The organism is Aeromicrobium sp., assembly GCF_047606445.1.
Taxonomy (GTDB): domain Bacteria; phylum Actinomycetota; class Actinomycetes; order Propionibacteriales; family Nocardioidaceae; genus Aeromicrobium.
The window spans coordinates 57108-114778 of the sequence record NZ_JASGEK010000062.1 but is presented as its reverse complement, the minus strand read 5'-3'; the positions used below and the strand labels follow the sequence as shown (position 1 = coordinate 114778).

Below are 57671 nucleotides of genomic sequence, written 5' to 3'. Positions count from 1 at the left end.
GCTGCGGGCCGCGACCGACGTCGAGGTGCGCTCGATCGACGACTTCACCGCCGCGCAGGTGGTCGCGGCCAACCAGGGCGTCGACATCCTCGGCTCCCTGTTGCTGTTGTTCGCGGTGATCGCGGCCTTCGTCTCGGTGCTCGTCATCGGCAACACCTTCACGATCCTGTTCGCCCAACGGTCCCGCGACCTCGCGCTGCTGCGCTGCGTCGGCGCGACCCGCCGTCAGGTGCTGCGGGCGGTCCGCCGGGAGTCGTCAGCGCTGGCCGTCGTCGCCTCGCTGATCGGCGTGCTCGGCGGTATGGCCGCCGGCTACGGCCTGGTGGCGCTGATCGGCGCGTTCAGCGGCGCGAACGAGCACGCGACGGTGGAGTGGTCGCCGATCTGGCTGATCGTCGCTTTCCTCGGCGGCGTCACAACCACGCTGGTGGCGGCCTGGTGGCCGACCCGCCAGGTGACCCGTCTGACCCCGCTCGACGCCCTGCGTCCGGCGGTCGATCCCGGTGTCGGCAGGACGGCCGGACGGGTGCGACTCGCTCTCGGCGGACTGCTGGTCGCGCTGTCGGCGGCCAGCTTCGCGGTGGCGGTGACCGCCTCGGAGATGAGCGCGCTGCTCGCGGGCGGCGTGCTGTCCTTCCTCGGCGTGCTGGCGCTCGGCCCGATCCTCGTGCCCGCGTTACTGCGCGGGGCCGGACGGACGCTGGCCTTCACCGGCCCGTCGGCGCGGATCGCGGCGACGAACGCGGTCCGCAACCCCCGGCGCAGCGCCACCACCGCGTCCTCGCTGCTGGTCGGCGTGACCCTCGCGGTGACGGTGTTGACCGGGATGGCGAGCGGCCGTCAGGCGATCAACGGCGAGATGGACCTGCAGCATCCGGTCGACGTCGCCCTGACCGGCGCGATCCCGGACGACCTGGCCGCCGCGGTCGCCGACACCGACGGCGTCGCCGAGGTGGCGTCGGTCCCCGGCGTCCGTGTCGAGATCGCCGGACTGGGCGAGGTCGCGGTGCTGGCGCCGGACGTCCTCGCGACCGCCGACCCCGGCGAGCTGCTGATCCCCGCGCCGCTGGCCTACTCGTCCGACGAGGAGGCGCCCGACGAGGTGACCCTGACGTCCGGCGGCCGGTCGGCGACCCTGCGCGTGGAGGTCGTGGTGAGCGAGTGGGGCGACGCGGCGGTGGTCGCGCCGTCGACGCTCGCCCAGCTCGCCGACGCGCCCACGACGCAGGCGCTCTGGGTGAGCGCGACCGACGACGCCGACGGCGAACAGCTCGACACCGACCTCGGCGCCCTCGCTCGGACCCACGACCTCGACGTCGAGAACGGGCTCGCGAGCCGCGCCTGGGTCGACCTGCAGCTCGACATCGTCGTCTGGACGGTGCTGGGACTGCTCGGCGTCGGCGTGGCCATCGCGCTCGTCGGCATCGCCAACACGGTCGGCCTGTCAGTGCTGGAACGCGCCCGCGAGCACGCCCTCCTGCGGGCGCTGGGCCTGACCCGCCGCCAACTGCGCCGTGTGCTCGCGATGGAGGGCCTGCTGCTGGCGTTGGTGGCCACGCTGCTCGGGGTCGCGCTCGGCGTGCTCTACGGCTGGCTCGGCACGGTCGCGATCATCCGCGAGGTCGTGCCGACCGCGCCGGTATCGATCCCCTGGGCGTCGCTCGCCGCTGTGATCGCCGCGGCGGTGGTCGCCGGTCTGCTCGCCTGCGTCCTGCCCGCCCGCCGCGCCGCGCGGATCGCCCCGGCGGAGGGGCTCACCCTCGACTAGCGGGTCAGCTCTCCCACCAGCTCGGCGACGGGGACGTCGCGGCGCTCGCCGGTGGCGCGGTCCTTCACCTCGACCACGCCGTCGGCGTAGCCGCGTCCGACGACGACGATGGTGGGCATGCCGAGCAGCTCGGCGTCCTTGAACTTGACGCCGGGCGAGACCTTCGGGCGGTCGTCGAACAGGACCTCCAGACCGGCGGCCTCCAGGTCGGCGACGACCTGCTCGGCCCCGGCGGCCAACTCCTCGCCCTTGCCGGCGAGCACCACATGGACGTCGTAGGGGGCGAGCTCGGCGGGCCAGACGAGGCCGTACTCGTCGTGCGTGCTCTCCACGACGGCCGCGACGGCGCGCGAGACGCCGACGCCGTAGGAGCCCATCGTGACGGTGGCGAGCTTGCCGTCCTCGCCCTGCACCTTGAGGCCCAACGCCTCGGCGTACTTGCGGCCGAGCTGGAAGATGTGGCCCATCTCCATGCCGCGCGCCAACTCCAGCGGGCCGGAGCCGTCGGGGGCGGGATCGCCGGGCAGCACCTCGGCCGCCTCGATCACACCGTCCGCGGTGAAGTCACGGCCCATGACGAGATCGACCACATGGCGGCCGGGCTCGTTCGCGCCGGTCACCCACGCGGTGCCCTCGACGACGCGCGGGTCGACGAGATAGCGGATGCCGGTCGTGCCCTCGGCGCCCAGCGCGCCGGGGCCGATGTAGCCCTTGACCAGGCCCGGATGCTTCTTGAAGGCGGCCTCGTCGAAGGCCTCGACCTCAGCGGGCGACACCTGCGTCTCCAGGCGCTTCGGGTCGACCTCCCGGTCGCCGGGCACGCCGACGGCCAGCGGCTCGGCGGAGCCGTCGGGGTGGCGCAGCATGACCAGCACGTTCTTGAGCGTGTCGGCGGCCGTCCAGAGGCGGTCCTCGCGCGGGTGGTGCTCGTTGAGGTGGTCGACCAGCGTCTCGATGGTGGGCGTGCCGGGGGTGTCGAGCACCCGCGCCTCGGGCAGTCCCTCGGTCGGCCGCGCCTCGGGCACGACGGTCGTGACGGCCTCGACGTTCGCCGCGTAGCCGCCGGGCGAACGGACGATGGTGTCCTCGCCGATCGGCGTGATCGCCATGAACTCCTCGCTGGCCGAGCCGCCCATCGCGCCGGAGTCGGCCTTCACGACGACATAGTCGAAGCCGAGCCGGTCGAAGAGCCGCACATAGGCCTCGCGGTGCGCCTGATAGGCCGCGGCGAGGTCGTCGTCGGTCAGGCCGAAGGAGTAGGAGTCCTTCATGACGAACTCACGGCCGCGCAGCAGTCCCGCGCGGGGGCGCGCCTCGTCGCGGTACTTCGTCTGGATCTGGAAGAGCGTGACCGGGAGGTCCTTGTGCGAGGAGAACAGATCCTTGACGAGGAGCGTGAACATCTCCTCGTGCGTCGGTCCGAGCAGCATGTCGACGCCGCGCCGGTCCTGCAGGCGGAACAGGTTGGGCCCGTACTCCTCCCACCGGTTCGTCGCCTCGTAGGGCTCCTTGGGCAGCAGCGCCGGGAAGCGGACCTCCTGCGCGCCGATCCTGCCCATCTCCTCGCGGACGATGTCCTCGACCTTGCCCAGCACCTTCAGTCCGAGCGGCAGCCAGGTGTAGACGCCCGGCGCGGCGCGACGGATATAGCCGGCGCGCACCAGGAGTTGGTGGCTGGCGACCTCGGCGTCGGCGGGGGCCTCCCGCAGTGTGCGGACGAAGAGCTGGGTCATACGCATGGGCCGACCCTATCGAGGGGGCCTCAGGCGTCGGAGCGCGCCGCCTTGCGGGCTATCTTGACGAGCGGCAGTTGCAGCGGAAGCCGGCCGATGACCCCGGCCTTGTACCAGGCGGGCGACTTCTCGCTGCGGACCACGTCGACGGCCATCTGGATGTTCGCCGGGAACACCGCGACCAGCAGCGCCTCGGCGATCCGGCCGCCCCAGCGACGGGTCTTCGGGCGGGTCAGCATGAGCGCGGAGCCGAGTTCGACGACGCCCGAGGCGTAGACGAGCTCCTTCTTGCACGGCAGCGGCTTCGGCACGATCTTGGCGTAGGGCTCCGGGGCGACGAAGTGCAGCACTCCCGCCCCGCCGAGGATGACGGCCAACAGCTTCACATCGCGGTCCATGACGCGACTCTAGCGGCAATGCCGTCATTTTGGGCGTTGGTGGGGATCGACACGATGCGGTCCAGACGAAGAATGATGGATTGCGGTCGCCCTGGTGACCGCAATCCATCATTCCTCCGCAGAGAAATGAGCATCCCGTGAGCCGTGTCAGGAAAGCCCTCGTCGTCGTGGGCACCGCCGTGAGTACAACGGCATCACCGTCGAGCATCTCCTCGACATGAGCTCGGGCATCGACGTCTCGGAGAACTACCACGTCTACTGGCCCTTCGCCGGCACGGCGCGGCTGTTCATCAGCGAGGACCTGCCCGGGTACCTCGCCGACCATCGCGAGGTCGCCTTCACCCCAGGCAGCGAGGGCGAGTACCGCAGCGTCGACACGCAGATGCTGTCGCATGATCCTCACCGAGATCCACGACCAGCCGCTCGCCGAGATCGTCTCGGAGAACCTGTGGACGCCGATGGGCGCCGACGACGACTTCACCGCGCTCGGCGTCTACGGCCAGTACATCTTCATCGACCCCGACGCCCGCACGGTGATCGTCAAGTTGAGCGGCCACGGCACCGAGCAGGACGAGATCGACACGGTCGAGTCGCTGCGCGTCATCGCCGAGCAGATGGCGGCCTCGGCCTCCTGAGCGACGTCCCGGGGTGGGGGTCGGAGCCGACGCCTACCCTGGGGGCGTGCAGATCCAGAAGCCGAGCCTCCTGCCCGCCGACGAGGACGCCGTCGTCCGTCTCGACGATGTACGGGCGCTGCGGCAGGACTTCATGCGATTCATGTTGCCGCACCGTTTCGCGATGGAGGAGGTCGTCACCAAGCTGACGATCCTGCGCGACGAGTTCGCGCTCATGCACGACAGCAACCCCATCGAGAACATCACCTCGCGGCTCAAGTCGGCCGACAGCCTCGCCGAGAAGATGCAGCGCAAGGGCACTCAGCCGACGTTCGCGTCGATCCGCGAGACCATCACCGACATCGCCGGCGTGCGCGTCACCTGCAGTTTCGTCTCCGACGTGTACCGGGTCTTCGACCTGCTCACCTCGCAGAGCGATATCACGGTCGTCGAGGTCCGCGACTACATCGCCTCGCCCAAAACGCACGGCTATCGCAGCCTGCACGCGCTCATCTCGGTGCCGGTCCACTTGAGCGAGGGGCCGCTGCCAGTGGCCGTCGAGGTGCAGTTGCGCACCATCGCGATGGACTTCTGGGCCAGCCTCGAGCACAAGATCCACTACAAGTACCGGGGCGCGGTCCCCTCCGACCTCGCCGAGCGGCTGCGCGAGGCCGCCGACGCCGCCCACGCGCTCGACACCCGCATGGAGTCGTTGCACGAGGAGGTCAAGTCGCTCGGGGTCGACGGGGTGGCGACGCTGCCCGAGGAGATCCGGCAGAGCCTGAGCGCCGACGAGGTGGAGCCCTCCGACGCCCTCATCGCCCAGCTCAAGCGTCTGGCCGACGAGTCGGGACTGGTCTGACCACCACCGGCTCGTGCCGCACGGGGAAGTTCACCGACGCGGCGATGAAGCAGTTCTCGCTCGCCTCGGCGTGGATCGCGGTGGCGAGTTCGATCTGGGCGGGGTCGGTGATGGTGACGCGGGGACGCAGCGTGACCGAGGTGAAGCGTCCGCCCTGGCCGCTCTGCTCCATGACGCCGGCCGCGTCGTCGGCGTAGTCGACCACGACGATCCCGTGGTTCACCGCCGAGTGCAGGTAGGACAGCAGGTGGCACTGGCTGAGCGCGGCGAGCAGCAACTCCTCGGGATTCCACCGGTCGGGGCTGCCCCGGAAGGGCCGGTCGGCCGATCCCGCGAATCGGGTTTGCCGGCGGCGGTGACCAGCACGTCGCGCCCGTAGTCGCGGTAGCCGCTCGTGCCGCTGCCCCGGTTGCCGAGCCAGGCGGTGCTGACGGCGTAGTGGTGGTCGGTGCTCATGCCAGCACGTCCGAGAGCCGGTAACCGACGACTTCCTCGAGTTGCCCGTAGGTGCAGGACTCCGGCTCCCGGTCGATCCGCCAGCGTTTGAACTGGGCGGTGTGCCGGAAGCGGGCGTCCTCGCCGAGGCCCTCCATGTGCTCGTAGCCGACCTCGGCGACGCGGGTGGGCGCGATGGGCGTGAAGGAGAGGTCTTTGCCGGACGACCAGCGGTTCTGCCCCATCGCGAGGTCGCGCCACGGATGGTCGGCGAGGTCGACGGCCTCGGCGGACAGCTCCGCAACCAGTTCGGCACGCCGCGCGGCGGTGAAGGACGCGCACACGCCGACGTGATGGAGGCTGCCGTCGGAGGCGTGTAGTCCGAGCAGCATCGAGCCGAGCAGCGGCGCCTCGGGCGTGGAGTTCTTGTGGAGGCGGTATCCGGCGACCACGACGTCGGCGGTGCGCTTGTGTTTGACCTTGAGCATGGTGCGGCCGCCCGGCGTGTAGGCCGAGTCGAGCGGTTTGGCGATGACGCCGTCGAGTCCGGCGCCCTCGAACTGGGTGAACCACTCGGCGGCGACGTCGGCGTCGGTGGTGACGCGGGTGAGGTGGATCGGCGGTGCGACGGTCGACAGCAGCCGTTCCAGGCGTTCGCGTCGTTCTCGCAGGGGTGTGTCGAGCAGCGACTCACCGTCGGCGGCGAGCAGGTCGAAGCCGACGAGTTTGGCCGGTGTCGTCACCGCGAGTTCGTCGATCCGGGATTGGGCCGGATGCACCCGCGCGCTGAGCAGGTCGAACTCCAACCGGTCCCCCGCGACGACGATCAGTTCCCCGTCCAGCACGCACGGCGGCAGCTGCTCGCGTACGGCCACGACCATCTCGGGGAAGTACCGCGTCAACGGCTTGCCCGACCGGCTGATGAGCTCCACGTCCGTCCCGTCGAAGAAGACGAGACACCGGAACCCGTCCCACTTGGGCTCGTACAGGTACCCGCCCTCGACCGCGTCGGCCTTCGGCACCCGCGCGGCGGATTTGGCGAGCATGGGCGCGAGCGGCGGTGTGATCGGGAGGTCCACGATGTCAGCCTATGCGCCTGGCGACGGGCTGAACAGCGACTGCTTGTCACCGCTCCCGCCCGGACGTACAGTGGCCGTACAGGAGGGATCATGGCTGACACCATCGCGCGACGCCGCAACCGACGCATGGAGCTACGCACCACCGACGAGGAACGCGAGCTCATCGACCGTGCCGTCGCCGCGTCCGGTACCGATCTGACGGACTTCGTCGTCACCCACGTCTCGGACGCCGCTCGTCGTGTGCTGGCCGACCGGCACGTGTTCGAGCTCGACGATGACGCCCTGGCCGCGTGGGAGGAACTCAACGATCGGCCCGCGCGTGAATTGCCCGGTGTCGCGGCGTTGTTCCGCCGCCCTTCCCCTTTCAGCGAATGAGTTATCGGACGCCTGCCCCGTTGACGTCAACGCATGTCGTCGACAGGTTCGAGTGCGGCTCTGGCGAACAGACCCAATGGCTGCGACGCTTCGCCCGCCAGTCGGCGTCGATGGGGACGACCAAGACGTTCGTCGTCACCGAACACGATTCCGATCACGTGGTGGCCTACTACGCCTGGTGCATGGCTCGTCTCGCCGCCGCCGACGCGCCCCACCGGATGCGCCAGGGAGCCGGACGCTACCCGCAACCCGTCGCGTTACTCGCCCGGCTCGGCGTCGACCTCCGTCATGAAGGCCACGGACTGGGAGCGGGTCTGCTGACAGACGTCATCGCCCGCGTCGCAGGGCTCTCCGACGAGATCGGTTGCCGCGGGCTCCTCGTCCACGCCGAATCCGCGACGGCCCGCGACTTCTACCTCCACCTCGTCCCAGAGTTCGAGCAGAGCCCGACCGACGACCTGCACCTCGTCCTCCTCCTCAAAGACATCCGGAAGACGCTCACCAGTCGAACACGCTGAACAGGTCGGCGACCAGCTCGCGGAGGTCGCGGCCGGACAGTTTGACCAGGAGCCACCCGGCCAAGAACCACACGGCGCACACGGCGGGGATCGACCAGGAGAAGTCCTCCCCCAGCACGGTCAGCACCACGCCGACCAACACCGTGCCGACCACCGCCACCAGTCCGAGGACGAACAGCAGCGCGCCGACGAACGCCACGACGTTCAGCACGGCGCGCCCGATCCAACGCAGGAAGCCCATCACGACAGTCAGTCCTCCAGGAAGTTCATGAACGACCGCCACAGGCCGTAGCCGGAGATGTTCGCGACGATCCACCCGGCGACCATGAACACGATGGCGACCGGCGGCATCCACCACCAGTAGTCCCCCAGCTCACCGCGCGACAGAAGCATGGCGAACGTGCCGACGGCTGCGAGCGCCACAAACGTCCCGATGAAGAAGAGGAGGGCGCCGATGAATGACAGGAAGGAGCGCGCGCCCCGTTCGATTCGTCCCATGAGGTCACCCTAAGACCGTCAGGTGGGACGCGCAGTCGTACGGCGCGTTCAGAAGAAGTGGAGGAACGAGTCGAAGGCCCGCTTCAATCCATGCCCGGAGAGGTTCGCGATCACCCATCCGGCGACCATGAAACCGACCGCCGCGATGGGCAGCCACACCCAGAACTCGTGCAGCTCGTCCCGCAGCGCGTACCCGACGAACGAGCCGACCGCGGCCAGCGCGAGACACGTCCCGACGAAAAATACGAACGCCCCGAAGAACGCCACCAGCGAGCGCACGCCCCGTTCGATCCGTCCCATGCGTCCACTCTAGAGTCGCCCGGCAGAGACCGCCAATCACCGGAACCGCCCGTCGTGTCCTCAGATTCGAGGACACGACAACCGGCGCTCTAGGCACTAGGCTCACGGGCAGTGTTCGGCCGGTGATCGGAGCGCCCTGTGTTCGATGTGTTCATCAGTTATTCGCGGCGTGACGACGCCGACGGGTGGGTGTCGGGGTTGCGGGACGCGATCATCGCGGATTTCCAGCGGTTCGGCCGGTCGCCGAGGATTTTCTTCGACCGTGAGGACATCCGGGACATGGACGACTGGCGGCAGCGGATCCTGGTGGGGTTGCGGGAGTCGCGGGTGCTGCTGGTGTGCCTGTCCCCCAGTTATCTGGCGAGCCCGTACTGCCGTTGGGAGTGGACCGAGTACCTACGCAGACAGGCCCGCCAGACGGGCGGGGACTCCATCGCGGGCGTCTACTGCGTGGAGTTGGGCGACCCGGACGCCGCCGACGTGGCGCAGTGGAAGGCGGAGGTCGAGTCGGTCCAGTTGACCGATGTGCGGCCTTGGTTCCCCCATGGGCGACGGGCGTTGGCCGAGCAGGTGGTGCGTGAGCAGGTCGCGACGTTGGGCGAACGGTTGTGGCAGCGTCTGGAGCACGCCCGGCTGTCCAGTGACGCGCCGGGGAATCTGACCCGGTTCGACCCGTATTTCGTGGGTCGTGAGGCCGAGCTGCAGGCGCTGCGGGACAGTCTGACGGCGTCGCGGGTGGGGACGGTGACGGTGGTGTCGGGCTTCGGCGGCATGGGCAAGACCGAGTTGGCCACGACCTACGCGCACGCCTACCGCCACGCCTATCCGGGCGGGACGTGGCAGGTCGGCTGCGAGAACGCGACGAGTCTGACCTCGGTGGTGGCGTCGTTGACGCAGGTCCTCGGGTTGGAGCCGCCTGACGGCACCCCCGACGACGTCCGCGCACACCTGGTGATGGACAGGCTGAAGGAACTCGCGCGCACACCCCCGACCGACGACCACGGGAAGCCGCTCGGCGTGGAGCCGGCCGCCTTGCTGTTGTTGGACAACGTGTCCGAGCAGGCGTTGTTGTCGGCCGAGGAGTTGCGAGTGTTGCCAGAGGCGAACTGGCTGCACGTCGTCGCGACGACCCGTCTGGGCCGTTCCGACCTCAGCGCGGTCGGGTCGGCCTCGCTGGTCGACGTGGTCGAGCTTGGTCCGCTGCGACCCGCTGACGCGGTGGAGATGATCCGGGACCATCAGCCGCCCCGTGACGCCGACGGGCTGCGTCCGGACTTCATCGACCCTCAGGCGGAGGCTGAGGCGAAGGAACTGGTCGAGGAGGTCTCGTCGTTCACTCTCGCGGTCAAACAAGCCGCCGTGTATTTGGGCGCGAACGACGACCTGCGTCCCGCCGACCTGCTGGCCGACCTCCGCCGTGACGGCGCCGCCCGCCTCGACGACGTGACCGTCGTGCAACGCCGCTCCGTCGGAGCCATCCTCGACCAGACGGTGGCACAGCTGGGTCCCCGTTCGCTGGCGGCGTTGCGGTTCGCGGCGCATATGCCACCCGACTATGTGGTGTGGGAGTGGCTGGAGCACTTGACCCACGACCTGGACCAGACCCACCCCGGCGGGGAGCGCTGGCCCGTCGTGCAGCGGACCTTGCGCGGCCGTCAGCTTTTGACCCCCGGCGACACCCCGCCGCTGGCCCGTCTCCACCGGTTGATCGCCGCCCACGTCGTCGACGACCTTGGAGACGATGCTGCTGACTACACGAACCGGCTGGACGCCTGGGCGATCGAACGAATGACCGCCGACGACATCACCGACCCCGACGAACTGCGGGCCTTCGCCGAGCTTCTCATCCACCGTTCTCCGCACTCGATGGACGTGGCGCATAAGGCGGTGTTCTACTGCGACACGTTCATCGGCCGGCTGCTCCTCGATCAGCAACACGCCCTCGTCTCCGCATTGGAGGAGGTATTCCGGCGCGCCGTCGCCCGTGATCCCAGCAACACCGGCTGGCAGCACGACCTGTCGGTCAGCCTCGTGAAGGTCGGGGACATCGCGAAGGCACGCGGTGACCTGCAGACGGCGCGGGACGTGTACACCGAGTCGTTGGACATCACGCGTCAGCTCTCCACAGTCGATCCGAGCAACACCAGTTCGCAGCACAGCCTGTCGATCAGCCTGCACAAGGTCGGGGATATCGCGGTGGCGCAAGGCGATCTGCAAACCGCGCAAGACCTGTACACCGAGTCGTTGGACATCGCGCGTGCGCTCACCACAGTCGATCCGAGCAACACCGACTGGCGACGCAACCTGACGGTCAGCCTCGACAGGGTCGGGGACATCGCGGAGGTGAGGGGTGACCTGCAGGCCGCACAAGACCTGTACACCGAGTCGTTGGACATCCGTCGTGCGCTCACCACTGCCGATCCGAGCAACACCAGTTGGCAGCACGGCTTGTCGTTCAGCCTCGACAGGGTCGGGAACATCGCGAAGGCGAGGGGCGACCTGCAGGCCACGCAAGACCTGTACACCGAGTCGTTGGACATCCGTCGTGCGCTGGCCGCCGCCGATCCGGGCAACACCGGCTGGCGGCGTGACCTGACGGTCAGCCTGGACAGGGTCGGGGATGTCGCTCGGGCACGGGGTGATCTGGAGGCCGCCCTGGAGGTGTACGCCGAGTCGTTGGACATCACGCGTGCGCTCACCACAGTCGATCCGAGCAACACCGGCTGGCAGCACGACCTGGCGGTCAGCCTTGTGAAGGTCGGGGACATCGCGAAGGCACACGGTGACCTGCAGACCGCGCGGGACGTGTACATCGAGTCGTTGGACATCACGCGTCAGCTCACCGCGCATGATCCTGGCAACACCGACTGGCGACGTGACCTGGCGGTCAGCCTCGAAAGGGTCGGGGACATCGCGAAGGCACACGGTGACCTGCAGACCGCGCGGGACGTGTACACCGAGTCGTTGGACATCCGACGCGCGCTCACCGCCCACGATCCCGGCAACACCGACTGGCGACGCAACCTGTCAGTCGGGTGTTACGGGGTCTGGCAGGTCACGCAGAAGACCGAACTCCTCCGAGAAGCACGCGACATCCTGCGAGATCTGGTCGAATGTGGAGCAGCGCCCGAAGCCGACAAGAAGACGCTCGACTGGATGAACAACCAACTGGGCGACCCCTCCGCCTAACCGCGACCGGCCCGCGCCGCCCCACCCCCACCGCCTCACTAGACTGTCCCGGTGCCTGCTCTCGCCGTGGAGATCCGTGACCTCGTAATGCGTTACGGGGAGCGGGCGGCGGTGGACCACCTCGACCTCGACGTCGTCACCGGGTCGGTCACTGCGATCCTCGGGCCTAACGGGGCGGGCAAGACCACCACCGTCGAGACCTGTGAGGGCTTCCGGCCAGTCCAAGAGGGCTCGGTCCGCGTGCTCGGACGCGACCCGCGCGACCCGGAGCTACGACCCCGGATCGGCGTCATGCTGCAGTCCGGCGGGGCGTGGTCGGGGTCGCGGGCCGAGGAGATGCTGCGGCACATCGCCGCCCTGCACGCCCATCCGCTCGACGTCGACGCGCTCATCGAACGACTCGGCCTCGGCTCCTGCGGCCGCACCCCCTACCGCCGGCTGTCCGGCGGCCAGCAGCAGCGTCTCTCCCTCGCCATGGCCATCGTCGGACGACCCGAACTGCTCTTCCTCGACGAACCGACCGCCGGCCTCGACCCGCAGGCCCGCCGTGCCGCGTGGGACCTCATCGGCGAACTGCGCGACCACGGCGTCACCGCCGTCCTCACCACGCACTTCATGGACGAGGCCGAGCAACTGAGCGACACCATCCACATCATCGACTCCGGTCGCGTCATCGCCTCGGGGACGCCCGCCGAGTTGACCCGCGAGAGCGCCCACGACACCATGCGCGTCACCGCACGTCCGGGCCTCGACGTTCCTTCCCTCATGGCAGCCCTCAGCGACGGGACGAAGGTCGAAGAACGCACACCCGGCTCCTACGTCATCACCGGCGAGGTCTCCCCCACCCTCCTCTCCACCGTCACCGCTTGGTGCGCCGAGCAAGGCGTGCTGGTCGAGTCGATCCTCGTCGAGCGAGAGACGCTGGAAGACCGCTTCCTCGACCTGACCGGACGGAGTCTGCGATGAGCCTCGACGTCTCCCCGAAGCCAGGGGCCGCGCCGCTGTCGGCGATGCTGCGGGCGCAGACGCTCATGGAGTTCAAGCTCATGCTCCGCAACGGCGAGCAGGTGCTGCTGACCCTCGTCATCCCGCTCATCCTGCTGGTCATGGGCACCCGTGCCGATCAGGTGGTCGATCTCGGCCCCGGCCGCACCATCGACATCATCGCGCCCGGCGTGATCGCGCTGGCGGTGCTATCGACGTCGTTCACCTCGCTCGCGATCAGCACCGGCTTCGACCGCCGCTACGGCGTGCTCAAACGCCTCGGCGCCTCTCCCCTGCCCCGGTCGGTGCTGCTGCTCGGCAAGGTCGGCGCGGTCATCGCCGTTGAAGTCATCCAACTCGTCGTGCTGACGACCGTCGCTCTGTTGCTCGGCTGGCAGCCGGAGGCGAGCGGCTGGCTCTGGATGATCCCCCTGGTCATCACCGGGACGGCGGCCTTCGGGGCGCTCGGCCTGCTGATCGCCGGAACGCTGCGCGCCGAGGCGACCCTCGCCGTCGCGAACCTCGTCTATGTGCTGCTGCTCGTCGGCGGCGGGCTGCTCGTGCCGCTTTCGCGCTATCCCGAGGCCGGCCGGCAGGCCATGGAGCTCGTCCCGTCGGGGGCGCTCGGACAAGGCCTGCGGGACGTGTTCGACGGCGGATCGGCGGTCGGCGCCCTCGTCGTGCTGACCATCTGGGCGCTCGTCGCGGGCGTCGCGACGGTCCGCACCTTCAAATGGGAGTGAGATGAACGTCAAGTTCTGGGCGCGCGCTTCAGTCGTCGCCAACACGGTCATCATCTTGACCGGCGGTCTGGTCCGGCTGACTGGATCGGGCCTTGGCTGCTCGGAATGGCCGAAGTGCACCGAGGAGTCCTGGACAGCGCACAAGGAGTTGGGAGTCCACGGCGCCATCGAGTTCGGCAACCGGCTGCTGACGTATGTGCTCATCGCGGTCGCCATCGCCACGTTCATGGCGATCTGGCAGTGGTCGCGGACCAGCTACTCGTTGCGCTGGCACGCCGGCGTGCTGGCCGTCGGCATCCCCTTTCAGGGGGTGATCGGCGGGATCACGGTGCTGACTGACCTGAACCCGTGGATCGTGGCGCTGCATCTGCTGTTGTCGATGGCGCTGGTCGCGGGGTCGGTGTGGCTGGTCCACCGAGTCTCCGAGGAGCCCGCGACGCCCCTGTCGCCCCGCCTGCACACGCTGGTCTGGGCGGTCTACGGCACGCTGCTCGTCGCGATCTATCTCGGCACCATCGTCACCGGCTCCGGGCCCCACGCGGGCGATGAGAAGGCCCCGCGCAACGGACTCGACCCCGCCACCTGGAGCCGGATCCACGCGCTGAGCGTCTGGCTGCTGATCGGCCTGACGGTGCTCTTGCTGATCTTGCTGCGCTCGCGCATCGTCGCGTTGCTGCTCGTCGCCGAGCTCGCTCAGGGCCTCATCGGCTACGTCCAGTACTTCACCGACCTCCCCATCGCCCTCGTCGCCGCCCACCTCGTCGGCGCGGCGGTCCTGCTGGCCGTCGCGACAAAGTTGGTCGTCGGAATCAGACGGGAGCCGACGAGGCGCGACGCCCGGAAGTAGACCGTTTCGACGAAGCCGAAGGTACCTCTCAGACCTGTCACATCACTGGTGATGTGCCTATGATGCAGTCATGCGCACCACCGTCGACCTGCCTCCCGCCGTGCACCGCCGTGCCCGTGAGATCGCTCATGAACGACGTCAATCGCTCTCCGCGGTCCTCACCGACCTCACCGTTCGCGGCCTCTCGACCTTGGGCGATCCGCTGACCGTCGCCACCGATCCCATCAGCCAGCTGCCCTCGATCACGCTAGGACACCCCGTCACCTCCGCCGACGTCGCCGAGGCTCTGGACGACGAATGACCACGCCCTATCTGCTGGACGCCAACGTGCTGATCGCGCTGACGATCACCGACCATGAGCATCACGATGTCGCGGCACGCTGGGCGGCAGACGTTCATCACTTCGCCCTCTGCCCCATCTCCGAAGGGGCTCTCGCCCGCTTCCTCATACGTGTCGGCGAGAGCCCCGCGACGGTCCGCGCCGTGGTCTCAGCGCTTCACGCCTCGCCACGCTGCGTGTTCTGGCCCGACTCCATCTCGTACGCCGACGCCGGCCTCGACCACGTCATCGGGCATCGCCAAGTCACCGACGCGTATCTCGTCTCGCTCGCGGCGCACCACGGCGGCACACTCGCCACCTTCGACCAAGGCGTCGCGTCGGCTCAACCCGAGAAGGTCGAGTTGATCAGCCGATGAAGGGATCAGCCGCCGCCGCGACGAAGAGCAGGGCGAGGTAGGCGTTGCTGAAGTGGAACAGGCGCATCGGTTTGATGACGCTCAACTCCTCGGTCTCCAGGGCGCGACTCTTCAAGTCGTAGGCCTCGACGAGGAAGATGACGCCGAGGACGATGGCGGACGCCGGGTAGAACCAGCCGGTCTCGGCCACCGGCCACAGCAGCAGCGACGTAGCGAGCATGACCCACGAGTACGCCACGATCTGCCGCGCCACCTCGCGGGCGCTGGTGACCGACGGGAGCATGGGCACGTCGGCGGCCGCGTAGTCCTCGCGGTAGCGCATGCCGAGCGACCAGAAGTGCGGCGGCGTCCAGAAGAACACGACCATGAACAGCACGACCGGCGCCCAGGCCAGCTCGCCGGTGACGGCCGTCCAGCCGATCAGCGCCGGGAAGCAGCCCGCCGCGCCGCCCCACACGATGTTCTGCGGGGTGCGGCGCTTCAACAGCATCGTGTAGCCGACGACGTAGAAGACGTTCGCCGTCAGCGCCAGCAGCGACGACAGCCAGTTGACGAAGAAACCGAGCCAGAGCGTCGACACGACGCCCAGCACCAAGCCGAAGACCAACGCCTTCCGCGTGCTCACCTGATGGCGCGGCAGCGGACGGCGCGACGTGCGGCGCATCTTCTGGTCGATGTCGGCGTCGACCACGCAGTTGAGCGCGTTGGCGCTGCCCGCCGACAGCGTGCCGCCGACCATCGTGGCCACGACGAGCCACAGGTCGGGCACCGCCTTGGCGGCCAGGAACATCACCGGGACGGTGGTGAGCAGCAGCAACTCGATGATGCGGGGCTTCATCAGCGCCACGTACGCGGCGACCACCTCACGGGGCGTCGCTCGGACGCGTGCGGGACCGGCATCGACGAGACTCACGCGCACCAGTCTAAGCCACCCGAGTAGGCTCGGAGCGACGGAGTGGCCCGCTCTCGTCACCCACGGTCCGCGTTCTACGAGGAGACACACTCGTGACCTCTGCCCCCACCGCCCTCGACTGGTCCGAACTCGACGCGCGCGCCGTCGACACCGCCCGGTTGCTCGCCGCCGACGCCGTGCAGAAGGCCGGCAACGGTCACCCCGGCACGGCGATGAGCCTCGCCCCGGCGGCGTACCTGCTCTACCAGAAGGTCATGCGGCACGACCCGACCGATCCGTCGTGGATCGGCCGCGACCGCTTCGTCCTGTCCTGCGGCCACTCCAGCCTCACCCAGTACACGCAGCTGTTCCTCGCGGGCTACCCGCTGAGCCTCGACGACCTCAAGGACCTGCGCCAGTGGGGCAGCCAGACCCCCGGCCACCCCGAGCACGGCCACACCCCCGGCGTCGAGGTCACCACCGGCCCGCTCGGCCAGGGCATCGCCAACGCAGTCGGCATGGCCATGGCCGCCCGCCGCGAGCGCGGCCTGCTCGACCCCGAGGCCGCCCCCGGAACGAGCCCCTTCGACCACCAGATCTACGTGCTCGCCTCCGACGGCGACGTCCAGGAGGGCGTCACCGGCGAGGCCGCCTCGCTCGCGGGCCACCAGGAGCTCGGCAACCTCACGGTCATCTACGACGACAACCGCATCTCCATCGAGGACGACACCGACGTCGCGTTCAGCGAGAACGTCGGCGCCCGCCACGAGGCCTACGGCTGGCACGTCCAGACCGTCGACTGGACCGCGAGCGGCGACTACCGCGAGGACGTCGAAGCCCTCTGGAACGCGATCCAGGCCGCCAAGGCCGAGACGTCCAAGCCGAGCCTCATCGTCTTGCGCACGATCATCGCCTGGCCCGCCCCGAACGCGCAGAACACCGGCGCGTCGCACGGGTCGGCCCTCGGCGCCGACGAGATCGCCGCGACCAAGGAGATCCTCGGCTTCCCGACCGACGCCGACTTCGTCGTCGAGGACGCCGTCGTCGCGAACATCGAGGCCTCCCGCGAGCGCGGCCAGGCCGCCCACGCCGCCTGGGACGAGGGCTTCGAGGCCTGGACGCAAGCGAACCCCGACGCCAAGGCGCTGCTCGACCGGCTCGCCTCCCAGACGCTCCCCGAGGGCTGGGACGCCGAGTTGCCGGTCTACGAGGCCTCCGAGAAGGGTGTCGCCACCCGCGTGGCCTCCGGCGAGTTCCTGACCGCCGCCGCGCCGAAGCTGCCCGAGCTGTGGGGCGGCTCGGCCGACCTCGCCGGGTCGAACAACACCACCCCGAAGGGCGAGCCGTCCTTCCTGCCGCCGCACCGCTCGACGGGCAAGTTCACCGGCGACTGGTACGGCCGGGTGCTGCACTTCGGCATCCGCGAGCACGCGATGGGCTCGATCCTCAACGGCATCGCGCTGCACGGCCCGACCCGCCCGTACGCGGGCACCTTCCTGGTGTTCAGCGACTACATGCGCCCGGCGGTCCGCCTGGCCGCGCTGCAGCAGCTGCCCGTCGCCTACGTGTGGACGCACGACTCCATCGGCCTCGGCGAGGACGGCCCGACGCACCAGCCGATCGAGCACCTGGCCTCGCTGCGCGCGATCCCCGGCCTCGACGTGATCCGTCCGGCCGACGCCAACGAGACCGTCGCGGCGTGGAAGGCCGTCTTGGAGCAGACCGACCGCCCGTCGGCGCTGGCGCTGAGCCGCCAGAACCTGCCCGTCTTCCCGCGGGGCGGCGAGTGGGGCGACGCCTCGCTCACCGAGAAGGGCGGCTACACGCTCGTCGACGCCGCGAACGGCGAGCCCGACGTCATCCTCATCGCCACCGGCTCGGAGGTCCAGCTGGCCGTCGAAGCGCGTGGGAAGCTCGCCGAGGCCGGCGTCGGCGCCCGCGTCGTGTCGATGCCCTCGCGCGAGTGGTTCGACGCCCAGGACGCCGACTACCGCGACGGCGTCCTGCCGCCGTCGGTGCGCGCCCGCGTGTCGGTCGAGGCCGGCATCGCCCAGGGCTGGCGCGAGCTGGTCGGCGACGCCGGACGGATCGTCAGCATCGAGCACTTCGGCGCGTCCGCCGACTACCAGCGCCTCTACACCGAGTTCGGCCTCACCGCCGACGCCGTGGTCACCGCCGCCCACGACTCGATCGAGGCCGCCACCCGATAGGAGCACCGCCCATGAACCCACGACTCACGGCCCTCAGCGACGCTGGGGTGTCGATCTGGCTCGACGACCTGTCCCGCGAACGACTCAGCTCTGGCAACCTCGCCGCGCTCGTCGGCCAGAGCGGCGTCGTGGGGGTGACGACCAATCCGACGATCTTCGCCGGGGCGCTCGCCGACGGCGCCAGCTACGCCGACCAGGTGGCCGCGCTGAAGACGTCCGGCGCGTCGGTCGACGAGGCCATCGTCGAGTTGACCTGCACCGACGTCCAGCAGGCCTGCGACGTGCTGCGGCCGGTCCACGAGGCCACCGGAGGCGTCGACGGCCGCGTGTCGATCGAGGTGGAGCCCGGTCTGGCCCGCGACACCGAGGCGACCGTGGCGATGGCCGAGAAGCTGTGGCGGCGCGTCGACCGTCCGAACGCGATGATCAAGATCCCGGCGACCGCAGAAGGTCTGCCGGCCATCGCGGCGACCATCGCGCGCGGCATCAGCGTCAACGTCACGCTGATCTTCGCGCTGGAGCGCTATCGCGGCGTCATGGACGCCTACCTGTACGGGCTGGAGCAGGCCGCCGCCGAGGGCCGCGACCTGTCTCAGATCCACTCGGTCGCGTCGTTCTTCATCAGCCGCGTCGACACCGAGGTCGACGGCCGCCTCGGCGAGGGGCATCCGGCGCGCGGCACGGCGGCGCTGGCCAACGCCCGGCTCGCCTACGCCGCCTACGCCGAGGTCTTCGGCGGCGAGAGGTTCGCGGCGTTGCGAGCCCAGGGCGCGCACCCGCAGCGTCCGTTGTGGGCGTCCACCGGCGTCAAGGACCCCGCGCTGCCGGACACGCTCTACGTGTCCGAGCTGGTCGTCCCGGGCACCGTCAACACGCTGCCGGAGAAGACGCTGCAGGCCTTCGCCGACCACGGCGAGGTCCACGGCGACGCCGTCACCGGCACCGCCGAGCAGGCTCAGGCCGTCTGGGACGCGCTGGCCGAGGCGGGCGTCGACTACGACGACGTGGTCGCGGTCCTGGAGGACGAGGGGCTGCGGAAGTTCGACGACTCGTGGGCCGAGCTGGTCCAGACCGTGGGCGACGCGCTGGCGGAAGGCTGACCGATGACTGTTCACATCACCGCTCCCGTCCGGTCCTACGAGCGCGTCCTGCGCCGCCTCGTCGACGAGCGCTTCGCCTCCCGGCTCGCGGCGCGCGACCACACGCTGTGGGGTCCGGCCGCCGAGGAGGAGTCGGCCAAACGCCTCGCCTGGGTCGACCTGCCCAAGGCGTCCCGGCCGCTCCTCCCCCGGATCGCCGCCGCCCGCGACGATCTGCGACAGGCGGGCCTCGACCACGTGGTGCTGTGCGGCATGGGCGGGTCGTCGCTCGCGCCGGAGGTGATCTGCCGGGCGGCCGGAGTCGAGCTGACCGTGCTCGACTCCTCCGACCCGCACATGGCGCGCGCCGCCGTCGAGGACCGGCTCGACCGCTCCGTCGTGGTGGTCTCCAGCAAGTCCGGCGGCACCGTCGAGACCGACAGCCAGCGGCGCGCCTTCGAGGACGCCTACGAACAGGCGGGCCTCGACGCCCGCCAGCACCTCGTGATCGTCACCGATCCGGCGTCGCCGCTCGACGAGTACGTGACCGCCGCCGGCTACCGCGTGTTCCGTGCCGAGCCGAACGTCGGCGGCCGGTACTCGGCACTGACGGCCTTCGGCCTGGTCCCGAGCGGCCTGGCGGGCGTCCCGCTCGCCCCGCTGCTGGAGCAGGCAGGCGCCGTGCACGACGCGTTCCTCGCCGACTCCGTCGAGAACCTCGCACTGCGGCTCGGCACGCTGATGGGCGTGGCCGCCGACAACGACGTCGACAAGCTGGTGCTGGTCGACCACACCGGCACGGGCGTCGGCGACTGGATCGAGCAGCTGGTCGCGGAGTCGACCGGCAAGGACGGCTGCGGCGTCCTGCCCGTCGTGACGACGCCCGACGCCCTCGGCGCGGTGACATCGGACTGCGTCGTCGTGGCGCTCGGGACCGAGGAGGTCCCGGCGGCTCCCTCCGGCTACGCCGCCGCCGTCGACCTGCCGCTCGGCGCCCATATGTTCCTGTGGGAGGTCGCGACGGCGGTCGCCGGTCAGATCCTCTCGATCAACCCCTTCGACCAGCCCGACGTCGAGAGCGCGAAGAAAGCCGCCCGCGCCTCGCTCGGCGGCGAGGTCGAGCAGCCCGCGCCGTCGGCGGTCGACGGCGACGTCGAGCTGTTCGGCACGGAGGCGAGCACGCTGGAGGAGGCGCTCGCCGAGCTGTTCGCGAAGGTCGAAGAACCGCTCGGCTATCTCGCGCTCCAGGTCTACCTCGACCGCTGGACGCACGCCGATCTCGCGGCGGTGCGCGCTCCGTTGAGCGAGCGGCTGGACCGGCCGGTGACCTTCGGCTGGGGGCCGCGCTTCCTGCACTCGACCGGCCAGTACCACAAGGGCGGAGCCCCGACGGGCGTGTTCCTGCAGGTGACCGCCGAGCCTGATCGGGACTTCGAGGTGCCGGGCCGCGACTTCACCTTCGGACAGTTCATCGTCGCCCAGGCGGTCGGCGACGGCCAGGTGTTGGCTGAACGTGGGCGTCCGGTGCTGCGGCTGCATCTGCGCGACGTCGAGGCCGGGGTGGCCCGGCTGCGCCGACTGCTCGCATGAGCGTCGTCATCGTCGACGACGATCCCGCCGGGCTGCTCGCCCGACGTCTGAACGAGCGGATCGGCGAGATCACAGCAACCGGCCGCAACGCGCGGGTCGCCTTGACCGGCGGGACCGTCGCCACCGACGCCTACCGCCGGTTACAGGCCGACGACGCCGACTGGGACCAGGTCGAGTTCTGGTGGAGCGACGAGCGCTTCGTGCCCGACGGCCACGCCGACCGCAACGACCGACAAGCGCGCGAGGCCTTCCTCGACCGTCTCGGCGTGCCAGCCGAGCACCTTCACCCGATGCCCGCGCACGGCTGCGATCAGACGATGGCCGACGCGGCGGACGCCTACGCGGAGACGCTGCCCGAGGACGGCTTCGACGTCGTGCTGCTCGGCGTCGGCCCCGACGGGCATGTGGCCTCGCTCTTCCCCGGCTTCGCCCAACTCGACGAGGCCGAACGGCGTGCGGTCGAGGTGTTCGGCTCCCCCAAGCCGCCGCCGGAGCGGATCAGCCTCACTTTCGGCGCGCTGAACGACGCCGACGCCGTGTGGTTCGTGGCCAGCGGCGAGGGCAAGGCCGACGCGGTCGCCCGAGCCCTCGCCGCCGACGGGACCGTCGCCGAGACGCCCGCGCGCGGCGTGCGCGGCCGATCCGAGACCCTCTGGTTCCTCGACCCGACCGCCGCGTCCGCGCTTTAGAAGATCAGCTCGCCCGACTTGCGCCGCGAGCGGAGCAGTTGCAGGGCCTCGTCGAGTATCTGCTTGGCCTCGTCGTCGCTGCGACGCTCCTTGGCGTACGCCAGATGCGTCTTGTAGGGCTCGGTCTTCGGGGCGGACAGGCGGTTCTCCGTGTCGGAGCTGGCCGGCAGGCCGCACCTCTGACAGTCCCACGACTCCGGCGCCTCGGCCTCCACCGAGAACACCAGCGCCGTCTCATGGTCGTTGGCGCAGAAATACGAGACGTTCTGCCGGGGAGCGGCCTGGCCGCGCTCGGCCTCGCCCATCGGACCGGCGCCGATGCGGCTGCCCCGGATCGCGCCGGCTGCCACTAGTTGGCCGCCTTCAACAGCAGGCCGAGGGCGAAGACCGACACGATCCAGATGACCGCGATGCCGACGGTGATGCGGTCGAGGTTGCGCTCGGCGACCGAGGAACCGCCCAGCGAGCTGGACACGCCGCCGCCGAACATGTCGGACAGTCCGCCGCCGCGGCCCTTGTGCATGAGCACGAGCAGGATCAACAAGACGCTGCTGATCGCGAGCACGATGGAGAAGGTGAGGATCACGGGAGAACTTTCTGAAGTCGGGTCAGATCGCGGGCAGGTCGTAGAAGCGGGCGATGCCGGCGAACTCGTCCGCCTGCAGACTCGCGCCGCCGACCAGGGCCCCGTCCACGTCGGGCTGGGCCATGATCGAGGCGACGTTGGCCGCCTTCACCGATCCGCCGTACAGGATACGCACGCCGTCGGCGGCCTCCGCCGAGAAGACCTCGGCGATCCTCGCTCGGATCGCCGCGCACACCTCTTGGGCGTCCTCGGGCGTCGCGACCTCGCCGGTGCCGATGGCCCAGACGGGCTCGTAGGCGACGACGAGACCGGCGACCTGCTCGGGCGTGAAGCCCGCGAGCGAGCCGTCGACCTGCGCCAGCGTGTACGCGACGTGCTCGCCGGACTGGCGGACCTCCAGGCCCTCGCCGACGCAGACGATGGGGGTCATGTCCGCCGCGAGCGCCTTCGTCGCCTTCGTGTTGACGACCTGGTCGCTCTCGCCGTGGTACTCACGGCGCTCGGAGTGGCCGACGACCACGTAGGAGCAGCCGAGCTTGGCGAGCATCGCGGCGCTGATCTCGCCGGTGTAGGCGCCGCCGTCGTGCTCGGAGACGTCCTGCGCGCCGTAGCCGAGGCACAGCTTGTCGCCGTCGATGACCGTCTGCACGCTGCGGATGTCGGTGAACGGCGGGATGACGACGACCTCGGACTTGTCCGGGTCGTGCTTCTTGTCCTGCAGGGTCCAGGCGAGCTTCTGGACGAGGTTGATCGCCTCCATGTGGTTGAGGTTGCTCTTCCAGTTGCCGGCCATCAGCGGTGTGCGGGTCATGCGTCCTCCTCCAGGACGGCCAGACCCGGGAGGGCCTTGCCTTCGAGATATTCCAGGCTCGCGCCGCCGCCCGTCGAGATGTGGCCGAAGGCGTCGTCGGCGAAGCCGAGCTGGCGGACCGCCGCGGCCGAGTCGCCGCCGCCGACGACCGACAGGCCCTCGGTCCGGGTCAGCGCCTCGGCGACCGCGCGGGTGCCCTGGGCGAAGGCCTCGAACTCGAACACGCCCATCGGGCCGTTCCAGAACACGGTCCTCGCCGAGCGCACGACCTCGGCGAACGCCGCCGCCGAGTCGGGGCCGATGTCGAGGCCCATCTGGTCGTCGGGGATGGCGTCGGCGGCGACCACGGTGGCCGGGGCGTCGGCGGCGAAGGCCGGGGCCACCACCACGTCGGTCGGCAGCACCAGGTCGACGCCCGCTGCGGCCGCCCGCTCGATGTAGCCCTTGGCCACCTCGATCTGGTCGGCCTCCAACAGCGACGAGCCGACGCCGTGTCCCTGCGCGGCGAGGAAGGTGAAGACCATGCCGCCGCCGACGACGAGGCTGTCGGCCTTCTCGATCAGGTGGTCGATGACGCCGAGCTTGTCGGAGACCTTCGAGCCGCCGAGCACCACCGCGTAGGGGCGCTCCGGGCTCTCGGTGAGGCGCTTGAGCACCTCGACCTCGGCCTGCACGAGCCCGCCGACCGCCGACGGGAGACGCTTCGCGACGTCGTAGACGCTGGCCTGCTTGCGGTGCACGACGCCGAAGCCGTCGGAGACGAACACGTCGGCCAGGGCCGCGAGCTCGTCGGCGAAGGCGCCCCGCACGTCGTCGTCCTTAGCCGTCTCGCCGGCGTTGAAGCGGACGTTCTCCAGCAGGGCGATCTGGCCGTCGGCCAGCTCGGAGGCCACGCGCTGGGCCTCCGGGCCGACCGTGTCGGCGGCGAAGACGACCGGCGACCCCAGCAGCTCCGACAGCCGCTCGGCCACCGGGGCCAGCGAGTACGCCGGAGCGTGCTGGCCCTTGGGGCGGCCGAGGTGGGCCGTGACGAGCACCTTCGCGCCCGCGTCGGCGAGCCGACGCAGCGTCGGGACGCTGGCGCGGATGCGGCCGTCGTCGGTGATGTTCGTGCCGTCGAGCGGGACGTTGAGGTCGCTACGGACCAGCACCCGCTGGCCGGACAGGTCTCCGCCGTGCTCGGACAGCAGGTCGTCGATCGTCTTCATGCGGATCAGAGCGAGGCGCCGACGAGCGTGACCAGGTCGACGAGACGGTTGGAGTAGCCCCACTCGTTGTCGTACCAGGAGACGACCTTGACCTGGTCGCCGATGACCTTGGTCAGGCCCGAGTCGAAGATGCTCGACGCCGGGTCGGTGACGATGTCGCTCGAGACGATCGGGTCCTCGGTGTAGGTCAGGAAGCCCTTCATGGCGCCCTCGGAGGCCTCCTTGACGATCGCGTTGACCTCCTCGACGGAGGTCTCGCGGCTCGCCGTGAAGGTGAGGTCGGTGGCCGAGCCGGTGGGCGTCGGGACGCGCAGCGCGTAGCCGTCGAGCTTGCCGGCCAGCTCCGGCAGCACGAGGCTGACGGCCTTCGCGGCGCCGGTGGAGGTCGGGACGATGTTCAGCGCGGCGGCGCGGGCGCGGCGCAGGTCGCTGTGCGGGGCGTCCTGCAGGTTCTGGTCCTGCGTGTACGCGTGGATCGTGGTCATCAGGCCGCGCTCGATGCCGAGGCCGTCGTTGAGGGCCTTGGCCAGCGGGGCGAGGCAGTTGGTGGTGCAGGAGGCGTTCGAGATGACGGTGTGCTGCGCGCCGTCGTACAGCTCGTGGTTGACGCCCATCACGATCGTGATGTCCTCGTTCTTGGCCGGGGCCGAGATGACGACCTTCTTGGCGCCGCCGTCGACGTGGGCCTTGGCCTTGGTCGCGTCGGTGAAGAAGCCGGTGGACTCCACGACGATGTCGACGCCGACCGACGCCCAGTCGAGGTTGGCGGGGTCGCGCTCGGCGAAGGCGGCGATCTTCTGGTCGCCTACGGTGATCGAGGTGTCGTCGTAGCTGACGTCGGCGTCGAGACGGCCGAGGATCGAGTCGTACTTCAGCAGCGTCGCGAGGGTCTTGTTGTCGGTGAGGTCGTTGACAGCGACGATCTCGATGTCGGACCCCGCGGCGCGCGCCGCCCGGAAGAAGTTACGGCCGATGCGGCCAAAGCCATTGATGCCAACGCGAACGGTCACGACGAGTTGCTCCTGAAGTGGGATGGACCTGGGTCGGAGGCAAGCCTAACGGGAGCGGCGGCCCGGTCACCCCTCGGGCAGGTCGTTCATGGAGGACTCGGTGTCGGGGACGCCCTGCTCGGCGGCCGCTTTGTCGGCCATCGCCAGCAGGCGGCGGATGCGCCCGGCGATGGCGTCCTTGGTCAGCGGCGGGTCGTGCAGCTGGCCCAGCTCCTCCAGGCTCGCCTGGCGGTGCTCGACCCGCAGGTCGCCGGCCATCTTGAGGTGGTCGGGCACCTCGTCGCCGAGGATCTCCAGCGCCCGCTGCGCCCGCGCTCCGGCCGCGACCGCCGCACGGGCCGAGCGGCGCAGGTTGGCGTCGTCGAAGTTCGCCAGCCGGTTGGCGGTGGCGCGCACCTCGCGGCGCAGACGCCGCTCCTCCCAGGCCAGCAGCGTCTCGTGCGCGCCGAGCCGGGTCAACAGCGCGCCGATGGCCTCGCCGTCGCGGATGACGACGCGGTCGAAGCCGCGCACCTCTTTGGGTTTGGCCGTGATGCCGAGGCGACGGGCCGCGCCGACGAGCGCCAGCGCCGCCTCGTGGCCGGGGCAGCTGATCTCCAGCGCCGACGAGCGGCCCGGCTCGGTGAGCGAGCCGTGCGCGAGGAACGCCCCGCGCCACGCGGCGACCGCGTCGCAGGAGGACCCGCCGACGACCGCCGGGGGCAGGCCGCGGACGGGGCGTCCGGCCGCGTCGACGACGCCGGTCTGCTGGGCCAGCGCCTCGCCGCCCTGGCCCACCCGCACCACGTAGCCGGTGCCCTTGCGCAGGCCGTTCTGCTGCACGACGACGATCTCGCTGCGCTGGCCGTAGATCTCGGCGATGTCCTTGCGCAGTCGGCGCGCGGCGGCGCCGCTGTCGAGCTCGGCCTCGATGACGACCTTGCCCGCGACGATATGGAGCCCGCCCGCGAAGCGCAGGATCGAGGCGACCTCCGCCTTGCGACAGCACGCCTTCGTGACGTTGACCGCCACGAGCTCCGACTTCACCTGTGAGGTCAACGCCATGCGGGACACTCTATGCCGGGGTCAGAAAGCCGCCGAAGGCGTCCGCCAGGCGGGCCGGGTCGTGCTGATCGCTGCCCGGGAAACGCGCGAGATCGCCGATGACGATGCGCGCGCCGAGCGTCGCAGCGGCCTCTTTGACCTGTCGCACCCGCCCGACCACGCTCTGGTCGACGAGCACCACGTCGAGCGTCAGACCCGGCGCGTGGGCCGCCAGCGTCTCCAGGTGGTCGGCAACCGTGAAGCCGGTGGCCTCCTTGTCGCCGGGCAAGTTCAAGACCAGGGCGCGGCGGGCGTTCGTCTCCATCAGCGCCTCGCGCAGCTGCGGGACGAGCAGCGTCGGCATGACGCTGGTGAACCACGAGCCCGGCCCGACGACGACCCAGTCGGCGTCGTGGACGGCGGCGACCGCCTCCGGGCAGGCCGGCGGGTCGTGCGGGTCGAGACGCACCGCGAGCACCTGGCCGTCGACCGAGGCCACCTCGGCCTGTCCGCGCACGACCGTCACCGCCTCGGGTGTGGCGTCCATGCGGACGTCGGCCTCGATGTCGAGCGGCACGGCGGCCATCGGCAGCACCCGGCCGCGCGATCCGAGCAGGTCGCCGACGAGGTCGAGACCCGCGACGTGATCGCCGAGCTGGTCCCAGATCGCCGCGATCAGCAGATTGCCGAGGGAGTGCCCGGCGAGCGGGCCGTCACCCTGGAACCGGTGCTGCAGCACGCTCGCCCACTGCCGTCCGCGCTCGTCGTCGCCGCTCAGCGCCGCGAGCGCCATGCGCAGGTCGCCGGGCGGCAGGACGCCGAGCTCCTCGCGCAGGCGTCCTGACGAGCCGCCGTCGTCGGCGACGGTGACGATGCCGGTGAGGTCGTCGGTGACACGACGCAACGCGGTGAGGCTGGCGGCCAGACCGTGGCCGCCGCCCAGCGCCGCGACGCGGGTCACTCGCGCCCCAGGTCGCGGTGGACGACGAGGGTGCTCACCCCGTGCGCGCGCAGCCGTTCGGCGAAGGCCTCCGACATCGCCACAGAGCGGTGGCGGCCGCCGGTGCAGCCGATGGCGATGGTCAGGAAGTGCTTGTCCTCGTTGAGGAAGCCGTCGGTGAGCAGCGAGATGATGCCCTCGTAGTGGTCGAGGAACTCCTCGGCGCGCGGCTGGCCCAGCACGAACTCGCGGATGGGGTCGTCGAGGCCGCTCATCGGCCGCAGCCCCGGGTCCCAGTAGGGGTTGGGCAGGAAGCGCATGTCGGCGACCATGTCGGCGTCGATGGGGATGCCGTACTTGAAGCCGAACGACATGACCGAGGCGCGTAGGCCCGTCGAGCCGGGATCGCCGAACGCGGCGCGGAGCCGCTGGCCGAGCAGATGGACGTTGAGCGAGGTGGTGTCGACGACGAGGTCGGCGCGGGCCCGCACCCGGCGCAACAGCTCGCGCTCCTTGTGGAAGCCGTCCATGAGGCGGCCCTCCAGGCTCAGGGGGTGCGGCCGACGGGCGGCCTCCTGACGGCGCACCAGCACCTCGTCGGAGGCCTCCAGGTAGAGCACGCGGGTCGGCAGGCCGCGCTGGCGCAGGCGGACCAAAGCCTCGTCGAGCTCGCCGAAGAAGGACCGCGACCGCGCGTCGACCACGACCGCGAGCAGGTCGATGTCGTCGGCCGCCTCGACCGTGTCGAGCGTCGAGTCGAGCAGGATCGGCGGCAGGTTGTCGATGACGTAGTAGCCGAGCTTCTCCAGCACCTTCGCCGCAGTGCCCCGTCCGGCCCCCGTCATGCCGGTGATCAGCACGACCTCGTCTAGCTTGCCCATGCGCCTCAGCCTTCCTCGATGACCTCGCCGGTGGCGGTGTTGACAGCCACCGTAGCGGGCGCGCCCGCCAGCGCGGCGACGACGGCCTCGGCGGTGGCCGGGCCGACGCCGGGAGTCTCGGCGATCTGCTCGGCGGTGGCGGCGCGCAGCTTCTTCAGCGAGCCGAAGCGCTCCATGAGCGCGGCGCGGCGCGCGGGGCCGAGGCCGGTCACGTCGTCGAGCGCCGAGCGGGTCATCGAGCGGTCACGGCGGCTGCGGTGGTGGCTGATGGCGAAGCGGTGCGCCTCGTCGCGCACCCGCTGCAGCAGGTACAGGCCCTCGCTCGTGCGCGGCAGGATGACCGGGTACTCGTCGTCGGGCAGCCACACCTCCTCGAGCCGCTTGGCCAGGCCGATCAGCGCGACGTCGGTGACGCCCAGCTCGTCGAAGGCCTGCCGCGCGGCGGCGACCTGCGGCGGCCCGCCGTCGACCACGACCAACGACGGCGCGTAGGCGAACCGCTTCTTCTCCCCCTCCTCGCCAGGATCGGGCTCCTGCGCCGTATGGCGTTTGAAGCGCCGGGTGATGACCTCGTGCATGGCCGCGACGTCGCTCTGCCCCTCGTGCCGCACGACGAAGCGCCGGTACTCGGACTTGCGTGCCAAGCCGTCCTCGAAGACCACCATGGACGCGACGATCTCGGTGCCCTGCAGGTTGGAGATGTCGAAGCACTCGATGCGCAGCGGGGCCGACGGCAGGTCGAGCGCCTCCTGCAACTCCTCCAAGGCCCGGCTGCGAGTGGTGAGGTCGCCGGCGCGTTTGAGCTTGTGCCGGGCGAGCGCCTGCTGGGCGTTCTGCCGCACGGTCTCCATCAGCTGCCGCTTGTCGCCCCGCTGCGGAACCCGGAAGCGCGCCGGCCCCCCGCGCACCTCGGCCAGCAGCTCCTCTACCGCCTCCTGGTCGGCGGGGATGACGGGGACCAGGATCTCGCGCGGCACAGCCGAGGCCGCGACGTCCTCGTAGAGGGTCATCACGGCTCGCTGCAGCAGATCCTCAGTGGTGACGTCGTCCGCACGGTCGGCGATCCAGCCGCGCTGGCCCTTGATGCGGCCCTGACGGATCGAGAAGATCTGCACCGCGACCTCCAACTCGTCCTCGGCGAGGGCGAGCACGTCGGCGTCGGTGCCGTCGGTGAGCACGACGGTCTGCTTCTCCAGCACTTTGTCGAGCGCGCCGAGGTCGTCGCGGTATGTGGCGGCCAGCTCGAACTCGAGGTCGTCGGAGGCCGCCCGCATCTTGGCGCGCAGCTCCCGCGTGATCGCGGCGGTGTCGCCGGCCATGAAGCCGATGAAGTCCTGGACGACCTCGCGGTGCTCCTCCGGCGTGACCCGGTTGACGCAGGGGGCGACGCATTTGCCGATGTCGCCGAGCAGGCAGGGGCGCCCGCTGACCCGCGCGGACCGGAAGACGCCCTTGGAGCACGACCGCATCGGGAAGACCCGCAAGAGCGTGTCGACGGTGTCACGGATGGCCCAGGCGTGCGAGTACGGGCCGAAGTACCGCACGCCTTTGCGCTGCGCGCCGCGCATGACCTGCACGCGCGGGAACTCCTCGCCGACGGTGATCGCCAGCCAGGGATAGGACTTGTCGTCGCGGTATTTGACGTTGAAGCGCGGGTCGAACTCCTTGATCCAGGTGTACTCCAGCTGCAGCGCCTCGACCTCGGTGGCCACGACGGTCCACTCGACGGAGGCGGCGGTGAAGACCATGCGTCGGGTGCGCTCGTGCAGGCCGGTCGGATCGGCGAAGTAGGAGGTGAGCCGCTGCCGCAGCGACTTGGCCTTGCCGACGTAGATCACCCGGCCCTCGGCGTCGCGGAACTTGTAGACGCCCGGCTCGGTGGGGATCTCCCCTGTGGCGGGGCGGTAGGTCGCGGGGTCGGCCATGCGGACAGACTACGACCGTGGACGGACAGAAATCCTCACGCGGAGCCGAGAAGCGATGGGCCGCGCTCCTGGTCGTCGGGGTCGTCGCGTTCATCGTCCTCGCGGCGCTCATCGAGGATCCGCTGGCGGACCTCGCCGTGGCCGTCGCGGACGGCCACAGCGACGCCGTGTGGACCCTCTGCGGCTGGCTGGTCGGCTGGGGCGCGCTCCTCTACCTGGCGACGGTCGCGGTGGTCGGACTCACCGGCCGTCGGTGGTGGGTCCTGCACGGCGTGGTCCTCGTGCCGTTGGCCGCGGCGGCGTTCGCGTTCATGCCGAGCCGCACCCGGCGTTCGGCGGAGCTCGACCTGGAGTTCTGGTACCTGCCCGACGCCTTCAAAAACGCCTGCAATTCCTGGCTGTTCGCCATTCTCGCGCTCGCGCTGGCCGCCTTCCTCCTGCCCTGGCTAGATCGGCGGGGCCGAAACGTCCCGCTCAGCTGGTTCACTGTCCGACGCTGCGGGCTCGTGACCTGGGGCATGGCGCTGCTGACTCTCGGCGTTCTCTTACTGCTCAACTGACGCAACGAGCCGTCGCAGCGTGCCGAGCGTGCGGGTGGTGACGGGGACGCCGGGGGTCTTCTCCAGGAACCCCGTCACATCGCCGGCGGTGTTCTTCGGCTTCCAACAGACAGCGCCGGCGTGTCCGCGGCCGAGCGCCCGCACCTCCACCAGGCCGTTGGCACTGCGGGCCGGGAGCGAGACCTCGGGGAGGACGTCGAGGTCGAAGAAGGAGACCGTCGTCCGGTAGACGTCCTCGGTGGGCTCAGCCTCGGGCGTGCTCTCCACGATGCGCCGCACCTCGTCGAGCGAGCGGAGCACCACGTCGTGTTCGTGGCCGATCTCACGCAGCCGCTCCCGCGCAGCACGCACGGTCACCGCCGGATCAGCGGCGCTGAACACGACCGTGCCGTTCGTCTAAAAACTCCGCGCCTGCTCCGCCTGGCCGAACGCCCCGACCAGCTCGCTCTTGCCCGGACTCCCCCGATGCCCCAGGTTGAGGTTGCGGAAGAACGCGACGTGGGCCATGTCTCAGACCAACCCCGAGTAACGGTGATGGAAAGCCGACAGTTTGGCGACGACCCTTTGCTTCTTCGCGCTGTGACCGCCGTCGACGGAAAAACGAGAGACCGGCGGCAGAATCCGGGTCACCGCAGTTCCTGTGACGGCGACGGCACCATCGCGGAAAGCGTCGGCCATGAACTCTCGTGTCGGCTCTGGCCGGAGGCCCTCCTCGGCGATGATGGCCGCCAACTCCGCCTCGCGCCGCTGCGTGACGAACTGTCGCCAGTCCTCGCGGGTGTCGCCACTGACGTTCACCGCGTCGACAAAGGCCATGATGAGGTCGCTCTTATTGCGCAACGACGGGCTGGAGTCGACGGCACGAGTGATGCTCTGACGAGCTTCCACCTCGACGTCACCGCCGTCACCGCCGTCCCCGCGGGTCTGACGCCACTGCTCGATGAGCAGCAGGATGTAGTCGACGTTGACCTCCACTTGCTTGACCAACTCGATCTCGAACACGACATCGTCGTTGATCGACTCCTTCTCGGCGTTCTCCGCGTGACGGAACTCCGCGTGCAGGTCGAGGTAGCGCGACCGATAGTCCTGGAACTCCCGCTCGGTCAGTGGGTCGTCACCGGCGAACTCGTCGAAGGAGGTGAGGATGTTCCGTAGCCGCAAGAGTTGACCGAACAGTGAGATGAACTCTTTCTTGGCGGCCTCTCCGACGATGGGCTCCGCCAAGGGGAAGTGGGCTCTCAGGCCGGCGACGACCTCCTGGTACTCCGCGTTGTAGTCGGCGTACGGCTTGAGCAGCACCACGCCGCGCGCCTCTCGGTTGCCGAAGAGGGCGAGCGCGTCGTTGGTCGCTTGCTCCAAGTCACGGAACGCGACGATGTTGCCGTAGGTCTTGACGGAGTTGAGGATGCGGTTGGTGCGCGAGTAAGCCTGGATCAGGCCGTGCGAACGGAGATTCTTGTCGACCCACAAGGTGTTGAGCGTGGTCGCGTCGAACCCGGTCAGAAACATGTTGACGACGATCACCATGTCGAGCTCGCGGCTCTTCAAACGCTTGGACAGATCCTTGTAGTAACTCTGGAAGCCGTCGGCGCTGCTATCCCACGAGGTGCCGAACAAGTCGTTGTAGTCGGCGATGGCGTCGTCGAGGAATTCTCGAGAACTCTGGTCGAGGTCGCTCGTGTCGAAGCTCTCCTCGCCGAGCACTCCGTCGACTTGCTCCTCGTTGGCCGCGTAGGAGTAGATCACGCCGGTCTTGAGGCGCTGATAGGCCGGATCGGCTGCCTCACGATTCCGCTGTTCCGCCTCGAAGACGTTGTAGTAGTGCTTGGCCGAGTCGATGGAGTCGGCGGCGAACAGCGAGTTGAAGCCGGTGACACGCTTGTCTTTGAGCAGATAGCTGGTGTTGCGTCGCGTCTTCTGGTCGAAATGGTCCAGCACATAGCAGACGATGGCGTCGGCGCGCTCGGGTGAGCGCAACGCCTTCTCAGTGTCGATCGCCGTGACCTGTGCGGTCGGGAGCGCGGCGGGGAGTTTCACCGTGTTCACGTAGTCGATACGGAACGGCAGGACGTTCTTGTCTCGGATGGCGTCGACGATCGTGTAGGTGTGCAGCCGGTCGCCGAAGGCCTGTTCGGTCGTGCGGAGCCGGGGGCTGCCGCTGGACCCTGCGTTCTCGGTGAAGATCGGCGTCCCTGTGAAGCCGAAGAGGTGGTACCGCTTGAACGCCCGGGTGATGGACGTGTGCATGTCGCCGAACTGGCTGCGATGACACTCGTCGAAGATCAGCACCACGTGATCGGTGTAGATCGGGTGGCTTTTATTCGCTTTGACGAAGTTGGCGAGTTTCTGGATCGTCGTGACGATGATGCGTGAGCCAGGATCTTCGAGCCGTCGTTTGAGGTGGGCGGTGTTGTTGGTGCCGTCGACCGCGCCTTTCTCGAACCGGTCGTACTCGCGTTGAGTCTGGTAGTCGAGGTCTTTGCGGTCGACGACGAACAACACCTTGTCGACGTCTTCCATCGCCGAGGCGAGTTGAGCGGCTTTGAAGGAGGTGAGGGTCTTGCCGGAGCCGGTGGTGTGCCAGATGTAGCCGCCTGCGGCAGTGCTGCCCCATTGCCGCGCGTTGGTGGAGGTGAGGATTCGCTGAAGGATCTGCTCGGCCGCGACGATCTGGTAGGGCCGCATGACCAGCAGTTTGCGGTCGACGTCGAAGACGCAGTACTTCGTGAGGAGGTTGAGCAGGGTGTGCTTGGCGAAGAACGTCTTGGTGAACCCCACCAGGTCGGTGATCGCCGCGTTCGTGGCGTCGGACCACCAACTCGTGAACTCGAAGCTGTTCGAGGTCTTACGGCGACGTCTGCGCCCTGACTGTTCGGCGAGGTGGCCGTCGCGAGTGGTGTTGGAGTAGTACTTCGTCAGCGTCCCGTTGCTGATGACGAAGAGCTGGACGTATTCGAACAGACCCGATCCTGCCCAGAAGGACTCGCGTTGGTAGCGGTTGATCTGGTTGAACGCCTCACGCAGGTCGACACCGCGACGTTTCAACTCGATGTGGACCATCGGCAGTCCGTTGGCCAGCACGGTCACGTCGTATCGGTTGGCTCTGGTGCCTTCGACCTCGTACTGGTTGATGACTTGGAGGCGGTTGTTGTGGATGTTGGCTTTGTCGATCAGGGAGATGTTCTTCGCCGTGCCGTCGTCACGGGTGATGACCTGCACGTGGTCGGTGTGGAGGCGCGCCGTCTTCTCGACGATGCCCTCGTTGGCCGCCGCGACGATCCCGAGGAGTTGTCGCCATTCGGCGTCGGAGAAGGTGATCTGATTGAGCGCCTCCAACTGAGTCCGAAGGTTCGCCAGCAGTTCGGCCTCGGTGGTGATCGGCAGGTACTCATACGCCTGGTGACGAAGCTGCTCGATGAACGCTTCTTCCAGCTCCGCCTCTGACTGGTAGGCGGGCTCCTCGGCCTCCTCCGGCACGAACTCGGCGACGACGGTGCTCTCGTCGCTGACCGAGACCGGCTCGTAGCGGTAGGCGGAATCAGGCTCACTCATCATCGATCACCATCCATCGTCCGGCTCTGGCCGACCCCTCGCGTCGCACGCGCCCCTCCGCTTTGAGAGCGGCCAGACGCCGCTCGACGGTCCGTGACGTCGTGCCCAGACGCTTCGCTATCGTCGCAGCGCTCAGAGTCGGATCGTCCCGCAGCAACTGGACGACTGACTCCGTTACTCCGACAGTTCGAACAGCACGATCTCCGACGCGATCTCCGACAGTGTCGGAGATTCTCGCTGTCGAGTGATCCACCACCAACATCTCCTCGATGGTGGCGAGCACCGCTTGGAGACAAAACTCGATGAAACCGGTGGCGTCGTTATCCTGTTGAGAGTCACGGAGCGCCTGGTAGTACTGCGGACGGTTCTCGAAGACGACCGACTCCATCGGCAAGGAGGCGAAGACCTCCTTCCAACGGACGAGAATGAGGGTCTGCCACAGGCGGCCGATCCGGCCGTTGCCGTCGGCGAAGGGATGGATCGTCTCGATCTCGCAGTGCACCACGGCGCTGAGCAGCACGGGATGCAGGTCCGAACCTCTCGCCCATGCGAATAAGTCGCTGATGAGTTCGGGCACGAACTGTGGCCGGGCGCCCACGTGGACGGGTGTGTCGCCTTCGTACACCGCGACATCGCCGCTGCGGAACACCCCGGACTCACGAATGAGCCCCTGCGTCAGCAAGCCATGCGCCGTGAGGAAGTCGTCGACGTCGAAGGGATCGAACGTCAGCAGCTGGTCGTAGGCCGCGTGGGCGTTCTTGACTTCCCGGACGTCCGCGGGCCTCCCCCGCACCGGCTGGCCGTTGATGACGTCCGCCACCTCCGCCTCAGAGAGCTGGTTGCCTTCGATGGCGAGCGACGAGCAGATCGATCGCACCCGGTTCTCCCGATGCAGGCGAATGTCCAGCCGGAATCCAGTGCCCAGATCGAGTCGCGTGGCGCTCTCGACGATCTTCGCCATGGAGTCCGCCGCCGACACCGAGATCGTGAACGGCGGCCCAGGAATCTCGCTCACGTCAGAGGTTCCTTCTCAGGGAAGGTGAGCAGCCTGTCCCGGTAGTACTCGTACTGCTGGCGGCGCGCCGCGATCTCGGCCGGCAGGCCAGTCGAGAGGTCGTTCACGAGGGCGTCAAACTTGTCGAGGATGGCGACGATACGGTCTTGTTCTGCACGAGAGGGGACAGGGATTGGAATCTTGCCCAGGCTGTCACCGGATATGCGTTTCACCTTTGCCCGAGCAACGTACTTGTTCTTCTCCGCATGAAACTGAGGAGTCTGAAAATAGTACGAGACGAACTTGGGATTCATCGCGTGCCTAAAAGCGAAGGTGTCATCGTGGATAGCTATCTCATCGGCACCTAGCCATGCCACGGCCTTCCCGACGTCTTCAACTGTCTCACCGACCGCAGCGATGACGACATCGCCAGTGCTTGCGAACCGCAGGCTAGGCGCGAGCTCAGGCCTCACCCGCGAGAGCGGCGCGTCCGCAAAGACCCCATATCCGGTATAAATCTCGCCGTAGTGGATGCTCGCCAAACCGTCCGGCGCAATATCGTTCTTGGTGAACCGACGACCGCGGAAGAACGAGCCCACCTCACCCATCGGAACCCACCTGACCGCCTGGTGGGGGGACTCGGTGAACGTCAACAGCGCGTCACGGTAATGAGCATACTGGAGACGACGTTGTTCAAGCTCGGCTTCAAGCTCGGCTTGCAGCATCTCCATCTTATCAAGAATTTCAACGATTTCTCGCTGAATCGCCGCAGGCGGGACGGGAATCTGGATACGAGCGATATCAGATACTTTAATGTCCTTGACCTTGGTTCCGGTCACGAACTTTCGCTTCTGCAACTCAAACTGAACTGTCTGGAAGTAGTAGGCCGCGTACATGGGGTCAAGCATGTGTTTATAAACGCAGGAGTGACCACCGATTGCAATCTCCCCATCGCCGAGCCAGGCGACGGCCGTACAGACATCCTCAATATTCTCGCTGGTGGTCGTCACAACGAGATCGCCTTGACTGGCCTTCTTCAACTTCGCCGCCAAACCGGGATCAATGAAAGACTTCGTCAAGGTGGTCGAGGTGCCGTAGTACGTGTAGATCTGACCGTAGTGGATACACGGGAAACCCTCGTCCACGAAGTCTTTCTTTTGAAGGCCGCCACCTCGTACGAACTCGCCAACTTCACCGAGGGCCTCGCGCTCCACCCCATCCGGGCAGTGCTCGCGAATCAGATCGTCGATACGGCTCACGACTCCCGCCCCAAACTTCCTAGTTCCCGCTCCAGCGCCTCACGTTCTCGCAGAAGTTCAGTACGCAATTCCTCCTCGGTAGGCAGAAAAGTCAGGTATTGAGCGGCATACACTCCAACTCCATCGGCGAGGATCGAGTACTTCGCTACCGCCTCGCTCTCCTCCGAGCACAGAATCAGTCCGATGGAAGGGTTATCACCTTCGGGCCGCACCTGATCGTCAAAGACCCTTCGATAGAAGTCGATCTGTCCAATGTCTTGGTGCGTGAGCTTTCCAACTTTCAGGTCGATCAATACGAAACACTTGAGGATGTAGTTATAGAAAACCAGATCGATAAAGAAGTGGTCACCATCTGCCGTCACTCGTTTCTGACGAGCCACAAAGGCAAAACCCCTTCCCAACTCAAGAAGGAAGTCCTGCAAACGATCGATGAGCCCCTGCTCAACATCTCTCTCGGCAAGCCGACGAGGCTCAGCCATATCGAGGAACTCAAAGACATAAGGATCTTTGAGCAGGTCATCAGCGGCCGTACGCGGCTCCCGCTCGAAAACCTCACCTGCGACCTCAGCGCGATGTTCCTGACTCGTGGCCCTGAGTCGGTGGTAATAACCCGTCGAAATCTGCCGGGAGAGCTGCCGCACCGTCCATCCCGACTGCACCGCCTCTTTCGCGAGGAACGCGCGCTCCTCGTCGTTGACGACCTTCGTCAACTCCCGGTAGTGCGTCCAACTCAATTCAGGACGCAGCGCGTCCCGAATCGGGAACGCCTGGTAGAAACGGCGCATCTTACGGAGGTTCGACTCATCGAAGCCAGGACCGAACTCCATCGTCAAGCGTTGCGACAAGTAGTGAAGCAAGCGCTTGCCATAAGCCGCTCGCTCCCCTTGAGCCTCAACGATTTGCCGTCCCACTTCCCAGTAAGCATGTACTGTCTCGGTGTTGATCGCGGCCGCGACTCGACTACGAACAGCGGCAATCGTCTCTCGAATACCTGAGTACACCACGTTGGCCGCCGCGTCGGGGGCCTCCACCACTTGCTGGCCTCGACGCTTCAAACCGGGCACGTGAACGTCATCACTCATGACTCCCCCTCCAAGTCCGCGACGATGGCGTCGATCTCGACTCTCAGGGCGGACTGGCGCTTGACGATGCGTGCGATCTCGGCGTTGAGCTCCTTGATGTCGACGACCTCACGGGTGTCCTCAGCCTCGACGTAGGAGGACACGGCGATGTTGTAGCCGTTCTCGGCGATAGCGGCGTGATCGATGAGGGCGGCGAAGTGCGCGACGTCCTCACGAGTGATGAAGGCGTCAAGGATCTTGCGCTGGTTCTCCGCCGTGAGCTTGTTCTTATTGCCCTGTCGGGTGAACTCGGCCGAGGCGTCGATGAACAACACCTTGTTGTCGGCCTTGGACTTCTTCAGCACGATCACGCAGGTGGCGATGGTGGTGCCGAAGAACAGGTCGGGCGGCAACTGGATCACCGTGTCGATGTAGTTGTTGTCCACGAGGTACTTGCGGATCTTCGCCTCGGCTCCACCCCGGTAGAGCACGCCGGGGAACTCGACGATCGCCGCCGTGCCGTCGACGGCGAGCCAGTTCAAGATATGCATGACGAAGGCGAGATCGGCCTTCGACTTCGGCGCCAGCACCCCGGCGGGCGCGTACCGCGGATCGTTGATGAGCAACGGATTCGCGTCGCCCTCCCACTTGATCGAGTACGGAGGGTTGGACACGATGGCCTCGAACGGCTCGTCGTCCCAGTGCGCCGGGTCGATCAGCGTGTCGCCGTGAGCGATGTCGAAATGACTGAAGTTGATGTCGTGCAAGAACATGTTGATCCGGCACAGGTTGTAGGTGGTCAGGTTGACCTCCTGGCCGAAGTAGCCGCGTCTCACGTTCTGGTGGCCGAGCACCTTGTCGAACTTCAGCAACAGCGAGCCTGAGCCACAGGCGGGGTCGTAGACCTTGTTGACCTCGGTCTTGCCGACCACCGTGATCCGCGCCAACAGCTCAGAGACCTCCTGCGGCGTGTAGTACTCACCCCCGGACTTGCCCGCGCTGGAGGCGTACATGCCCATCAAATACTCGTAGGCGTCGCCGAAGGCGTCGATGGTGTTGTTCGCGTAGCCGAGGGGCAGGTCGCCGATGGCGTCGAGCAGTTTGACGAGCTTCTCGTTACGTTTCGCGACGCTCGGACCGAGTTTCGAGGAGTTGACGTCCAGATCGTCGAAAAGCCCCTTGATGTCGTCCTCGGCGTCGGAACCGACAGCGCTCGCCTCGATGTTGGTGAACACCCGAGCCAGAGTCTCGTTCAGGTTGACGTCGTTCCGGGCCTTCTCTCGCACATTGGCGAAGAGATCCTGCGGGAGGATGTAGAAGCCCTTCTCCTGGACCACGCCCTCGCGGGCGAACTCCGCTTCCTCCGTCGTCAGGTACCGGTAGTCGAAGTCGGCGTTGCCCGCCTCGTGCTCGGCCTCGTTGAGGTAGGCGCTCAGATTCTCCGAGATGAAACGGTAGAAAAGCATGCCGAGCACATAGGACTTGAAGTCCCATCCGTCCACGCTGCCCCGCAGATCGTTGGCGATCCGCCAGATGGTCTTGTGCAGCTCGGCCCGCTCGGACTCTTTGCTCGTCTCACTCACCGGGCCAGTCTCTCAGCGCCCACTGACACATCGATCTTCACACGCCGCACTCCGCGCGGTCGGTCAGCATGCGGACGATGAGCGACACCATGAGCTCCTTCTCACGTGGCTCGCTCATCGCGACGAGGAGCGTCAACGCGGCCAAGGTGTTGTTCGAGATCTTCGGCTCTCTGCCGTCGCCGTGCAAAATCCCATTGCGACTCAGGAAGGTGACGAACAAGGCGGCGGCGGTGCGCTTGTTGCCATCGGAGAGCGGGTGGTCCTTCACCACGAAGTAGAGCAGGTTCGCGGCCTTCTCCTCAGCCGTCGAGTAGAGGTCCGCTCCGCCGAAGCCCTGGTAGATCGCCGCGACGACCGAAGCGAGCGCGTCACCGCGCTCCCGGCCGAACAACGTGTCGTCGGGGAACTCGGCCCGCACCTGGGCGATGACGGCCCGCGCCTCCTCGACCGTCAACTGCCAGCCCGGCGCGTTGCCGTCGACCTCGGGGAACTCGCCCTCGTCGTAGTCGCGCAGAAGCCTCAAACCCGGCAAGTAGTCGGCGACCACATCGGCCACACCTGCCACCACGGGATCGACCGAGCGGGACAGAATCGTGACGATGGAGCCGATCTGCTCCAACCTCTGCTCGTTGACGGCCGCGCCCTTGACGAGGTAGTCACGCAGACGGGCGCTCGCCCATCGTCGGAAGTCGATCGCACGAGCAGAGTTCGTCCGATAGCCCACCGCGAGGATCAAGTCCAAGCTGTAGAGAGACGTCGGACGGTCCGAGCCAGCAATGTGCATTTTTTGCACATTGCTCTCTTCCTCCACCTCCCCGCTACGAAGAATGTTCCGCAGATGGCGGTTGACACCCGACCGATCAATCTCGAACAACTCAGAGATCTGACTCTCAGTCGCCCAGAACGTCTCCTGCTCTGAGTCGAATGGCAGGGACAGCTCCAGCCCCGGCGCCAGATAGACGACGACCTCGTTCTGCGTCATAGTTCCCCTCGATTCCGGTCATCCCCCGTTCGGACAACCTCACTCCAACAGGGTCGCAGCGGTCACAGACAGAACTCAAGCAAAACGATCAGCAAGCAACGGCTTGAGGAAGCGGCCGGTGTGGCTGGCGTCGACGGCGGCCACCTGTTCGGGGGTGCCCTCGGCGACGACCATGCCGCCGCCGCCGCCGCCCTCGGGGCCCATGTCGATGATCCAGTCGGCCGTCTTGATCACGTCGAGGTTGTGCTCGATGACGATGACCGAGTTACCGCTGTCGACCAGTCGGCCGATCACCAGCAGCAGCTTGCGGATGTCCTCGAAGTGCAGGCCGGTGGTGGGCTCGTCGAGCACGTAGAGCGTGCGGCCGGTGGAGCGTTTCTGCAGCTCGGCGGCCAGCTTCACGCGCTGCGCCTCGCCGCCGGACAGCGTCGGCGCGGGCTGCCCGAGCCGGACATAACCCAGACCGACGTCGACCAGCGTCTTCAAGTGTCGTGAGATCGCCGGGATCGCCTCGAAGAACTCCGCGCCCTCCTCGATCGGCATGTCGAGGACCTCGGCAATGGTCTTGCCCTTGTAGTGGACCTCCAGCGTCTCGCGGTTGTAGCGGGCGCCGTGGCACACCTCGCACGGGACGTAGACGTCCGGCAGGAAGTTCATCTCGATCTTGATCGTGCCGTCGCCGGAGCACGCCTCGCAGCGGCCGCCCTTGATGTTGAACGAGAACCGGCCCTGCTGGTAGCCGCGCATCTTCGCCTCGGGCGTCTGCGCGAACAGCTTGCGGACGTGGTCGAAGACCCCGGTGTAGGTGGCCGGGTTGGAGCGGGGCGTGCGGCCGATGGGCGACTGGTCGACGTGGATGACCTTGTCGACCTGGTCGAGGCCGTCGATGCGCTTGTGACGGCCCGGGATCGTGCGCGCCCCGTAGATGGAACGGGCCAACGACGTGTAGAGGATGTCGTTGACGAGCGTCGACTTGCCCGACCCGGACACACCCGTGACCGCGACCAACTGGCCGAGCGGGAAAGTGACGTCGATGTCGCGCAGATTGTTCTCACGGGCGCCGCGCACGGTCAGCCGTCGGCCCTTCTCCTGGGGGCGGCGCACCTCCGGCAGCGGGATCTTCTCGCGCCCCGACAGGTACTTGCCCGTCATCGACGTCTCGCTGGCCAGCAGCTCCTCCACCGGGCCGGAGACGATGACCTCGCCGCCGTGCTCGCCGGCGCCGGGGCCGATGTCGACCACCCAGTCGGCCACCGCGATGGTGTCCTCGTCGTGCTCGACCACGATGAGCGTGTTGCCGAGGTCGCGCAGCCGCTCCAAGGTGTCGATGAGACGCCGGTTGTCGCGCTGGTGCAGGCCGATGGACGGCTCGTCCAGCACGTAGAGCACCCCGACGAGGCCCGCGCCGATCTGGGTGGCGAGCCGGATGCGCTGCGCCTCGCCGCCGGACAGCGAGCCCGCCGCCCGGTCGAGCGAGAGGTAGTCGAGGCCGACGTCGAGCAGGAACTGCAGCCGCTCGTGGATCTCCTTGAGCACCCGCTCGCCGATCTGCCGCTCCCGATCGCTCATCTCGAGGCCCTGCAGGTACTCGGCGGCCTCGGCGATGGACAGGTGGCTGACCTCGGCGATGTTCTTCGGCCCGAGGTCGGGGTGGTTCAGCATGACCGCGCGGATGACCGGCTTGAGCCGAGTGCCCTCGCAGGCTCCGCAGGGCACCTCCCGCATAAAACCCTCGAGCCGCTCGCGGTTGGTGTCGGACTCGGTCTCGGCGTGGCGGCGCTGGACGAACTCAATGGCTCCGTCGAAGCTGGCGTCGTACTCGCGGCGGCGGCCGTAACGGTTCTGGTAGACGACGTGCACCTTGCCCTTGCGGCCGAGCATGATCGTGCGCTGGACGTCGGCGGGCAGGTCCTCGTACGGGATGTCGGTGCGGAAGCCCATCTCGTCGCCGAGCGCCTGCAGGATGCGCAGGAAGTACTCCGACATCTGGTTGTACGACCACGGCGCGATGGCGCCCTCGTCGAGCGACTTGCCCGGATCGGGGACGACCAGCTCGGGGTCGACCTCCATGCGGGTGCCGAGGCCGTGGCACTCCCCGCAGGCGCCGAAGGGGGCGTTGAAGGAGAACGAGCGGGGCTCCAACTCGTCGACGGCGAGCGGATGGTCGTTGGGGCAGGCCAGCTTCTCGGAGAACCGGCGGGTGCGCTCGGGATGGTCGTCGGGGCGGTCGACGTAGTCGATGACGACGAGGCCGTCGGCCAGGCCGAGCGCCGTCTCGACCGACTCGGTGAGCCGCTGCTGCGCGCTCTGCTTGGCCTGCAGACGGTCGACGACGACGTCGATCGTGTGCTTCTTCTGCTTGGCGAGCTTGGGCGGCTCGTCGGCCAGCAGATGGACCTCGCCGTCGACGACCGCCCGGCTGAAGCCCTGCGTCTGCAACTGGCCGAACAGCTCCAGATACTCACCCTTTCGGCCCCGGACGACCGGCGCGAGCACCTGGAAACGCGTGCCCTCCTCGGCGGTGAGCACCCGGTCGACGATCTGCTGCGGCGTCTGCCGGGTGATCGGCTCGCCACAGTCGGGACAGTGAGCGCGACCGGCGCGCGCGTAGAGCAGGCGAAGGTAGTCGTAGACCTCGGTGATGGTGCCGACCGTCGAGCGCGGATTGCGCGAGGTGGACTTCTGATCGATGGAGACCGCCGGCGACAGGCCCTCGATGAAGTCGACGTCGGGCTTGTCCATCTGCCCGAGGAACTGGCGGGCGTAGGCCGACAGCGACTCGACGTAGCGGCGCTGCCCCTCGGCGAAGATCGTGTCGAAGGCGAGCGAGGACTTGCCGGACCCGGACAGGCCGGTGAAGACGATCAGCGCGTCGCGCGGAAGGTCGAGGGAGACGTCCTTGAGATTGTGCTCGCGGGCGCCTCGGACGACGATCTGATCGATGCTGGAGGAGCTGGCGGACGACGTTCGTGTGGGCACCCGACCAGCCTAGCCACGCCCTCGGACGTTCTTCGGCCGCGCGGCGCCACCCCAGCCTGACGCACAGTGCGCGCCGTCGTGGCTCAGCCGCCTCGACGAACCGTCATCTGGGCCGCGATGAGATCGCGGCTGTGCCGGTGCCGTGCGTCCCGCTCGAAACGGTCGGCCGCGAGGACCTCGACGATGCGACCCCGATCCATGACCGCGATACGGTCGGCCAGTTGCCGGACGACTCCGATGTCGTGTCCGATCACCAGCTGGGCCATGCCCGAGGACGCTCGAAGGCGGCGGAGCACATCGAGGATCTGGCGCTGCGTGGAGACGTCGAGCGCGCCTGTCGGCTCGTCCAGGACCAGGACGTCGGGAGACACCGAGATCGCACGGGCGATCACGACGCGTTGCAGTTCGCCGCCGCTGAGCTCGCACGGCAGGCGGCCTGCGAATCCCTCGTCCAGACCCACCTGCTCCAACATGGCGCCGACCGAGCCGCGCGCCTGGGACGCCGGAACCCGGCACAGATGACGTAACCCCTGCTCCAGGAAGACCCCGATCGTCATCCGAGGGCTGAATGCTCCGGGAGGATTCTGGAACACCATCTGAACATGCCGGTGAAATCTACGGCCTTCGCGGCGGCGCAGGACCTCGACCGGTTCCCCGCCGATCAGCACCTCCCCGCGGCTCGGACGCATCAGGGACGCCAGCATCCGGGCCAGGGTCGTCTTCCCGCTTCCGCTCTGGCCTACCAGCCCGAGACATTCCCCTCGGTGCAAACGCAGATCGACCGACGACACGGCCTCCACTCGGGCGGAGCCGGCTCCGAAGGACCGCCCGAGCCCACGAGCCGCCAGCACCTCTCGCCCGTCGCCCGCCGCAGCTCCTATGCGTCGTGCGTCGCTCATCGCGCATCCCATTCGACGAGTTGCCTGGTGTAGGGATGCCGTGGATCGCCCACCACCTGCTCGGCGTCCCCGATCTCGACGATCCGCCCGCGACGCATGACAGCGATACGGTGCGCCAACCGGTCCGCGAGTCCCAGGTGATGAGTCACCATCAGGAGGCTCACGCCGTCGTCGCGGTTCAACCGCGTCAACTGGTCGGCCACCCGCTTCTGCGACACGGTGTCGAGAGCACTGGTGGGTTCGTCGGCCAGCAGCAGCGGCGGCCCCAGGCTCATCGCCATCGCCATCGCGACGCGTTGCATCATGCCGCCGCTCAGCTCGAACGGATAGGCGTCGAGCACCCGGTCGGGGTCCTCCAGCCGCAGCCGCGACAACGAGGCGCGCATCACCTCGCGTCGTTCCGTCCGCGACGACTCGCCGTGCGCGCGGAGCATGTCGTCGAACTGGGCAGCGACGCGCCGCTTCGGATTCATGAACTGCACCGGGTGCTGGAAGATCATCGCCAGATCCCTGCCGGGTTCGGGGCGGGGCCGCCCCCGGAACAGGACCTGGCCGCTTCGAAGGCGGGCGGTGTCCGGCAACAGGCCCATGACGGCCCGCAGCAACGTCGATTTTCCACTGCCGCTCTCTCCGACGACCACGAGGATCTCGCCCTCGTCGACGCTCAGCGAGACGTCGTGGAGCGCATCCGGACCCTCACCATAGGCCAAGGTCAGATTCTCGACGCGCAACAGCCCGTTCATGTCCGTGCCGCCGGACACCGTTCCCGCCTCCTGCCGGTCACTCGCCGATCGTCAGCTCATTCGTGATGAAGTAGTAGTCGATCGGATGGGCCAGCACGTTCGACACCGCCGTCGACGACGCCACGACATTGGCCTGCGACACCGTGTAGACGTCGACGGCGTTCTCCAGCATGTAGGTCTGCGCCTCGCTGACCAGTCTCGCCTTCTCCTCCTGATCGAACTCCTGGCTGACGGCGTCGACCATGGCGTCGAACTCCGGGTCGTTGTAGTGCCCGTAGTTGGTCTCGCTGCCCGAATCGTAGAGCGATGTCAGAAGCCAGACCGGATCGCCCGTCGTCAGATACTGGGTGTTGCGCTGCTTGATGGAGAAATCGCCCGCAGCCTCGACGTCGTCGAGATTTTCGACCAGTTTGAGTTCGAGTTCGATCCCCGACTGCTTGAGCATGTCCTGGACAGCCTCGTTGAAGACGGTCATGTCCGCCAAGTCGTAGGTCAGCTCCAGGTGGAGGTTCTGTCCGTCCTTGTCGACGTATCCGTCGGCGTCGCCGTCGGAGAAACCGGCCTCGGCGAGGTGGTCCGCCGCGGCGTCCGCGTCGAACTCGTACGCCGGCACCTGGCCGTACCCATAAACCTCGAGGGGGAAGGGGGCCGCAGCCACCTCGGCGTCCTCGCCGAGGACCTCGGCCAACGCCTCGTAGTCGAGGCTCTCGGCGATGGCGCGGCGCACGTTGGCATCGGCCAGGTAGGGGTTGTCGTAGTTGAACTGGAGGGCTCGCGACCTGATGCCACGAGTCTTCGTCACTTCGTACTCGTCGCTGCCCGAGAAGGTGTCGAGGTCGCCTGCGGCGATCCGCTGGACGACGTCCACGTCGCCGGACTGCAAGGCCGCCGCCCGCGTGCTGTCGTCCTCGATGTTGACCACGGTGATCGTGTCGAGGTCCGAGGCACCGTCCCAGTAGTCGTCGTGTCGTTCCAGCTCGATGCTCACGTCGGGTTCGAACGAGGCCACCTTGAACGGCCCGGACGCGATCGGGGCGTTCTCGTAGTCGATTCCCTCGCCCACGGCGACGACCGTGAACAGGGGCTCGGAGATCTCGTTGAGGAACGACGCCTGCGGCTCGTCGGTCGAGAAGACGACGTCGTCCCCGTCGACGGTGATGTCGCTGATGCCCGTGCTGGTGCGGGCGCGCTCGGCCATCTCGAGCACCCGCTCGAAAGAGGCCTTCACCGCTGCCGCGTCGACGGGGTCGCCGTTGTGGAAGGTGACCTCCGGGCGGATGTGGAAGCGCCAGGTCGTGTCGTCGACCATCTCCCAGGAGTCGGCGATCTCGCCGACGACCTCCAGGTTCTCGTCGATGGTGACCAGGGTCTCTCCGATGCCGGCCCGGCGCACCGTCCAGCCGTTGTACTCGACGGCGGGGTCGAGGTTGGTGCCGAACCAGTACAGGGCGGCGTCGACGTGCTTGGGGCCGTTGTCCGACCCCCCGCCAGAGCAGCCCGCGACCAGCAAGGTCGCCGACAGGACGGCCAGGAGGGCCGCCTTCAGGATGGGTTTTCTCATGTTCTCCCTTTCTTGTGGAGTCGTGCCACAACGCCCCCGGAACGGGGCCGCTGAAGATCCGAGCGCACGCGAGCCGTGAAGCCGCTGCGGAGGTCGGTCGTCGCCTGGGGCTGGAGGAGATCCCTGAGCCGGTCGCCGAGGAGGCTGAAGACGACGACGTGGAGGACGATGACCAGCCCTGGGCTCGCCATCATGTGCGGCGCGGTCTGGATGAAACGTCGGCCTTCGGCCAGCATGAATCCCCATTCCGGGGTCGGCGGCTGCGAGGCGAGCCCCAGCAACGACAGGCCGACGAGGTTCAAGAGGCACTCCCCGAAGCCCTGGGTCACGACGACGAGGATGTTCGGCAGCACATTGGGCAGCAGGTAGCGCGTGAGGAGCCCGGCGGGGCCGACTCCGCTCAGCGTGGCCTGGGCGATGTAGTCCTCGTCGCGGATAGACAGCACCATCGCGCGACTGACTCTGGCGTACTCGCACCAGCCGACGGCGATCATCGCGATCATCGTGTGCGAGAGGCCCGGACCGGTCATGCCGACGAACGCGATCACGAAGACCAGGGAGGGGAGCGCCATGGTCATGTCGACGAGAGCCGAGACGGCCAGGTCCACCGGCCCGCCGATCCAGCCTGCGAGGACGCCGACCCCGATCCCCAGAGCGGAGGAGATCGCCAACACGACGAAGACGATCAGCAGCGACGTGCGGCCGCCGTGGATCAGACGGGACAGGACACAGCGTCCGAGCTGGTCGGTTCCGAGCGGGAACCGCCGGCTGCTGCCGGCGAGGATGTGGTCGTAGTGGGTCTCCAGCGGGTCGTGAGGAGCCAGGGCCGGAGCCAGCAGCGCGACCGCGACCAGGAGGATCGCCAGCACGCCCAAGGCGACGAATCCCGACGACCCCGACAGCCTCCTGAGCGTCCGTGTCATCGTGTTCCCGTCGCCGCACGACGTGCCTGCGGGTCGATGGCATGGCCGAGGAGGTCGACCGCCGTGTTGGCGACCACGAAGATGAGGGACGCCCAGGTCACGTAGGCCATGAGCACGGGGTAGTCGCGCACCGCGGTCGCCGCGACGGCCGTCTTCCCGATGCCCTGCCACTCGAAGACCGACTCCACGACGGCGGCGCCGCCGAGCAGCGCGCCCACGCTGAGCCCCACCAACGGCAGCACCGAGATCAACGCGTTCGGCATGACGTCGCGCCAGAGGACCCGATGCCGGGGAACGCCGCGCGCGAGGGCGCCCACCACGTGGTCTTTGCCGAACTCCTCCAGCAGGCTGCTCCTCAACCGCCGCACGTAGAGCGCGGCGAGCCAGAACGTCAGGGTCGCTGTGGGCAAGACGATGTGCCGAGGCGACGAACTCCCCATGACCGGCAGCCATGACCACCGCACGGAGAACTGGTACATCAGGAGCAACCCGATCCAGAAACTCGGCATCGCCGTGCCGCAGAAGGAGTACAGTCGCACCAGCGTGTCCGGCCAGCGTCCGTGGTACGACGCCGCCACCAGGCCCAGCGGCAATGCCACCATGATCGTGGCGGCAAGCGTCGCCACCGCGAGCCAGATCGTCCGCGGCAACCGGCGCAGGACCTCCGCGCCGGCGTCCGCGCCATAGGCGTAGGACTCGCCGAAGTCCCCATGGATCGCGCCGGAGAGCCAGCGCGCGTACTGCACGATGAAGGGGTCGTTCACGCCGGCGTCGGCCCGCTCCCGGGCCAGAACTGCCGGGTCCGGAGTGATTCCCAAGTAGCTGTACTTGGCGGCGACGGGGTCGGATGCGGAGAAGTGCGCCAGGGCGAACGTCACCAGTGACACGAAGAGCAGCGTCGGCACCACCAGCGCCAACCGCTTGGCTGTATACGACAGCACCGTGGCGACCCACCCTCTCCGTACGCGCGGAGAACGCGACAGAGGATGGAAAGCCCAGAGACGGGAAGCCCAGCCGGATGACGCGTCCGTATGACTTGCAGTCCGGCTAGGTATCTGACTCAGGTCCTTGGTGTCTCAGACCCTCACAGTGGCGCGACCGTCCCGGATTCTCACCGGGTTCCCTCACACCAGACGGCTCAAAGTACCACACGGGTGACGGCTCCTCCGCGCACCCGCTCAACACGAGACGCCCGGACCGCCGCGTTTCAACCGAAGCGCACCACCTGGCCTGTGAGCGTCTAGGATCGCCCCGTGACGTACACCGGAACGGTCGAGGTCGGCGGTCCGGCCGAGGTGCGGGACGCGGGCGACCTGGAGATCACGAAATTCGCGGTCGGGGATCTGGCGAACAACGTCTACCTGCTGCGCTGCGTGCTGACCGGCGAGCGCATGCTGATCGACGCGGCCGACGACGCCGAGCGGATCCTGGCCGAGCTCGACGGCGCTCCCCTGGCCCGGATCGTCACGACGCACTGGCACCCCGACCACTGGAACGCGCTCGCGGCCGTCAAGGAGGCCACCGGCGCGGAGACCCTGGCCAGCCCGGTCGACGCCGAGCACATCCACGTGCCGACCGACCAGCATGTGGCCGCCGGCGCCCGGGTCCGGGTCGGCTCCTGCGAATTGGAAGTGGTCGAGATCGCTGGCCACACGCCCGGCTCCATCGCGCTCGCCTACGACGACCCCGACGGGATCGTGCACCTGTTCACCGGCGACTCGCTGTTCCCCGGCGGCGTCGGCAAGACGTGGGCCGAGGAGGACTTCGCGACCTTGATCGACGAGGTGGAGACGAAGATCTTCGGCCGCTTCCCCGACGACACCCATTTCTACCCGGGCCACGGGAACGACTCGACCCTCGGCGCCGAGCGCCCCCACCTGCCCGAGTGGCGCGAGCGCGGTTGGTGAGCCGCGCTCAGGCCGCGACCGGCAGCCGCCCCCAGCCGCGCAGCACCCGCGTCGGACGACGGACCCTCTCCCCGGCCGGCCGCAGGTCCGGGAAACGGGCGAACAGCTCCTCGAGCGCCACCCGTCCCTCCAGTCGGGCCAGGCCCGCCCCCGGGCAGAAGTGCGCCCCGGAGGAGAAGGCGAGGTGCGCGCCGGCGTCCGGCCGGGTCACGTCGAACCGCCCCGGATCAGCGAAGACCTCCGGGTCGCGGTTCGCCCCGGCGAGCATGACCAGGACCGTCGTGCCCGCCCGCACGGTCCCACCGCGCACCTCGGCGTCCTCGTACGCCTGACGCGGGACCAACTGCACCGGCGGCTCGAACCGCAAAGTCTCGTCGACCGCGTTCGCCCAGAGCGACGGGTCGTCGCGCAGCGCCGCCCGCTGCTCCGGGTGGTCGAACAGCAGGCCGACGGCGTTGCCGATCAGATTGACGGTGGTCTCGAAGCCCGCGCCCAACAGCAGCAGGCCGGTCGCGCGCAGCTCGTGGGTGGTGAGCGCGTCGGGGCCGTCGAGGTCGACGAGACGGCCGAGCAGGTGGTCCTCGGACTCACGCCGCAGGCGGTCCAGTTGGCCGCCGAACCACTCCTGGAGCTGCCGCACCCCGTCGATCGCCTCTTGATACTCCCGCCACGACAGCGCGGGGTCGAGCAGCCGCGCCGCGCCGTCGCCCCACCGCAACAGGTCCTGACGGCGGTCCTCGGGCACGCCGAGCAGATCCCCGATGACGGCGACCGGCAGCCGTCCGGCGTAGGCGCCGATCAAGTCGACCTCGCCCGGCGCGTCGGCCATCTCGTCCAACAGGCCCCGCGCCACCTCCCGGACACGGGTCTCCAGGCCGGCGACCGAGCGCGCCGCGAAGTCCCGCGTCACCAGGCGCCGGTACCGCGTGTGCAGCGGCGGATCGACCGCGAGCATCGAGGGAGGCTCCAACGGCCCGTACTGCTCCACCGTGAGAAAGGACCGACGCAGGCGCCGCAGCCAGGCCGGCATCGCCGCGTCGCCCTCGGCGACCCCGAAGGCCGGGCTCCGCAGGATCTCCGAGCAGGCCGCGTGGTCGACGGTCCCGGACACCACCGCGCCCCGCACGATCGTCCCGGAGGCCCGCAGCGCCTCGTAGCCCGGATAGGGGTCGGCGCGCAGCCCCGGGTCGAACTCCAGCCGGGCGAAGGGATCGCCCCGCCGGGCGCCGACACGCATGCCGGCTCGTTTGAGCCCGCAGCCGAGGGCCCACGACGCCCAGAGAGCGCCGGGCCACGCGGAACGAGAGGAGGTCGTCGAGTCCATGCCGGTCACGCTACGGCGACGCGCCGCCCTCCGCGTCGTCCCACGGGAGGCAGTCGTCCTCCTACCGTGGCAGGACGACGACAGCGCCGGCCGTGCCTAGGCTGAGCCCATGACCGCCGTGCCGCGCGCCGCCGCCCACGCGTGGCTGGAGCGTTTCGACGCGAAGTCCGAGCGCCACGGCCTCGCCTATCCCTGGTGGATCGCCATCGCCTCGCACGTGATGCTCGTGTCCTGCCTCGCGGTCGCGCTCGTCCAACGCGATCTGGTCGCTCCCCCGTCGCCGATCCTGTGGGTGGCGGCGCTGGTGGTCCTGCCCGATGTGCTCCAGGGGACGATCCGGGCCTGGGTGCCGTGGTGGTGCGCGGCGGCGATCACGGTCGGCGGCGTCGCCTGGATCATGGCCGCCAGCGCGCCGGTCGACCCGACGCTCGACCTCGCCCCGGCGGTGTTGGCCGTGCCCGCCGCCCGGCTGACCGCCACCGACGGCTGGCGGGCCGGCGTCGCGACGATGGCCGCCGGGATCGCGGCGGTGGTGCTGGTCGGCTCGCCATCCGGCACTCCGCTGACGACGATCGTTTTCGGCTTCCTGGTCGGTTGCATGCTGCGCTGGCTGATGCGGGCGCTCACCGCCGAGAGGGCGGCGCGGGCCAGTGAGCGCGAACGCGCCACCGTGGCCGAGCGCGAGCGGCTCGCCCGGGAGGTCCACGACCTCGTCGCGCACTCCCTGTCGGTCACGCTGCTGCATGTGGCCGGAGCCCGCCAGGCGCTGCTCGACGACGACGAGGACGACGCCCTCGCCGCGCTGACGGACGCCGAGCGCGTCGGACGCGGCGCGATGGCCGACATCCGCGCGACCGTCCGGCTGCTGTCGCGGGACGCGGCCCACACGCGGGCGCTCCCCGACGCCTCCGACCTCGACAGCCTCGTCGACGAGTTGCGCAAGGCCGGGCTCGCGGTGGACTGGCGGACCGACGGCGACCTGGGCGGCCTCGACCGCGCGACCGGCCTCGGCCTCTACCGGGTGCTCCAGGAGTCGTTGACCAATGTCGCTCGGCACGCCCCTGGGGCGGCCGCCGAGGCGCGGGTCGAGGTCGACGCCGACCAGGTGCGTCTGACCGTCGTGAATCCCTGCGCGAGCGCGCCGCGTGGCGACGGCCTCGGCTCGGGCGTCGAGGGCATGCGGGCCCGCGCGGCCCAGCTCGGCGGGAGCCTGCAGGCCGGGCCGGACGGAGCACGCTGGCGGGTCAGCCTGACCGTCCCCCGGCGGGACGCCGTCGAGGGGAGGCCCGATGACGCCCGCTGACGGTCCGATCCGACTGGTCCTCGTCGACGACCAAGAGCTCGTCCGCTCCGGCCTGCGCCGGATCCTGCGCCGCCGCGACGGCTTCGAGGTCGTCGCCGAGTGCGCCGACGGCGACGAGTTGCCCGCCGCACTCGCGAGGACCGCGGCCGACGTCGTCGTCATGGACCTGCGCATGCGGCGGGTCGACGGGATCACCGCGACCCGCCGTCTGCGCGCCGACGAGGACGCGCCGCCGGTCCTGGTGCTGACCACCTTCGACGACGACGAGATGCTCTCGGGCGCCCTGCGCGCCGGGGCGGCCGGATTCGTCCTCAAGGACACGCCCGCCGACGACCTGATCCGGGCCGTCCGCGCGGTCGCCGGGGGTCAGGCCTGGCTGGACCCGGCGGTCACCGCGCGGGTGCTGACGGCCTTCCGCCACGCGCCGACCCGCTCGCCGGAGGCGGCCTCGGCGTTGACCGCCCGGGAGCTCGAGGTGTTGCGGGCGATGGCGCGGGGCCTGACGAACCGCGAGATCGCCGAGGAGCTGGTCATCTCCGAGCTCACCGTCAAGAGCCACGTCGGTCGGGTCTTCACCAAGCTCGACCTCCGCGACCGGGCCGCCGCCGTGGTCTACGCCTTCGAACACGGCCTGGCGCGCCCCTAACCGACGAGCCCCGCCAGCTCGCGTGCCATGTTCGCCCGCGCTGGCTCCTCCCAGTGCGCCCGTCCGTGCCGCGTGCGGAACAGCTGGGGCGAGGAGGCGAGGTCGCGCAGGACGTCGGTGCGACCGGCGACGAACACGTCGTCGGGCAGGTGCGCGTACTCAGCCCGGACCCCCGCCACATAGGCGTCGTAGCGTTCCGGCGGCGCCGCGAGGATGGCGAGGTCGGCGTCGGAGAGCGCGCAGCCCGACGTGTCCTCCGGATCGGGGCGGTGGTCCTCGGTGAGCCGGACCAGACGCACCACCTCGGCCACCGTCGCCGCGTCGAGGTGCATCGGCAACGCCGCCTCGGCCCACACCGCCGACCGCTCCTCGGCGTCGCGCTCGCCGTCGTAGACCGCGTCGTGGAACCAGGCCGCCAGCGACACGGTGGTCCGGTCGAACGGCGTCCCTGCGGCCGCCAGCTCGTCGAGCCGTTCCAGCACCTCGCGCAGATGGCCGGTCCCGTGGTGGCCGCGGCTGGGCTCGGCGTACGCGGCCAGCAGCTCGTCGCGCAAGGCGTCGGCTCCGGTCAGCGGCCAGAGGGAAGGGAGAGGGTCAGGGTCGTCGTCCCGCATACCCGTCATTCAACCCGCCCGACCGGCTCAGACTCAACCCCACGGGTTGTGGAGCTCCACACCAGTGTCGTCGAAATCTCGCGTGTTCCGTGTGGCGAGGTCGTAGCCCCGGGACAGGCAGACACCTGCGATCATCGTGTCCTCGACGCTCACCACCCGCCCCCGCGCCTCACGGGCGGCACGAAGTCGGGCGAACTCCTCCGCGGCGACGCGGTCATAGGGAAGGACACGCGCCGCCGCTCCTCCCATCAGACGCTCGACACCTCGCAGCAACTCGTCGCGGCGTCGGCCGGGAGCCAAGCGCCGAGCGCCGAAAAGCAGTTCGCCGACGGTCACCGAGGTGACCACGACCTCGTGTTCGTGCTGACGCAACCACGAGAGGACCCGCTGCTCCGGCGCGAGACGAAGCGTCTCCGACCACACATTCGTGTCGACGACGATCACGCCAGGTCGACCCCACGCGGCGAGGAGCGCTCAGGAAGCTCGAAGTCTCCGCGCAGCGCGGCGGTGTGATCCAACCACTCCGTCACCCAACTCGACCGCGACGACACCGCCTCCTGCAGGATGTCGCGCACTTCGGCCTCCATCGAGCGATTGCTCCGCGCCGCACGCTCCTTGAGCGCCCGACGCGTCTCCTCGGGAAGGTTCCGGATCGTCAGCGTCGCCATCTCGACCACCTCCCGACAGCAATGCTAGCGCCGGTGCGCCGCAGTCCAGGCGCTACGACCACCCTGTGATCGAACGGCTGATGGACGGGATGGCGACGAGCCCTCTATGAACAAGGTGCTCAGCAGCCGTACATGATCGGAATAAGGTCGTCTCCTGACGTTCCTGCCACCACCTCGAGGCCCTGCACTGTGTCGTACGACTGATATTCCGACCCGATGTTGAAGATGAGCGCGCCCTTCTCTCCGTACACGACGTAACCGAGATTGCGTCCGCCTTCGACGAACCACTCCTCATAGTGAAGCCGCTCGCCGTAGATCCGTCGCAACTCCTCGACCGAGGTTCCGACTCCGGCGCCTTCAGCTGACTTCGGCAGATCCTCTGGTGGAAAATCTTTGTTCGTCTCCCAATCGTGGGACGACACGCCGACGCCAGCAAGCATGCGGCCGTCCGGCCCAACTTGCCCATACCAATCATCTCGAAGGAAAGCGAAATCGGGCATCTTGTCGGTGCGCTCCCACGTGTCGCTGCACGTGGGATCAGGAATCTTCTGGGCGAAGCCCTGTTCCTCGATCTCTGTCATCGGCATGCCAACCTCCAGCGGGCCGTAGTAGCCCGGTCCGATCTTCCAATCGCTCGGGTCGTCGCTCCACCGCTTCTCCGGCAGGCACGCGCACAGGATGATCTTCGTGATGGTCCCGGAGACCGTGTCACTGCCGCCGTCGGCGGGCTCGAAGCTGAACTCATAGCCGGTTCCCCTCACCAGATCGGCCGGATAGACCACCGTCCCCTCGTCGGTCGGAGCCGACGGGAGGTCGTCGAGGTTGTAGAGCTCCTCCGCTTTCGCGATGTCGTCGCCGACGCCGATCCCGTCGATCGTCTGTAAATCGTCGCTCTCGGAGACGACCTGGGCGAGCACGCCGTCCTCGAACACCAACGTGCAGTCGACGTAGACCACCTCGACGCGTCCGGTCGCAGCCACCTCCGGCAGCTCCTCGCCCGCCGCCTCGGCCGACAAGACGGCCTCGTCGACCGTCATGCCCGGCGTCAGCCCGTGATAGCCGGCCGGTTGGATCGTCGACCGCGCCCATTCCGGGTTCAGCACCGCGGGCAGTCTCGCCTCCAGCTGGCCTGGGTTCGCCGCGTCGAGGAACAGCCCGCCGGTCGACTCCGCGACACAGCTCAACTGCTCGGCCGCCGCCGCGTGGGCTTCGGTCTTGAAACCGACCGTGTGCACCGTGACGCCGTCCAGCGCCTCGGCGACCTCGCACGGGTCGTCACCCAGCCCAAGCTCACCGCACATGTCCTGGCCGTCGGAGACGATGACGATCGCGCGCTCCCCTTCATCGGGCAACAACTCGGCGGCCTGCCCGAGGGAGGCGGCGATCGGCGTGAACCCACTCGGCTGCACACTGTCGACCTCGGCGACGAACTCGTCACGGTCCAAGGGACCGAGTTCGATCAGCGTGGACACGTCCTGACAGCCGGCCGACTGCTCGGCCTCGGTCGAGCCGGTCCCGTTCCCGAACACCACCAAACCCAGCTCGTGCGACTCAGGCAGCGCCTCCACCAGCGAGCCGATCGCCTCTTGGGCCGCCTCGAAACGCACCCCGGGCGCGTCGTCGGTCAGCATCGAGGCGGACGCGTCCAGCACGATCACCGTCGGCACCGCCGGCGGCTCGTCGGCCGGATCCTCGGCGGCCGCCTGAGTCGTGTCGTCGTTGTCGCACGCGGCAAGGCCGAGCGACAGACACCATACGATGGCGGCGATCACCGGAGATTTCAGAGCCATAGCTCAAAACTAGGCCCCCCCGGCCGTCTGTCCACTTCTCAGCGTCCCCGATTCCGAGGACACCCGTCACAGCGTGACCGGCAACTCCTCGACACCGAAGACGAACGACAGCTGACGGAAGGCCAGCTCGCTCTCGGGCTGGGCCAACGCCAGCTCGGGGAAGCGCTTCAGCAGCTTCGGGTAGACGACGCGCAACTCCATGCGGGCCAGCTCGGCGCCGATGCAGCGGTGGATACCGTGGCCGAAGGCCAGATGGCCGCTCTCGGGGACGCGGTAGGGGTCGAAGCCGTCGGGCCGCTCCCCCGCGCTCTTCGGGTCGCGGTTGGCGCCGGCCAGCGAGGCCAGCACCACGTCGCCGGCCTTGACCTGCGTGCCGAACAGCTCCATGTCGGCCTTCGCGAAGCGCGGGAACGCCACCTGCACGACCGCGAGGTAGCGCAGCAGCTCCTCGACCACCCTGTCGACGTCCTCGGTCGACCCGTCGCGCGCCAGCGCGGCGTAGGCAGGATCGCGCAGCAGCACGATCGTGCCGAGCGCGATCATGCCCGCCGTGGTCTCGAAGCCGCCGGTGAAGACGCCGTCGGCGAGCCCGGCCAGGTCGAAATCGCTGATCGCGTCGCCCTCGTCGCGGAGGATCTGCCCGATCAGGCCCGGACCCGGCTCGACCCGCTGCCGGGCCACCGCGTCGAAGAGGAACTCGCGCTGCGCCGACACTGCGCCGAAGGCCGCCGCCGCGCCGTTCGTGGCGTCGAAGCGGGCGCTGCCGAGGCCGGCGAAGGTCTCCCGGTCGTCGTAGTCGAGGCCGAGCAGGTCGCAGATCGTCTGGAACGGGATCGGGAAGGCGAGGTGCTGGGCGAGGTCGGCCACGCCGCCGTTCTCGGCCGCGGCCTTCTCCAGCTCGTCGAGCTGGCGGTCGACGATGCCCTCGATCATCGGCTCCAGCCGCGCCAGCCGGCGCATCGTGAACTCGGGCGTGATGATCTTGCGCAGCCGGGTGTGCAGCGGCGGGTCGGTGAAGCCGAGCCCGCCCACGTCGTCGGCCGTCGCCGGGCCGTCGCCGGAGAACAAGTGGCGGATGTCGTTGGAATAGGAGTTGCGATCAGTGAGGATCTGCCGGGTCTCCTCATAGCCGGTGACCAGATAGGCGGTGAAGTCGAAGGGCAGGTCCAGTTTGCGCATCGGCTCGTGCTCGCGCCACTCGGCGATCTGCGGCAGTGGGTCGGTGCCCTCGCGCTGCAACGGCACCTTCGTGCCCTCGGGAAGGAAGCCGATCGACGACAGGTCGATGCCCTTCTTCCGGATGCGGCGCACGACCAGGCTGGTCGCCCAGCGTTTGAGGAAGCCCGGCACGGGGACAGACGGTTTCGGCACGGGCGCCAACTTACACCGCGAGTCGCGACCCTCCCAATCACCAGAACTTGCGCATGCCCCCCTCCGCAAGGCAGTGTGAGGTGAGTCACTAACACCGAGCGGACGGGGTGGTCTCAATGACCGAGACAACGCAGGCGGCCGAGAAGCCGGCCGAGTTGAAGCGAGTGCTGGGGCCCAGGCTCCTACTGCTGTTCATCGTCGGCGACATCCTCGGCGCCGGCGTGTACGCGGTGACCGGGCAGATGGGCGGGAAAGTCGGCGGGCTCGTCTGGCTGCCCTTCCTGCTGGCCTTCGTCGTGGCGACGCTGACCGCGCTGTCCTACCTCGAGCTCGTCACCAAGTACCCGCAGGCCGCCGGCGCCGCGCTCTACACGCACAAGGCCTTCGGGGTCCACTTCCTCACCTTCATCGTGGCCTTCGCGGTGGTCTGCTCGGGCATCACCAGCGCCTCGACCTCATCGAAGGTGCTCGCCGACAACCTCACCGGCGGCCTGGAGGTGAACGGCTGGATCGACGGTCCGGCGAGCAAGGGCGCGATCATCGCCATCGCGATGGGCTTCATGGTCCTGCTGGCCCTCATCAACCTGCGCGGCGTCGGCGAGAGCGTGAAGTTCAACGTGATCCTCACGCTCGTCGAGGTCACGGCGCTCTGCATCGTCATCGGCGTCGGCTTCTGGGTGATCCTCCAAGGAAAGGCCGACATGGGCGAGCTGGTGGTCTTCCACGACTACGACGACAAGGGCCTGTTCCTCGCCGTCACCGCGGCCACCTCGATCGCCTTCTTCGCGATGGTCGGCTTCGAGGACGCCGTCAACATGGTCGAGGAGACGCAAGACCCCGAGCGGATCTTCCCGCGCACGATGCTCACCGGCCTCGGCATCGCAGTGCTGCTCTACATGCTGGTGGCCGTCTCAGTGGTGAGCGTGCTGACCTCCGCCGAACTGCGAAGCATCGCCGAGTCGGAGGGCCGGGCGCTGCTGGAGGTCGTCTCGAAGGGCAGCCCCGACTTCCCGATCGACAAGGTGTTCCCGTTCCTGGCGGTCTTCGCCGTGGCCAACACCGCGCTCAT

General features: G+C 68.5%; 56 protein-coding genes and 1 riboswitch (2 of these 57 cut by a window edge). Of the genes, 20 read left to right on the top strand and 36 right to left on the bottom strand.

The genetic code is table 11. The annotated features are described in order from the left end of the window. A protein-coding gene (locus QM621_RS11805; protein ID WP_414990581.1) for an ABC transporter permease crosses the window boundary here: on the top strand, positions 1-1768 show its 3' portion. 632 nt of this gene lie to the left of the window's left edge; only the last 1768 of its 2400 coding nucleotides appear in the window; the start codon falls outside the window, past its left edge; the stop codon is at positions 1766-1768. Here QM621_RS11805 and QM621_RS11800 read toward each other — a convergent pair. Both QM621_RS11800 and QM621_RS11795 read right to left on the bottom strand, forming a co-directional pair. Continuing rightward, complete coding sequence (locus QM621_RS11800) at positions 1765-3507, bottom strand: proline--tRNA ligase (RefSeq protein ID WP_414990580.1); 1743 nt, start codon at positions 3505-3507, stop codon at positions 1765-1767. The two genes, QM621_RS11805 and QM621_RS11800, sit on opposite strands and share 4 nt — an antisense overlap. 23 nt (positions 3508-3530) lie before the next feature. Continuing rightward, positions 3531-3899, bottom strand: coding sequence for a hypothetical protein (locus QM621_RS11795; protein ID WP_414990579.1), 369 nt, complete (start codon positions 3897-3899; stop codon positions 3531-3533). A gap of 392 nt (positions 3900-4291) precedes the next feature. Here QM621_RS11795 and QM621_RS11790 point away from each other — a divergent pair, with 392 nt between their 5' ends. Both QM621_RS11790 and QM621_RS11785 read left to right on the top strand, forming a co-directional pair. After that, the gene (locus QM621_RS11790) at positions 4292-4534 is read left to right on the top strand and encodes a hypothetical protein (protein WP_414990578.1); all 243 of its coding nucleotides are present in this window, start codon (positions 4292-4294) and stop codon (positions 4532-4534) included. Positions 4535-4580: 46 nt separating this feature from the next. Next, complete coding sequence (locus tag QM621_RS11785; protein WP_414990577.1) at positions 4581-5375, top strand: GTP pyrophosphokinase; 795 nt, start codon at positions 4581-4583, stop codon at positions 5373-5375. On the opposite strand, the gene QM621_RS11780 is transcribed toward QM621_RS11785, so the two are convergent. Together QM621_RS11780 and QM621_RS11775 are read right to left on the bottom strand one after the other, a co-directional pair. Continuing rightward, a complete protein-coding gene (locus tag QM621_RS11780) occupies positions 5341-5652 on the bottom strand; it encodes an OsmC family protein (RefSeq protein ID WP_414990576.1) in 312 nt (103 codons plus the stop codon). The two genes, QM621_RS11785 and QM621_RS11780, sit on opposite strands and share 35 nt — an antisense overlap. A gap of 175 nt (positions 5653-5827) precedes the next feature. Next, positions 5828-6889, bottom strand: coding sequence for an ATP-dependent DNA ligase (locus QM621_RS11775; protein WP_414990575.1), 1062 nt, complete (start codon positions 6887-6889; stop codon positions 5828-5830). 90 nt (positions 6890-6979) lie between these two features. On the opposite strand from QM621_RS11775, the gene QM621_RS11770 reads away from it, so the two are divergent. Both QM621_RS11770 and QM621_RS11765 read left to right on the top strand, forming a co-directional pair. After that, positions 6980-7264 carry a DUF1778 domain-containing protein gene (locus QM621_RS11770; protein WP_414990574.1) on the top strand — a complete coding sequence of 95 codons (285 nt, stop codon included), beginning with the start codon at positions 6980-6982 and terminating at the stop codon, positions 7262-7264. Between the two features lie 110 nt (positions 7265-7374). After that, entirely contained in the window at positions 7375-7782 is a 408-nt protein-coding gene (locus QM621_RS11765; RefSeq protein ID WP_414990573.1) for a GNAT family N-acetyltransferase, read from the top strand. On the opposite strand, the gene QM621_RS11760 is transcribed toward QM621_RS11765, so the two are convergent. The 3 genes from QM621_RS11760 to QM621_RS11750 are packed head-to-tail and all read right to left on the bottom strand — an operon-like array spanning position 7763 to position 8580. Then, positions 7763-8023, bottom strand: a complete 261-nt coding sequence (locus QM621_RS11760; protein ID WP_414990572.1) for a hypothetical protein — start codon at positions 8021-8023, stop codon at positions 7763-7765. The genes QM621_RS11765 and QM621_RS11760 overlap by 20 nt on opposite strands. Before the next feature lie 8 nt (positions 8024-8031). After that, entirely contained in the window at positions 8032-8280 is a 249-nt protein-coding gene (locus QM621_RS11755) for a hypothetical protein (protein WP_414990571.1), read from the bottom strand. Positions 8281-8328: 48 nt separating this feature from the next. Continuing rightward, positions 8329-8580, bottom strand: coding sequence for a hypothetical protein (locus QM621_RS11750; protein WP_414990570.1), 252 nt, complete (start codon positions 8578-8580; stop codon positions 8329-8331). Positions 8581-8718: 138 nt separating this feature from the next. Here QM621_RS11750 and QM621_RS11745 point away from each other — a divergent pair, with 138 nt between their 5' ends. From QM621_RS11745 to QM621_RS11720, 6 genes are all read left to right on the top strand, one after another. Beyond that, the gene (locus QM621_RS11745) at positions 8719-11769 is read left to right on the top strand and encodes a TIR domain-containing protein (protein ID WP_414990569.1); all 3051 of its coding nucleotides are present in this window, start codon (positions 8719-8721) and stop codon (positions 11767-11769) included. Positions 11770-11820: 51 nt separating this feature from the next. After that, entirely contained in the window at positions 11821-12735 is a 915-nt protein-coding gene (locus tag QM621_RS11740) for an ABC transporter ATP-binding protein (RefSeq protein ID WP_414990568.1), read from the top strand. Continuing rightward, positions 12732-13496: an ABC transporter permease gene (locus QM621_RS11735; RefSeq protein WP_414990567.1), complete on the top strand. Its 765-nt coding sequence runs from the start codon at positions 12732-12734 to the stop codon at positions 13494-13496. Before QM621_RS11740 ends, QM621_RS11735 begins: the two co-directional genes overlap by 4 nt. 1 nt (position 13497) lies before the next feature. Continuing rightward, positions 13498-14343 (top strand): COX15/CtaA family protein, encoded by an 846-nt coding sequence (locus QM621_RS11730; RefSeq protein ID WP_414990566.1) that lies wholly within the window; start codon positions 13498-13500, stop codon positions 14341-14343. A gap of 70 nt (positions 14344-14413) precedes the next feature. Then, positions 14414-14644, top strand: a complete 231-nt coding sequence (locus QM621_RS11725; protein ID WP_414990565.1) for a hypothetical protein — start codon at positions 14414-14416, stop codon at positions 14642-14644. Continuing rightward, positions 14641-15039 (top strand): TA system VapC family ribonuclease toxin, encoded by a 399-nt coding sequence (locus QM621_RS11720; RefSeq protein ID WP_414990564.1) that lies wholly within the window; start codon positions 14641-14643, stop codon positions 15037-15039. The genes QM621_RS11725 and QM621_RS11720 overlap by 4 nt, the downstream gene beginning before the upstream one ends. Here QM621_RS11720 and QM621_RS11715 read toward each other — a convergent pair. After that, on the bottom strand, positions 15029-15958 hold the full coding sequence (locus QM621_RS11715) for a heme o synthase (RefSeq protein WP_414990563.1): 930 nt from the start codon (positions 15956-15958) through the stop codon (positions 15029-15031). The two genes, QM621_RS11720 and QM621_RS11715, sit on opposite strands and share 11 nt — an antisense overlap. Before the next feature lie 86 nt (positions 15959-16044). On the opposite strand from QM621_RS11715, the gene tkt reads away from it, so the two are divergent. The 4 genes from tkt to pgl are packed head-to-tail and all read left to right on the top strand — an operon-like array spanning position 16045 to position 21499. Beyond that, a complete protein-coding gene (gene tkt / locus QM621_RS11710; protein ID WP_414990562.1) occupies positions 16045-18141 on the top strand; it encodes a transketolase in 2097 nt (698 codons plus the stop codon). Between the two features lie 11 nt (positions 18142-18152). Further along, entirely contained in the window at positions 18153-19241 is a 1089-nt protein-coding gene (gene tal, locus QM621_RS11705; protein WP_414990561.1) for a transaldolase, read from the top strand. Positions 19242-19244: 3 nt separating this feature from the next. After that, the gene (locus QM621_RS11700) at positions 19245-20810 is read left to right on the top strand and encodes a glucose-6-phosphate isomerase (RefSeq protein WP_414990560.1); all 1566 of its coding nucleotides are present in this window, start codon (positions 19245-19247) and stop codon (positions 20808-20810) included. Continuing rightward, positions 20807-21499 (top strand): 6-phosphogluconolactonase, encoded by a 693-nt coding sequence (gene pgl / locus QM621_RS11695; protein WP_414990559.1) that lies wholly within the window; start codon positions 20807-20809, stop codon positions 21497-21499. The genes QM621_RS11700 and pgl overlap by 4 nt, the downstream gene beginning before the upstream one ends. On the opposite strand, the gene QM621_RS11690 is transcribed toward pgl, so the two are convergent. The 9 genes from QM621_RS11690 to uvrC all read right to left on the bottom strand — a co-directional run bounded on the left by QM621_RS11690 (position 21496) and on the right by uvrC (position 29883). Continuing rightward, positions 21496-21849, bottom strand: a complete 354-nt coding sequence (locus QM621_RS11690; protein WP_414990558.1) for an RNA polymerase-binding protein RbpA — start codon at positions 21847-21849, stop codon at positions 21496-21498. The genes pgl and QM621_RS11690 overlap by 4 nt on opposite strands. Next, positions 21849-22085, bottom strand: a complete 237-nt coding sequence (gene secG / locus QM621_RS11685; RefSeq protein WP_414990557.1) for a preprotein translocase subunit SecG — start codon at positions 22083-22085, stop codon at positions 21849-21851. Before secG ends, QM621_RS11690 begins: the two co-directional genes overlap by 1 nt. Positions 22086-22107: 22 nt before the next feature. Further along, positions 22108-22896, bottom strand: a complete 789-nt coding sequence (gene tpiA / locus QM621_RS11680) for a triose-phosphate isomerase (RefSeq protein ID WP_414990556.1) — start codon at positions 22894-22896, stop codon at positions 22108-22110. Then, entirely contained in the window at positions 22893-24104 is a 1212-nt protein-coding gene (locus QM621_RS11675) for a phosphoglycerate kinase (RefSeq protein ID WP_414990555.1), read from the bottom strand. Before QM621_RS11675 ends, tpiA begins: the two co-directional genes overlap by 4 nt. A 5-nt stretch (positions 24105-24109) precedes the next feature. After that, entirely contained in the window at positions 24110-25114 is a 1005-nt protein-coding gene (gene gap / locus QM621_RS11670; protein ID WP_414990554.1) for a type I glyceraldehyde-3-phosphate dehydrogenase, read from the bottom strand. A 66-nt stretch (positions 25115-25180) separates the two neighbouring features. Beyond that, entirely contained in the window at positions 25181-26158 is a 978-nt protein-coding gene (whiA, locus tag QM621_RS11665; protein WP_414990553.1) for a DNA-binding protein WhiA, read from the bottom strand. A 10-nt stretch (positions 26159-26168) separates the two neighbouring features. Continuing rightward, positions 26169-27098: a gluconeogenesis factor YvcK family protein gene (locus QM621_RS11660; protein ID WP_414990552.1), complete on the bottom strand. Its 930-nt coding sequence runs from the start codon at positions 27096-27098 to the stop codon at positions 26169-26171. After that, on the bottom strand, positions 27095-27958 hold the full coding sequence (rapZ, locus tag QM621_RS11655; RefSeq protein WP_414990551.1) for an RNase adapter RapZ: 864 nt from the start codon (positions 27956-27958) through the stop codon (positions 27095-27097). Before rapZ ends, QM621_RS11660 begins: the two co-directional genes overlap by 4 nt. A gap of 5 nt (positions 27959-27963) precedes the next feature. After that, on the bottom strand, positions 27964-29883 hold the full coding sequence (gene uvrC / locus QM621_RS11650) for an excinuclease ABC subunit UvrC (RefSeq protein ID WP_414990550.1): 1920 nt from the start codon (positions 29881-29883) through the stop codon (positions 27964-27966). 17 nt (positions 29884-29900) lie between these two features. Between uvrC and QM621_RS11645 the strand changes: the two genes are divergently transcribed. Then, positions 29901-30443, top strand: coding sequence for a hypothetical protein (locus tag QM621_RS11645; RefSeq protein WP_414990549.1), 543 nt, complete (start codon positions 29901-29903; stop codon positions 30441-30443). On the opposite strand, the gene QM621_RS11640 is transcribed toward QM621_RS11645, so the two are convergent. From QM621_RS11640 to QM621_RS11580, 13 genes are all read right to left on the bottom strand, one after another. Then, a complete protein-coding gene (locus tag QM621_RS11640; RefSeq protein WP_414990548.1) occupies positions 30429-30824 on the bottom strand; it encodes a hypothetical protein in 396 nt (131 codons plus the stop codon). The genes QM621_RS11645 and QM621_RS11640 overlap by 15 nt on opposite strands. 129 nt (positions 30825-30953) lie before the next feature. Further along, entirely contained in the window at positions 30954-33995 is a 3042-nt protein-coding gene (locus QM621_RS11635; RefSeq protein ID WP_414990547.1) for a type I restriction endonuclease subunit R, read from the bottom strand. Next, positions 33988-34956, bottom strand: a complete 969-nt coding sequence (locus QM621_RS11630) for a Fic family protein (RefSeq protein WP_414990546.1) — start codon at positions 34954-34956, stop codon at positions 33988-33990. Before QM621_RS11630 ends, QM621_RS11635 begins: the two co-directional genes overlap by 8 nt. Positions 34957-35006: 50 nt before the next feature. Beyond that, a complete protein-coding gene (locus QM621_RS11625) occupies positions 35007-36248 on the bottom strand; it encodes a restriction endonuclease subunit S (protein WP_414990545.1) in 1242 nt (413 codons plus the stop codon). After that, the gene (locus QM621_RS11620; protein ID WP_414990544.1) at positions 36245-37330 is read right to left on the bottom strand and encodes a PDDEXK nuclease domain-containing protein; all 1086 of its coding nucleotides are present in this window, start codon (positions 37328-37330) and stop codon (positions 36245-36247) included. The genes QM621_RS11625 and QM621_RS11620 overlap by 4 nt, the downstream gene beginning before the upstream one ends. Then, positions 37327-38892 (bottom strand): type I restriction-modification system subunit M, encoded by a 1566-nt coding sequence (locus QM621_RS11615; protein ID WP_414990543.1) that lies wholly within the window; start codon positions 38890-38892, stop codon positions 37327-37329. Before QM621_RS11615 ends, QM621_RS11620 begins: the two co-directional genes overlap by 4 nt. Before the next feature lie 37 nt (positions 38893-38929). Continuing rightward, entirely contained in the window at positions 38930-39874 is a 945-nt protein-coding gene (rhuM, locus tag QM621_RS11610; protein ID WP_414990542.1) for a RhuM family protein, read from the bottom strand. 75 nt (positions 39875-39949) lie between these two features. After that, complete coding sequence (gene uvrA / locus QM621_RS11605; RefSeq protein ID WP_414990541.1) at positions 39950-42853, bottom strand: excinuclease ABC subunit UvrA; 2904 nt, start codon at positions 42851-42853, stop codon at positions 39950-39952. 83 nt (positions 42854-42936) lie between these two features. After that, positions 42937-43644: an ABC transporter ATP-binding protein gene (locus tag QM621_RS11600; protein ID WP_414990540.1), complete on the bottom strand. Its 708-nt coding sequence runs from the start codon at positions 43642-43644 to the stop codon at positions 42937-42939. Positions 43645-43748: 104 nt separating this feature from the next. Further along, positions 43749-44513 carry an ABC transporter ATP-binding protein gene (locus tag QM621_RS11595; protein ID WP_414990539.1) on the bottom strand — a complete coding sequence of 255 codons (765 nt, stop codon included), beginning with the start codon at positions 44511-44513 and terminating at the stop codon, positions 43749-43751. Between the two features lie 19 nt (positions 44514-44532). After that, positions 44533-46056, bottom strand: a complete 1524-nt coding sequence (locus QM621_RS11590; RefSeq protein ID WP_414990538.1) for an ABC transporter substrate-binding protein — start codon at positions 46054-46056, stop codon at positions 44533-44535. After that, entirely contained in the window at positions 46053-46979 is a 927-nt protein-coding gene (locus QM621_RS11585; RefSeq protein ID WP_414990537.1) for an ABC transporter permease, read from the bottom strand. Before QM621_RS11585 ends, QM621_RS11590 begins: the two co-directional genes overlap by 4 nt. Next, entirely contained in the window at positions 46976-47920 is a 945-nt protein-coding gene (locus QM621_RS11580) for an ABC transporter permease (RefSeq protein ID WP_414990536.1), read from the bottom strand. Before QM621_RS11580 ends, QM621_RS11585 begins: the two co-directional genes overlap by 4 nt. Positions 47921-48028: 108 nt before the next feature. Further along, positions 48029-48104, bottom strand: a riboswitch (cobalamin riboswitch). 128 nt (positions 48105-48232) lie between these two features. Between QM621_RS11580 and QM621_RS11575 the strand changes: the two genes are divergently transcribed. Then, entirely contained in the window at positions 48233-48886 is a 654-nt protein-coding gene (locus QM621_RS11575) for an MBL fold metallo-hydrolase (RefSeq protein ID WP_414990535.1), read from the top strand. 7 nt (positions 48887-48893) lie between these two features. Here the strand turns inward: QM621_RS11575 and QM621_RS11570 are convergent, their stop codons facing one another. Further along, positions 48894-50210 carry a cytochrome P450 gene (locus tag QM621_RS11570; RefSeq protein ID WP_414990534.1) on the bottom strand — a complete coding sequence of 439 codons (1317 nt, stop codon included), beginning with the start codon at positions 50208-50210 and terminating at the stop codon, positions 48894-48896. 109 nt (positions 50211-50319) lie between these two features. On the opposite strand from QM621_RS11570, the gene QM621_RS11565 reads away from it, so the two are divergent. Together QM621_RS11565 and QM621_RS11560 are read left to right on the top strand one after the other, a co-directional pair. Beyond that, a complete protein-coding gene (locus QM621_RS11565) occupies positions 50320-51513 on the top strand; it encodes a sensor histidine kinase (RefSeq protein ID WP_414990533.1) in 1194 nt (397 codons plus the stop codon). Further along, complete coding sequence (locus QM621_RS11560; RefSeq protein ID WP_414990532.1) at positions 51500-52159, top strand: response regulator; 660 nt, start codon at positions 51500-51502, stop codon at positions 52157-52159. The genes QM621_RS11565 and QM621_RS11560 overlap by 14 nt, the downstream gene beginning before the upstream one ends. Here the strand turns inward: QM621_RS11560 and QM621_RS11555 are convergent. From QM621_RS11555 to QM621_RS11535, 5 genes are all read right to left on the bottom strand, one after another. Continuing rightward, entirely contained in the window at positions 52156-52773 is a 618-nt protein-coding gene (locus QM621_RS11555; protein ID WP_414990531.1) for a hypothetical protein, read from the bottom strand. The two genes, QM621_RS11560 and QM621_RS11555, sit on opposite strands and share 4 nt — an antisense overlap. A 33-nt stretch (positions 52774-52806) precedes the next feature. Beyond that, the gene (locus tag QM621_RS11550; protein ID WP_414990530.1) at positions 52807-53217 is read right to left on the bottom strand and encodes a type II toxin-antitoxin system VapC family toxin; all 411 of its coding nucleotides are present in this window, start codon (positions 53215-53217) and stop codon (positions 52807-52809) included. Next, positions 53214-53441 (bottom strand): FitA-like ribbon-helix-helix domain-containing protein, encoded by a 228-nt coding sequence (locus tag QM621_RS11545; RefSeq protein ID WP_414990529.1) that lies wholly within the window; start codon positions 53439-53441, stop codon positions 53214-53216. The genes QM621_RS11550 and QM621_RS11545 overlap by 4 nt, the downstream gene beginning before the upstream one ends. A 119-nt stretch (positions 53442-53560) precedes the next feature. Further along, the gene (locus QM621_RS11540) at positions 53561-55231 is read right to left on the bottom strand and encodes a vWA domain-containing protein (protein WP_414990528.1); all 1671 of its coding nucleotides are present in this window, start codon (positions 55229-55231) and stop codon (positions 53561-53563) included. A gap of 66 nt (positions 55232-55297) precedes the next feature. Then, positions 55298-56602 (bottom strand): cytochrome P450, encoded by a 1305-nt coding sequence (locus QM621_RS11535; RefSeq protein ID WP_414990527.1) that lies wholly within the window; start codon positions 56600-56602, stop codon positions 55298-55300. A 116-nt stretch (positions 56603-56718) separates the two neighbouring features. Between QM621_RS11535 and QM621_RS11530 the strand changes: the two genes are divergently transcribed. Further along, positions 56719-57671, top strand: partial view of an APC family permease gene (locus QM621_RS11530; protein WP_414990526.1) — the 5' portion only. 496 nt of this gene lie beyond the right edge of the window; only the first 953 of its 1449 coding nucleotides appear in the window; it begins with the start codon at positions 56719-56721; its stop codon lies beyond the right edge, outside the window.

Bases quoted from the DNA above. Each gene is read 5' to 3' on its own strand.
- QM621_RS11800 (WP_414990580.1), bottom strand. From the start codon at position 3,507: ATGCGTATGACCCAGCTCTTCGTCCGCACACTGCGGGAGGCCCCCGCC.
- QM621_RS11795 (WP_414990579.1), bottom strand. From the start codon at position 3,899: ATGGACCGCGATGTGAAGCTGTTGGCCGTCATCCTCGGCGGGGCGGGA.
- QM621_RS11790 (WP_414990578.1), top strand. From the start codon at position 4,292: ATGATCCTCACCGAGATCCACGACCAGCCGCTCGCCGAGATCGTCTCG.
- QM621_RS11770 (WP_414990574.1), top strand. From the start codon at position 6,980: ATGGCTGACACCATCGCGCGACGCCGCAACCGACGCATGGAGCTACGC.
- QM621_RS11765 (WP_414990573.1), top strand. From the start codon at position 7,375: ATGGGGACGACCAAGACGTTCGTCGTCACCGAACACGATTCCGATCAC.
- QM621_RS11760 (WP_414990572.1), bottom strand. From the start codon at position 8,023: ATGGGCTTCCTGCGTTGGATCGGGCGCGCCGTGCTGAACGTCGTGGCG.
- QM621_RS11755 (WP_414990571.1), bottom strand. From the start codon at position 8,280: ATGGGACGAATCGAACGGGGCGCGCGCTCCTTCCTGTCATTCATCGGC.
- QM621_RS11750 (WP_414990570.1), bottom strand. From the start codon at position 8,580: ATGGGACGGATCGAACGGGGCGTGCGCTCGCTGGTGGCGTTCTTCGGG.
- QM621_RS11735 (WP_414990567.1), top strand. From the start codon at position 12,732: ATGAGCCTCGACGTCTCCCCGAAGCCAGGGGCCGCGCCGCTGTCGGCG.
- QM621_RS11730 (WP_414990566.1), top strand. From the start codon at position 13,498: ATGAACGTCAAGTTCTGGGCGCGCGCTTCAGTCGTCGCCAACACGGTC.
- QM621_RS11725 (WP_414990565.1), top strand. From the start codon at position 14,414: ATGCGCACCACCGTCGACCTGCCTCCCGCCGTGCACCGCCGTGCCCGT.
- QM621_RS11720 (WP_414990564.1), top strand. From the start codon at position 14,641: ATGACCACGCCCTATCTGCTGGACGCCAACGTGCTGATCGCGCTGACG.
- tal (WP_414990561.1), top strand. From the start codon at position 18,153: ATGAACCCACGACTCACGGCCCTCAGCGACGCTGGGGTGTCGATCTGG.
- QM621_RS11700 (WP_414990560.1), top strand. From the start codon at position 19,245: ATGACTGTTCACATCACCGCTCCCGTCCGGTCCTACGAGCGCGTCCTG.
- pgl (WP_414990559.1), top strand. From the start codon at position 20,807: ATGAGCGTCGTCATCGTCGACGACGATCCCGCCGGGCTGCTCGCCCGA.
- tpiA (WP_414990556.1), bottom strand. From the start codon at position 22,896: ATGACCCGCACACCGCTGATGGCCGGCAACTGGAAGAGCAACCTCAAC.
- QM621_RS11675 (WP_414990555.1), bottom strand. From the start codon at position 24,104: ATGAAGACGATCGACGACCTGCTGTCCGAGCACGGCGGAGACCTGTCC.
- whiA (WP_414990553.1), bottom strand. From the start codon at position 26,158: ATGGCGTTGACCTCACAGGTGAAGTCGGAGCTCGTGGCGGTCAACGTC.
- rapZ (WP_414990551.1), bottom strand. From the start codon at position 27,958: ATGGGCAAGCTAGACGAGGTCGTGCTGATCACCGGCATGACGGGGGCC.
- uvrC (WP_414990550.1), bottom strand. From the start codon at position 29,883: ATGGCCGACCCCGCGACCTACCGCCCCGCCACAGGGGAGATCCCCACC.
- QM621_RS11635 (WP_414990547.1), bottom strand. From the start codon at position 33,995: ATGAGTGAGCCTGATTCCGCCTACCGCTACGAGCCGGTCTCGGTCAGC.
- QM621_RS11630 (WP_414990546.1), bottom strand. From the start codon at position 34,956: ATGGCGAAGATCGTCGAGAGCGCCACGCGACTCGATCTGGGCACTGGA.
- QM621_RS11620 (WP_414990544.1), bottom strand. From the start codon at position 37,330: ATGAGTGATGACGTTCACGTGCCCGGTTTGAAGCGTCGAGGCCAGCAA.
- rhuM (WP_414990542.1), bottom strand. From the start codon at position 39,874: ATGACGCAGAACGAGGTCGTCGTCTATCTGGCGCCGGGGCTGGAGCTG.
- QM621_RS11590 (WP_414990538.1), bottom strand. From the start codon at position 46,056: ATGAGAAAACCCATCCTGAAGGCGGCCCTCCTGGCCGTCCTGTCGGCG.
- QM621_RS11585 (WP_414990537.1), bottom strand. From the start codon at position 46,979: ATGACACGGACGCTCAGGAGGCTGTCGGGGTCGTCGGGATTCGTCGCC.
- QM621_RS11570 (WP_414990534.1), bottom strand. From the start codon at position 50,210: ATGGACTCGACGACCTCCTCTCGTTCCGCGTGGCCCGGCGCTCTCTGG.
- QM621_RS11565 (WP_414990533.1), top strand. From the start codon at position 50,320: ATGACCGCCGTGCCGCGCGCCGCCGCCCACGCGTGGCTGGAGCGTTTC.
- QM621_RS11560 (WP_414990532.1), top strand. From the start codon at position 51,500: ATGACGCCCGCTGACGGTCCGATCCGACTGGTCCTCGTCGACGACCAA.
- QM621_RS11555 (WP_414990531.1), bottom strand. From the start codon at position 52,773: ATGCGGGACGACGACCCTGACCCTCTCCCTTCCCTCTGGCCGCTGACC.
- QM621_RS11545 (WP_414990529.1), bottom strand. From the start codon at position 53,441: ATGGCGACGCTGACGATCCGGAACCTTCCCGAGGAGACGCGTCGGGCG.
- QM621_RS11540 (WP_414990528.1), bottom strand. From the start codon at position 55,231: ATGGCTCTGAAATCTCCGGTGATCGCCGCCATCGTATGGTGTCTGTCG.